This window comes from Arthrobacter sp. AL12, assembly GCF_029960645.1.
GTDB lineage: Bacteria > Actinomycetota > Actinomycetes > Actinomycetales > Micrococcaceae > Arthrobacter.
In genome coordinates, this window is sequence record NZ_JASBQY010000006.1 from 57,008 (window position 1) to 112,184 (window position 55,177).

Sequence of the window (55,177 nt, forward strand, 5' to 3'; positions counted from 1 at the left end):
CTCCCGGCTCGCGGTCACCATGGAAGCCCGGGGCTTCGGCGGCGCACACCGGACCTGGGCCCGGACATCGACGTTCAGCGGCGTGGACGCCTGGGTGCTGCTCGGCGGGGTGCTGATTGCCGGCGCCGCCGTCGCGGCCTCGCTGGCGGCGGGAACCTGGAACATGGTCTTCCTCGCCCGCCAGTAGCCGCGGTTATCGCACGGTGCGGGTATTCCTGTGAGATTAGCGGCATTCCGGCCCGAATGCCCGGGGTTAATAGATCATCCGTGATATTTTCTGGGGATGATCCAAGAGACTGCTGAAGAAGTCGGCGCCCTGCTCCGCGACGCCCGCGGCCAGAAAGGCTGGACCCAGGGGCAGCTCGCCGCCGAACTGGGAACCAGCCAGAGCGCGATTGCCCGCATGGAACAGGGCAAGCAGAACCTGAGCCTGAAAATGATCCAGCGGCTCGAGTCCATCTTCGGCCGGAGCATCGTCAAAGTAGGCCGGCCGGCCATGACGCACCTCCGGGTCGAGGGCGGCCGCACCCTCTCCGGCTCCGTCGATGTCAACAGCAGCAAGAACGCCGGCGTCGCCCTGCTCTGCGCCAGCCTCATCAACCGCGGCACCACGATCCTGCGGCGGCTTGCCCGGATCGAAGAGGTCAACCGGATCGTCGAGGTGCTGACCAGCATCGGCGTCGAATGCACCTGGCTCAACGCCAACGACCTGCAGATCCGCCGTCCCGCCGTGCTGGACCTGGAGTCCATGGACGTCGAGGCGGCCCGCCGGACCCGCAGCGTCATCATGCTGCTGGGCCCGCTCCTGGATGAATCCAGTGAGTACCGGCTGCCCTACGCCGGCGGCTGCGACCTCGGCACCCGCACTGTGCAGCCGCACATGCAGGCGCTGCGCCAGTTCGGCCTCAGCGTCGACGCCAAGGCCGGCTTCTACGCCGTGCAGGCGCCGCCGTCGGACGGGCACGACCGCTCCTTCGTGCTCAGCGAACGCGGCGACACCGTCACCGAAAACGCCATCATGGCCGCGGCGCACCGCAGCGGCACCACTGTCATCCGCAACGCCAGCCCCAATTACATGGTGCAGGATCTCTGCTTCTACCTGCAGATGCTCGGCGTCGGGATCGAGGGCGTGGGGACCACCACGCTGAAGATCACCGGGCGCCCCAACGTCGACGCCGACATCGAATACTTCCCCTCCGAGGACCCGATCGAGGCGATGAGCCTGATCACCGCCGGTATCGTCACGAACTCGGAGGTGACCATCCGGCGCGTCCCGATCGAGTTCATGGAGATCGAACTCGCCACGCTGGAACAGATGGGCCAGCGGCTGGAGGTCTCCGGCGAGTACCTGGCCCGGAACGGGCGCACCCGGCTGGTGGACGTCACCACCCGGACCTCGGAACTGCGCGCCCCCGAGGACAAGATCCACCCCATGCCGTTCCCCGGGCTAAACATCGACAACCTGCCCTTCTTCGCGGTCATCGCCGCGAATGCCCAGGGCCAGACGATGATCCACGACTGGGTCTATGACAACCGGGCGATCTACCTGACCGAGCTGAACAAACTCGGCGCCCAGGTGCAGCTGCTGGACCCGCACCGGATCTATGTCAACGGACCCACCAAATGGCGTGCGGCCGAGGTGGGCTGCCCGCCCGCCCTCCGCCCCGCGGCATGCCTGCTGCTGGCAATGCTCGCCGCCCGAGGCGTCTCGGAGCTGCGCAACATCTACGTGATCGAGCGCGGCTACGAGGACCTGGCCGAACGACTCAACACCATCGGCGCAAAGATTGAGTACTTCCAAGACTGAATCCTCTGGACAAATCCAAGCAACGCGGGGTCACTCCGCGCCCAGCCGGAGGCCCTGCGTGGGCGCGGAGTGACCCCGCGTTGAGGTAGAGCGTTTCGTTGGATCCTGACGCACAATAGAACCATGCGCACCTTCGGCGTGGAGGAAGAACTGCTGATAGTGGACCCCGAAACGGGGATGCTGCTTGCCCTCGCCGACGTCATGCTTCCCAGCCTGGTCCCGCCCAAGCTGGACGCGGGCCCGGTGGACCCGGCACGGCTGCATGACGTGGGCGTTGGCACCGATTTCAGCTACGAACTCAAACTGGAGCAGATCGAAACCCAGACGCGGCCGTGCCTGGATTACACCGAACTGCTCCGGCAGCTTAATCAGGGCCGGGCCCTCGCGGACCGCGCCGCCCGGGTGCACGGCGGCCGCGTCGCCGCCCTCGCCACCTCGCCGCACGGCTCCGCCACCCACCTCACGCCTAATCAGCGCTACCTGACCATGCAGCATCGCTTCGGCCTCACGGTCCGGAACCAGCTGACCTGCGGCCTGCACGTCCATACCTTCGTGGAGTCTCCGGAGGAAGGCGTGGCCGTGATGGACCGGATCCGCGACAAGCTCGCCGTCCTGATCGCGCTCAGTGCGAACTCCCCCTACTGGAACGGCGCGGAGACCGGGTTCGAAAGCTACCGCACGCAGGCCTGGAACCGCTGGCCGGGGTCCGGTCCCACAATGATCTTCGGCAGCCTGCCGGTCTACCGGCGGGTGGTGACCCGGCTGATCGAAACCGGCGTCCTGATGGACGAAGGGATGATCTACTTCGACGCGAGGCTGTGCCGGCAGCATCCCACCGTGGAGATCCGGGTCGCCGATGTCTGCCTGCGTGCCGAGGACGCGGCGCTGATCGCCGTGCTGGTGCGCGCGCTCGTCGAGTCGGCGTCCCGGGAATGGAACGACGGCGTCGATCCCGCCCCGGTGCCGACGCTGCTGCTGCGGATGGCCGCCTGGCAGGCCAGCAACTGCGGACTCGGCGGGCAGCTCCTGGACTTCGGAACCTTCACCCCGGCCCCCGCCGCGGCGGTGGTCCACGCGCTGGTGGACTTTGTCGCCCCTGTGCTGGAGGAACAGGGCGAGCTGGACCTGGTGCGGGCGGGCGTCGGCCGGATCCTGGCGGAGGGCACCGGGTCGCAGTTGCAGCGGGAGCCGTTCCACGCAGGCGGGCTGGCCGCCGTCGTCGAACGGGCCTCCGACGTGACCAGTCAGGGAACCGTTACCGGGGACCCGGCGGACCAGCGCTCCTCCCTGGGCAGGGTCCGCCGCCGGCCCTGACGGCGGACCCTGAACAGCCTTAGACCTGCTTGAGCGCCTGGCCGAGGTCGCGGGTCAGGTCCCCGAGGTCCTCGAGGCCCACGGAGAGGCGCACCACGCCGTCGCTGAGCCCGATCGCCGCCCGGCCCCCGGGCCCCATTGCGCGGTGCGTGGTGGTGGCGGGGTGGGTGATGAGCGACTTCGAATCGCCCAGGTTGTTCGAGATGTCGATGATCCGCAGCGCGTCCAGCAGCGCAAACGCCGCCTCTTTCGCCGAACGCCCGGCGGACGGGGAAAGCTCGAAGGTCAGCACGGTGCCGCCGGCCTTCATCTGCCGGGCGGCCAGTTCGTACTGCGGGTGGGACGGCAGCAGCGGGTACCTGACCCAGCTGACCTCGGGCTGCTCCTCAAGCCATTCGGCCAGCCGCAGCGCGGAGGCGGAGGAATGGTTCACCCGCAGGGCCATGGTCTCCAGCCCCTTGGTCAGCACCCATGCGTTGAAGGCCGAGAGCGCCGGGCCGGTGTGGCGCATCAGCTGCTTGACCGGGCCCCCGATGAACTCCTTGGTGCCCAGGATCGCGCCGCCGAGCACCCGGCCCTGGCCGTCGATGTGCTTGGTGCCGGAATAGACGACCACGTCCGCGCCGAGCTCCCCGCAGCGCTGCAGCAGGGGAGTGGCGAAGACGTTGTCGACGACGACCGTCGCCCCGGCGGCATGCGCCAGCTCGCTCACGGCGGCGATGTCCACGATTTCCTGCATCGGGTTCGACGGCGACTCAAAGAAGACCGCCGTCGTCGGTTCGGACAGCGCGGACCGCCACTGCTCCAGGTCCGGGCCGGCCACAAAGACCGTCTCGACGCCCCAGCGGGGGAGGATTTCGTTGAGGATCACGAAGCAGGAACCGAACAGCGAACGGGCCGCGACGACCCGGTCGCCCGCGGCCAGCAGGGCGCCGAGGGCAGTGAAGACCGCGGACATGCCCGACGCGGTGGCGAAGCAGGCCTCGGTGCCTTCGAGCAGCCGGAGCCGTTCCTGGAACGTTGCCACCGAGGGGTTGCCGTAGCGGGAGTAGACGAAACGCTCGTCCTCGCCGGTGAAGGCGCGCTCGGCGGCGGCCGCGGATTCGTAGACGAAGCCGGAGTTCAGGAAAACCGGTTCGGTGGTTTCCTGGAAGCCGGTGCGGTCGAGTCCGCCGCGGACGGCCTGGGTCTCGGCGCTCCAGCCGGCGGCCTCGGGGGTGAAGGTCACTTAGTGCTTTCCGGGGTTGGTCGGCAGGCCGCGGTTCTTCCAGCCGTTGACGGTGCGTTCGCCGTGGCGGTCCGGCTCGCCCTCGAAGCCCTCAAGGACGTTGTAGGAGATGAACCCGGCCTCCGTTGCGGCGATCGCCGCGGCGACGGACCGGGCGCCCGAACGGCACAGGAAGACCAGTTCGGTGCCGCCGGCGTCGGGGGTTTGTTGTTTCAGCTGCAGTTTCAGCTGTTCTATGAAGCGCGAATTGGGGAGGCCGCCGGCCAGGTTCCACTGGATGAAGAGCGGGCCGGTGCCCTTGTCACCCGCGGCAGCGGTGTCCGGGATGCCGATGTGGGCCCATTCGACCTCGGTGCGGACGTCCACCAGGATGGCGCCGTCCTCCAGCTTGGCCCAGGCCGCCTGTGGGCTGAGGTCCCCGGCGTAGCTCACGCGTGCCCCCCGCCGTCGAACTCGAGGTCATCCACCGCATTGGCGACGGCGGCATCAGCGCTGGCGATCGCTGCCGGCAGCACCACGGCCTGGGCCACGATGACGGTGCCGCCGTCGGACGTGGCGGCCGGGCTGCCGTGCAGGACGTAGCCCTCGGCGAGGGCGGCCGAGACGCGCTCGCAGAAGGCGCGGTCATCGGGGCCGGTGAACAGGCGGTATGCGAGTCGCTCCTCGGCGGCACCGGGGACTGCGGGGGTGGGGGCGGGTGCTGTTACGGGGACAGCGGGGGCGGGCGCGTCAGGCACGACGGATCTCCTTCTTTCACGCTTGCAGCTCGAATGGTCGATATGCCGAGTATTCACCTGAGGCACCCCGCCGCGAAAGGGAGGGTTGCCGACCGGCCAGTCAGGGCTTGGCGCCGGGTCTCATTACTCACCAAAAAACGTAACACCTGCACCGCCGGCCCGCACCGCCGCCGCCGTCATGTTAAGTAACGGTCCCGCAAGCAACGCGGGGTCAGCTCCGGCCCATTCCGGCGCCCCGGACGGGCGCTAGGTGACCCCGCGTTGCTTTGGAGGCGGGGCTACTCGATCGTGGCGTACAGCGCGTTGAGCTCCGCGGTGAGCTGCCGGCGCAGCTCCGGGGTGCCGATTTCCTTGCCGTCGATGTGGTTGACGGGCGCCAGCAGCCGGATGCTGGAGATGAGCCACACGGCGTCGGCGTCGTACAGGTCGCGGGGCACCAGCGGGCCGTAGCCCAGCTCCCAGCCGGCGGCCTTCGCCGCGGTGAACAAGGCGCCCTGCGAGGTGCCGGGCAGGATTCCGCTGTCGAGCTGGGGCGTGATGAGCCGCCGGACGGTGCGGACCCCGCCGGCGCCGTCATCGGTGGTTTCCAGGTGCGCGAGCAGCACGGTCGACGTCGGACCCTCCAGGACCCGGCCGTCCGCGGAGGTGAAGATGACGTCGTCCGCGCCCTGGGCGCGGGCGTGGCGCAGCGCGGCCATGTTGACGGCGTAGGACAGGGTTTTGGCGCCCAGGAGCAGCCACGGGGCCCGTTCCCCGATGTCGCTGTCGTAGCCGCGGTCCAGCAGTATCACGTCGATCCCGGTGTCGCGCTGGCGCCTCCCGGCGGGTCCCGGGGCGGAGGCCTGGACCCAGCAGGTGGGCCCGGCCGCGCCTTCGACGCCGCGGGTCACGAGGAGCTTGACCACGAGTTCGTCGTCCTCGACGGTCCCGGCGGCCGGAACGTGCCGGCGCCGGTACTCGCTGATAGCCGTCGTGATGGCCCGGCGCCAGGTTTCCTCGGCCGGGATGTCCAGCTCCAGCAGCCGGGCGGACCCGGCCAGCCGGTTCAGGTGCGCCTGGAGCTTGCGGGGCTGCCCGCCCACGGCCAGCAGCGACTCGAAAACCCCGTCCCCGCGGGTGGCGCCCTGGTCCGTCGCCATCAGCTGCGGCCTCGTGGCGTCGGCCAGCCGGCCGCCGTCGAACGCGGGATCGAGGAAGACCAGCACCGGGACGGGGGCGGCAGCGGGAGAAGTCATGGCTTCAGCTTAGTGCGGCGGGCTCCGGGATAGGATTTGACGGTTGCCCGTTCCGGAACTGTTCCGCGGGTTTGGAACTTGAGGGGTTCGTCTGTGCTGTGGCCTTTTTCCCTGGCGGAATCCCTGCCGTCCTGGGTGATCCTGATCCTCACCGTCGTTGACCTCGTCATCCGGGTGCTGGCGCTCGGCATCATCCCCGGAAACCGGCGCCCCACCACGGCCATGGCCTGGCTCCTGATCATCTTCTTCGTCCCGGCCGTGGGCCTGGTTCTCTTCCTGCTCTTCGGCAACTTCCGGCTCTCCCGCAAGCGCCGGGCGCAGCAGGACGCCGTGAACACCCGGGTACGCGCCGGCACCTCCGATCTGGCGATGCTGGAAAGCGGCTACGAGGGCCCGGAATGGGTGTCCTCCGCGGCGGAACTGAACAAGACGCTGGGCTCGCTGCCGATGGTCGACGGCAACCGGGTGGAACTTCTGCCCGGCTACCCGGACTCGATCAAGGCGATGGCCGCCGCCGTCCGGGACGCCAAGGAGTTCGTCAACGCCGAGTTCTACATCCTGAGCTCGGACCACGTCACGGACGAGCTGTTGACCGCGATGGAGGAGGCCGCCGAACGCGGCGTCGAAGTCCGCCTCCTGTTCGACCACCTGGGGACCCTGCGCATCAAGGGCTACAGCAGGCTGATCGCCCGGCTCAAGGCCAGCAAGATCCGCTGGCGGCCCATGCTGCCGCTGAACCCGCTGCAGGGGCAATGGCGCCGGCCGGACCTGCGCAACCACCGCAAGATCATGGTGGTCGACGGCGAAATCGCCTTCACCGGGTCGCAAAACCTGATCGAGCCCTCCTACAACAACCCGCGGCACCGCAAGATGGGCCGCGAGTGGGTGGAGCTGATGGCGTCCCTGCGCGGGCCGATCGTCACGACGCTCAACGTCGTCTTCGCCACCGACTGGCTGAGCGAAACCGACGAATCCCTCGAGGACCAGCTCGCGCACCGGCCCGAACTGCACGCCGGGCACGTCACAGCCCAGGTGGTGCCCAGCGGGCCCGGCTTCATCACCGAGAACAACCTGCGGCTCTTCAACACGCTGATCTACTCGGCGCAGCGCAAGATCTCGATCTGCAGTCCGTACTTCGTCCCCGATGATTCGCTGCTGTATGCGGTGACGACGGCGGCCCAGCGCGGCGTCGACGTCGAGCTCTTCGTCTCGGAAAAAGGCGACCAGTTCCTGGTCCACCACGCCCAGCAGTCCTACTACGAGGCGCTGCTGGAGGCCGGGGTGCGGATCTACCTGTACAAGGCCCCGTTCGTGCTCCATGCCAAGCACTTCACGATCGACAACGAGGTGGCCGTGCTGGGTTCCAGCAACATGGACATGCGCTCCTTCTCGCTGAACCTTGAGGTCTCGGTGATGCTCCTGGGGGAGGACATCGTGCAGCGGATCAGCGCCGTGGAGGACGCGTACCGGGACATTTCGCGCGAGCTGAAGCTCGAGGACTGGATGAAGCGGCCGATGGGGGTCAAATACGTGGACAACGTCGCCCGGCTGACGGCGACGCTGCAGTAAAAGGACGCTGCCGCAGCCCGACGGCGACCCTGGGCCGACGCCGCCGCGCAGTTGCGCCGGCGCGGGGAGTCAGCCGGGCGGGAACTCCGCGCCGAGCGCCGAGAGGACCCCGAAGGCCTTGGTCCGGATCTCCTCGTACTCCTCCTCCGGCGAGGAATCCGCCGTAATCGCGCCGCCGACGCCCAGGCTAAGTGCGGTGCCGCCTCCGGGCAGCTCCGTGAGCACGAGGGTGCGGATCGCGACCGCCAGGTCGGTCGCGCCGTTGAGCGAGAAGTAGCCGATCGCGCCGGAGTACACACCCCGCGGTGCGCCCTCGAGCCGGTCCAGGATGCCCATGGTGCTGACCTTGGGGGCGCCGGTCATGGAGCCGGCCGGGAAGCAGGCCGCGACGGCCTCGGCCCGCGGCATCCCGGGCCGCAGCCGCGCATCGATCGTGCTGACCATCTGGTGAACCGTGGCGTAGCTTTCGATCGCGCAGAGCCGGCTGACCGACACCGAGCCGGGCACGGCGAAGTGGCTGAGATCGTTGCGCAGCAGGTCCACAATCATGATGTTCTCGGCGCGGTCCTTCGGCGAGGACTCCAGCTCATGGCGCAGCAGCGCGTCCCGGGCGTCGTCCGCGTCCCGGGGCCGGGTGCCCTTGATCGGCTCGGCGCGCATCCCGCCCTCGGCCGTGATGCGAAGGAAACGCTCCGGCGAGGTGCTCGCCACGGTGAGGTCCCCGAACCGCAGGTAGCTCGCGAACGGCGCGGGATTCCTCCGGCGCAGCGCCAGGTAAGCCTGCCGCGGGTCCAGGGCGGCGGGCAGTTCCGCTGCCAGCGCGGTGGTCAGGCAGACCTCGTAGGTGTTGCCCTCGGTGATCTCGTGCTGGGCCTCGGTGATTTTGGATTTGTAGGAGACTTCCGAGTCCCGTGCGGCGAAGTCCGGGGCGGGGGCGGACAGTTCGACGGCGGCGCTGCCTCCGGCCCCGGTGCTGACGGGGACCGCCGCCGGCCCCGAGCACGTCTCGGTGGCGGTTCGGGCCGCCTGCAGCCAGCCGCCGGCGTCCGCAGTGTCCAGGGCCAGAAGCCAGACCGTGCCGTCCACATGGTCCAGCACCACCGCGCGGCCGGCGAACAGCAGACAGGCGTCGGGGGACTCGGCCGTTACGTCGCTGCCGCCGGTCTCGCGTTTGAGCTCGTAGCCGAGGTAGCCCAGCCAGCCGAGGGTGAACTCGCAGGGGTAGCCCGCCGGGGCGCGGAGGTCAGCGCGGCCCCAGACCCCGTCGAGCCAGCGGAAGAACGGCCCTTCGGTCCGGACGCTGGCGTTGCCGACGCTGACGCGGGTGGTGCCGGAACTGTGCCGGACCGACTGGCCGAACGGGCCGCCGTCGTCCGCCAGGATGCTGAAGCGGCTCCGTTCCGCCGCGGCGCTGGACTCCGGCGCGAGGGAGGAGTCGAGCCAGACGGCGTTGGCCGAGCGGCCGAACAGGGCTTCGAAGAGCCGGGCCGGATCCGGGGCGGCATCCAGTCGTTCGGCGCGGAGCTGGAGCCCGCGGCGGGTGCCCAGTTCGGGGAGAAGTGCCGGGGCAACCGCCGGCAGATATTGCAGCGCCTGCAGCACTTCCGCCGGAGCGGCGCCGTCGGCGAGGTTGAGCACCCGGACATCCGCGCGGGCGGGAACGTCGTCCCCGGCCAGCCACGCCAGCTCCTGGGCGGCCCACTCGTCCCAGAAGGGTTCGTAGCTTTCGCCGTCGCGGGCCAGCGCCCTGCTGCGCCGGTCGTGTTCGGGCGAATCGGCCCAGACCGCCGCGGCCAGGAAGGGGCGGGCGGCCTCCGCGGCGGCCCCCACCCCTTCCACCAGGACGATTTCGGCCGGCTGGGTCGTGCGTGTGGCGCCGTCATCGTGCGCGTTCCAGTCCCAGCTGACCCATTCGGCGGGATCGCCCCGATGCAGCGGGGCCAGGACGGTCGAGACGTAGCGTTCAATGCCGGCCGCGAGACCGTTCCAGCCAGGGTAGATGTCCTCAAGATGGAAGAGGGAAACCTTGTGGTGTTCGCGGAGCCGTGCCGCCAGTTCGATCGCCAGGGTGGTCTTGCCTGCGCCGGAGCGTCCGTCGATGGCGATGATGACGGGTGCGGGACTCATGAAATAGAGCGTACCGGCTGCCCTGTGGTGCCGGGGTGCTGCCCGTCCGGCCGTGGCCGCCGGGCGAGCTCGGCCCGGACGTGCGCCACGATCCCGGGAAGCGCCGCGTGGATCAGGGTCCAGGTCAGCTCGAAGTCCGCGTGGCCGCCGTACCAGGGGTCTTCGATGCCCTGGTCCGGGGGCTCCTTGCCCGCGACGGCCGGGTCAAAGCTGCGCAGCATCCGGATCTTGGACAGCGATGCGCGGTCCGGTGCCGCCTGCTGCAGCCAGCCGAAATGGTCCACATCCAGGGCCAGGATGAGGTCGCGAGTCCGGAACCATTCCGCCTGCCATTCGCGCGCCATATGGCGGTCCGAGGGGATGCTCTGGGCGGTGAGCCTGCGGGCGGCCCGCGGGTCAATCGGGCGGCCCACCTCGTAGGCCGTGGTTCCTGCCGAATCCACGACGGCGCCGGCCAGGCCCTCGGCGGCGATGGCCTCCGCCAGCATCAGCTCGGCCATCGGCGACCGGCAGATGTTACCGGTGCAGACCGCTATGATCCGGTACTGGCTCGGCATTGAGGTCATAGTGCAAGCATGAATCATACGGGTCCTCGTGGCTAGTTTCCGGGCCACGGATTTTACAAGGCTTGTCACACTCGTATTCTGCTGCGGTCACGATGCGTGCGGGCGGTGCCGATGCGGGAGCTCCGGTGCCCGGAAATCGGGGCGCAGGCCGCAGCCCTCAGTGGATGAGGGCAAGCAGGACACCGACGGCCATGAACAGCACGCCGAACGTACGGTTGAGGATCCGCTGCCCGCGGGCATCGTGCGTGAAGCGCTGGAAGGACTTGGCCGCGGCGGCGAAGAAGAACCACATGACGAGAATGTCGATCACGATCACCGTGGCGGACAGGGCCAGGTACTGCTGCAGCAGCGGCTCCTCCGGGCGGATGAACTGTGGCATGAAGGCCAGGAAGAACACGATTGCCTTGGGGTTCAGCAGGTTGACCCACAGGCCACGGCGGAACATGGAGAAGGCAGGCTCGTTGCGCAGCGCTGCAGCCTTCTCCTGGTCCAGATCGGGTTTGTGCCGGAACTGCTGGATGCCCAGGTAGACAAGGTAGGCGGCACCGGCGTAGCGGATCACGTTGAACGCGACCGGCGAGCTGGCCACCAGCACCCCGACGCCGAGGGCCACGATCACGATGTGCACCACCAGGGCAGCCTGCTGGCCAAGGATGCCCCAGATGGAACGCCGGAAGCCGGAGTTCAGGGAATTGCTCATGGTGTTGATGGCGCCCGCGCCGGGCGTGAAGCTGATCAGGACGCCGGCGCCCGCCAGGGCCAGCCACAGGGAGGGTTGCACTGATTCAGTGTACGGCCGCTGCAGTGTCCGGCCGTGTCCGGGGCGGCCCGGCCGTCGTGTCACAACTCCTCGCTTCACAACGCCGTCACGCCCCGGCCGCTCCGCACGCCGGGTGCACCTCGGCGTCTGCGAGGCGGGCGCAGACGCACCGGTCCAGCTTCGAATGGGACCAGTGGAGCATGGTCCGGGGAAGGTCATTGTGACGCGGATACTGGTCAAAGTACATGCTCGCGCGGGCGGACATATAGCCTGTTTCGTCAATGGCGATGTGACCGATCAGCTGCAACCCCCGTTCGGCCGCCTTCGTTTCCAAGGCGCGGGCCTCGTCCAGAACTGGATCCGGGCAACCGCAGTCGACGCTGAATCTGCCAGGGTGGGCGATGGCAAAGTACCGGGCGTATTCCCGGTCCAGCGCACTCAGGACAGCATCGTGGAACGGGTCCAGGCAGCCCGCGAAATCCTCGGCGATGACCTCCACGCTGTCCAGCTGCATTTCCGCGTCCAGGGCAATCAGGACGAGCCGGGGCGTGAGTTTTCCATCCTGGACGATGAGCGGGCGGGCGAGTAACACGAAGTCAAAACCTGCTTGGATGATCATGTCTTGATGCTAGGAATCCCGCCCCGGGCCCGCTAGAGCGCACCGCGGCTATGTGGATTACTGCCCGCTCTGATCACGCCCGGGCGATCACCTCGCCGTTGGGGATCAGGAACCAGCCGTCATCCGTGGAACCCCAGCGGTGCCAGCCGGCCGAAATCCGGGCCAGATCGGCGGCGTTGGCAAAGCCGTACTCAAGCGCCTGGTCCGCGAAGGCCGAGTGCAGCACGCGTTCGCCCCACACCCGGGCCTGCCAGCGGCGCTGCTGGCCGGTGGCGTAAAGCCAGTTGCTGCTGGAGGGGGCGACGTCGGTGAACCCGGCGGACTGGGCCCACGAGACCAGCCGCCGGCCGGCGTCGGGCTCGGCCCCGTTGCGGCGGGCGATCCGCTGGTAGAGCTCCATCCACTCATCCAGCTCCGGGACGGCGGGGAACCAGCTCATGCCGTGGAAATCGGCGTCGCGTACCGCCACGATGCCGCCGGGCTTGGCGACGCGCCGCATTTCCCGCAGCGCGGCGACCGGGTCCGTGAGGTGCTGCAGCACCTGATGGGCGTGCACGACGTCGAACGTTTCGTCTTCGAAGTCGAGATCGTAGATGTTGCCGGCGACAAACTCGACGTTCCGCACGCCGCGCTCGGCCGCGAGGGCAGCCGCCTGGCCGATCACCTCGGGCGAGCGGTCCAGCCCGGTAACCCTCCCCGGGGAAACGAGCCCGGCGAAATCGCACGTGATGCTGCCCGGCCCGCAGCCGACGTCGAGCACCGACACCCCGGGGGTGAGGTACGGGATCACAAACGCCGCGGAGTTCTCCGCTGTCCGGGAGGCGTGGGCGCGGACCACCGACTCGTGGTGGCCGTGGCTGTACACATCGTCCGGCTGCTGCGCACTCATAAGGAAACGCTACCCCTTCGCGCCGGAGAATCCGCGAAAAGCGGGGGAACGGGCGGCGGGAAAGTACGGCAGGATTTCGCGTGTGGCCGTCAGTTTTACCGTTTCTGGCCGGCGCGGTGCTGCGGATGATTAGAGGAGTGAAGACCAACGGCAGCAAGCAAGCAGGGGTCGGCCTGTTCCGGGCCACCGGCATCTATGTCGGGGCGATCCTCGGCTCGGGAATTCTGGTGCTCCCGGCCATCGCCGCCAAGGAAGCGGGCCGGCGTCGCTCCTGGCCTGGGCCCTGCTGCTGGTGTTCTGCACCCCCGTGGCCTTCAGTTTCGCGGAGATGAGCCGCCAGCAGCCCGACGCGGGCGGGATTGCGCACTTCGTCGCGCGCGCCTGCGGGCGGCGCGCCTCGGCCGTGGCCGGTTACCTCTTCTACTTCGCCATCCCTTTCGGAGCTCCGGCGACAGCTGTGATCGGCGGGAACTACATCGCCCACGCCCTCGGCGGCGGGCGCGGGACGGCGCTGGCCGCGGCCGGGCTGCTGCTCACCGCCGCCTTTGCGGGCAATGCCGTAGGGATCCGGATGTCCAGCGGTATCCAGCTGGTGCTGATGGTGCTGCTGGTCGGGCTGCTGGCGTTGGCCCTGGCTGCCCCGTATGCCAGGGCGGAGAACTTCGAGCCGTTCGCGCCGCACGGCTACTGGGCCGTGGGCGGGGTGGCCAGCCTGCTCTTCTTCTGCTTCGCCGGCTGGGAGGCGGTTACCCGTCTCGCGGGCGAATTCCGCCACCCCGAACGGGACCTCAAACGGGCCACCTGGCTCACCCTGGTCGTGGTCGGCTGGGTGCGAGCCTGGCGTCCGACGGCGTGCTGCCGCGGGCGCTCGCGCGGGGCTCCGGTGCGGGCCAGGTTCCCACCGCCAGCCTGGAACTGATGGCGGCGATGACGTTCGTGTCCTTCGGGGCAGCCGCGGCCGGGCTGAGCGGCCTGCGGTCCGCCGGAGGCCCGGGAACGTCACCTACTGCGGTGCAGTTGGCGACGGAGCCGCTGGCAACGGTGCCTGCTGCCCAGCCTCCTGCCCGGCCCGGACTGTGGCATCGATCATCGAGGTCATGAACCGGGTGGCGATCTCCAGTTCCGCCGGGGTGAATTCGGCCATCGCGGCGGCCATGTGGCGGGCCAGCGGCTGGAACATGGCGCCGCCGTCGCGGTAGGCCTTGGGGGTCATCCGGAGCTGGACCTGGCGCCGGTCCGCGCCCTGCCGTTCGCGGACCACGTGGCCGGAGTTGTGCAGCCGGTCGACCAGCGCCGTGGTGGCGGGTGAGCTCAGGTGGAGTTCCTTGCGGAGCACGCCGGGCGTGACGATCTGGTTCCTCGCGGTGTGCTGCATGATCACGGCCAGGGCGTTGAGGTCCGTCCGGTGCATGTCGTTGCGGCCGCCGGCGGAATCCACGTAGCGGTTGGCCTCCAGGCTGAACTCCTGCAACAGCCGGACCAGCGGCGGCGGTCCCGGAGTGTCGGGGGATCCGGGGCGTCCCGGGGGATCGATTGTCACGGTGCACCGTCCTCTCTCCCGTGGCCTGTGGCGCCTGCTCCGCAGATGGCGCCCTCCGGAGTTTACTTCAGCGCTGCCGGGCATCGGCCCCGGAGGCCTCACGAGTATTCCGAAGTTTTGCCCACCCCGAGGTTATCTCCATCGTGGAGATAGTCTATTATGGACTCAATTCTACTCGTCCGAGGCAAGCACCAGAAGGAACCATGAACAAGACTCCACACGCCAGCGCCCGCGTCCCCTTCTGGCTGCGCTGGCTCGTTCCGGTCCTGCTCGTCATCACCTGGCTGGCCATCGCCGGGATCGGCGGACCGACATTCGGCCGGCTGGAGGAGGTTTCCTCGAACGACCAGGCCTCCTTCCTGCCGGCCGGGGCCGAGGCCACGGAAGTCCAGGACTGGCAGGCCAAGTTCCGGGACACCAACGAGATCCCCGCCATCATCGTCATTGAGAGCGAGTCCGCGTTCACCCCGGCCCAGCTCGGCGAGGTGGCTGCCCTGAAGGGCGGGCTTGAAGCCGTGGGTGGCGGCAGCACCGTCATCGGCCCGATTCCGTCCGAAGACGCCAAGGCCGTGCAGTTTGTGGTCCCGATCGATTCGGCCGGCGAAGTGAAGGAAATCGTCAAGGAACTCCGCGACGAGGTGCAGGCGTCCGCCCCGGAGGGCATGCAGACCTTCGTGACCGGTCCGGCCGGGCTGACGGCGGACCTCGTCAGCGCCTTCGCCGGCATTGATGGCATCCTGCTGCTCGCGGCTCTCGGCGCGGTGTTCGTGATCCTGCTGATTGTCTACCGCTCGCTGCTGCTGCCAGTCGCCGTCCTCTTCACCTCGGTCTTTGCCCTCTGCGCGGCCATCCTGCTCGTTTTCGGCATGGCCAAGCTCGGCTGGATCCAGCTCAACGGCCAGAGCCAGGGCATCCTGTCCATCCTGGTGATCGGTGCCGCCACGGATTACGCCCTGCTCTATGTATCCCGGTTCCGCGAGGCGCTGACACACACCACCAACCGGACGGCCGCCGCGCTGACGGCGTGGAAGAATTCGTGGGAACCCATCATCGCCTCCGGCGCCACGGTCATCATCGCGCTCCTCTGCCTGCTGTTCTCGGATCTGAACTCCAACAAGGCCCTCGGCCCGGTGGCGGCCGCGGGCATTCTCTGTGCACTCTTCGCCGCTCTCACCCTCCTGCCGGCGATGATGGCACTGCTGGGCCGGGCCGCGTTCTGGCCGTTCCTCCCCAAGCTGCTCCCGGAGACCGAGCGCGAGCCTGAAATCGTCACCGGCCTGGAGGGGCAGAAAGGCGTCTGGCGAGCCACCGGCTCCCTCGTGTCCGGCAGGCCCCGGACCGTCTGGGTCGCCTCCGTGCTGCTGCTCCTAGTGGCCTCCGCCGGAGTCCTGCAGCTCAAGGCCAACGGCGTCCCGCAGACCGACGTCATCCTCACCGCCTCCAACGCCGTCGACGGCCAGGACGCCCTGGCCCGGCACTTCGACGCCGGCTCCGGCAGCCCTGCAGTGATCGTCGCCAACGAGGCGGCGGCGCAGGAAGTGCTGAAGGCGACCCGGGCGGCCGACGGCGTCGGGGACGCCTACCTGCTGGCCGACGGTGGCATGCCGATCATTCCCGGAGCACCTGCTGCGCCCGGCGCACCCCCGGCTCCCACGGCTCCCGCGGTCCGGGACGGCAAGGTCCTGATCAACGCGACGCTGAACTTCGCTGCAGACTCCAACGACGCCGAAAACGTCGTGGTGGCCCTCCGCCAGGACCTGAAGAAGGTCGACGACGGCACTCTTGTCGGCGGAGTGACCGCCACGGCCCTGGACACGAACACCACCGCCCAGCGTGACCTCGTCACCATCATCCCGGTGGTCCTCGCGGTCATCCTCGTGATCCTGATGCTCCTGCTGCGCTCCGTGCTGGCCCCGGTCCTGCTGGTCGCTTCGGTGGTCCTGTCCTACGGCGCGGCGCTGGGCGTCTCCGCCTTCGTGTTCAACAACATCCTCGGTTTCCCGGGCGCTGATGCCACCGTGCCCCTCTTCGGCTTCGTCTTCCTGGTCGCCCTGGGGGTGGACTACAACATCTTCCTGATGAGCCGGGTCCGGGAGGAATCCCTGAAGCACGGCACCCGGCCCGGCATCCTGCGCGGCCTGGGCGTCACCGGCGGGGTTATCACCTCCGCCGGTGTGGTCCTCGCCGCCACCTTCGCGGCCCTGGGCGTCATCCCCATCATGTTCCTGGTGCAGCTGGCGTTCATTGTGGCCTTCGGTGTCCTGCTGGACACCGTTCTGGTCCGGTCACTGCTCGTCCCGGCCCTGGCGCATGACATCGGCCCGCGGATCTGGTGGCCCAGCAAGCTGGGGCGCCCCGAGACGGATGCCGCCGCGCGCGGCCTGCGGGCCGCCCCGGAACCGGAGGCTGCCGAGGCGGGAATCCGCTAGCCGGACCCGCAACCGCAGCCGCCGTCACTGTTCCTGGACCCCCCACCAGGCAACCGTGGCGGCGGCTGCGTCCTGAATCGGGGCGGGCCGCAGCCCCAGCGCAGCCTCGCTGGCGCTCGAGTCCAGCACGAAGGGGTGCTCGAACTGGTACACGGTCTCGGCCAGTTCCCGGGCCCCGGGGGAAACGACGGCCATCGTCCGCAGCACCCAGCCCGGGATACCCCCCACCCGCGGGGTCCGGGCGCCGGCGGCGGCGGCGAACGCCTCGGCGATCTTGCGCTGGCTCAGCGCATGGCCGGTGGGGGCATGCCACACCCGGTTCCAGAGCCCGGGATCCTGCGCGGCCCTGATCATGGCCGCGGCCAGATCCGGCACATACGTGAACGAATGCGGCAGCCCCGGGTTGCCGATCACCACCAGGGGTTTGCCCGCCAGCACCGGCTTCACCATACGCGCGCCGGCATGCGAGGTGCGGACCCTAGGACCGAAGAAATCGCTCGCCACCACACTCACGGTGTCCGTCGCGGACGCCGCCCGGGCCTTCAGCAGGTCGGTGCGGATACCCCGCTTGCCGCCGCGGGCCTCCCGCGGGCCCTCCTCGGTCATCGGCCGGCCCGGCTCGCTGTATGAGTACAGGCTTTCCGGGAAGACCACGACGGCGCCGGCCTCGCCCGCCGCGGACAGGACCGTCGCCTCGGCGCGGGGGAGCTCCTCCGCCCAGGTTCTGGCGCTGTACTGCGAGCCGTGGATGCAGTGGAACACGGCCTTGGCCCCGCGGAACAGTCCGCCGAGCTGCGCCGGGTCCGACACGTCCACAGCCTCCCTCTCGACGCGCGGGTGGTCGGGACCGCTGCCGGACCGGGTGAGCACCCGCACCCGGTGGCCCGCCGCGGCGAGCTGTTCGGCGACCGTCCAGCCGACCGGTCCGGCTCCGGTGACGACGAAAAGGGCCGGGGCCGGGGCCGGGGCCGCGGGGGATTCAGACGGGGACATGGGGTGCTCACTTTCGCTGTGGTCATTCGCCTGCGGCGGGGCCGGGTCTGCCCTCGCCGGCCCTGCCCTCTGGGCTGAGAAGTGCTCTGACATCAGAATGCAGCCTGTCCCGCTGTGCGGTCTACCACTGCCCGCCCCCTGTTGCCGCCCGGCGCTGGTCGATAGACTGCCCGTGCGCCTGCCCGGGCGCGCCGAGGCTTCCAGGAAGGATCCAACCATGTCCGAAAACAACGAGTTTGATCGAACGGCACCGGAATCCGGCGACGAGGCCGCCGAGGGCCAGTACGTCGAGGGTGACTACGGCACGGCCGGCACTGCCGGGGAGAACCCGCCCGAAGCCGCAGAAGGTGAATACCCCACCGGCGACTACGGGGCTGCGGGCGTCAGCGGCACCACCGCCGTCGGCGCGGAGGAGGGCGACTACCCCGAGGGCGACTACGGCGCGGCAGGCGCCGGCACGACGACGCCCGCCGCCGTCGAGGGCGACTACCCCGAAGGCGACTACGGAACCGCCGGCGATGCGGGCGAAAAGGGGCGCACACGGGACGACTCCGCCGGGGCAGCGGACCGCAGGGACCGCTGAGCGGCGGACTTCGCGCACAGCGAAATGAGCGGCGGCCAACCTGGCCGCCGCTCTGAAGAATGCCGGAATTCCGGGGAACTTGCCCGTCCGGTGAGTCTGCCTGCCACCCCTCAAAGTCAGAGTTGAGCGTATTGCGCTCAACTCTGAATTGACTTTGAAACGCGTCTGAGTAGAGTTGAGCGCAGATCACTCAATAACGTCCGGACCCATGCGGTTGATACCAGTGCGGTCCGCAGCCAGTCAGCAAGTTTCCCCGGAAAGAAGGAAGCAACACATGTCACGTGCAGTAGGTATTGACCTCGGAACAACCAACTCCGTCGTCTCCGTTCTCGAAGGTGGCGAGCCCACCGTCATTGCCAACGCCGAGGGTGGTCGGACCACGCCGTCGGTTGTTGCATTCTCCAAGTCCGGCGAAGTGCTGGTTGGCGAAATCGCCAAGCGCCAGGCCGTCAACAACATTGACCGCACCATCGCTTCCGTCAAGCGCCACATGGGCACCGACTGGAGCGTCGCCATTGACGACAAGAAGTACACGGCGCAGGAAATCTCCGCCCGTATCCTGATGAAGCTCAAGAACGACGCCGAGTCCTACCTCGGTGAAAAGGTCACGGACGCCGTGATCACCGTTCCGGCGTACTTCAACGACGCCGAACGCCAGGCCACCAAGGAAGCCGGCGAAATCGCGGGCCTCAAGGTCCTGCGCATCGTCAACGAGCCCACCGCTGCCGCCCTGGCCTACGGCCTGGACAAGGGCAAGGAAGACGAGCTCATCCTCGTCTTCGACCTCGGCGGCGGAACCTTCGACGTCTCCCTCCTCGAGGTGGGCAAGGACGAAGACAACTTCTCCACCATCCAGGTCCGCTCCACCGCCGGTGACAACCGCCTCGGCGGCGACGACTGGGACCAGCGCGTCGTCAACTACCTGCTGAACCAGCTCAAGGTCAAGGGCATCGACCTGTCCAAGGACAAGATCGCCCTGCAGCGTCTGCGTGAGGCAGCGGAGCAGGCCAAGAAGGAACTCTCCTCCTCAACCAGCACCAACGTCTCCCTCCAGTACCTCTCCGTCACCCCCGACGGCCCGGTGCACCTGGACGAGCAGCTGACCCGCGCGAAGTTCCAGGACCTCACCAAGGACCTGCTCGAGCGCACCAAGAAGCCCTTCCACGACGTCATCAAGGAAGCCGGCATCCAGCTGTCCCAGATCGACCACATCGTGCTGGTCGGCGGCTCCACCCGTATGCCCGCCGTCTACGACCTGGTCAAGGAACTCGCCGGCGGCAAGGAGCCGAACAAGGGCGTAAACCCGGATGAGGTCGTCGCCGTCGGCGCCGCCCTGCAGGCCGGTGTCCTGAAGGGCGAGCGCAAGGACGTCCTCCTGATCGACGTCACCCCGCTCTCCCTCGGCATCGAAACCAAGGGCGGCATTATGACGCACCTGATCGAGCGCAACACGGCCATCCCGACCAAGCGCTCCGAGACCTTCACCACGGCGGATGACAACCAGCCGTCCGTGGCCATCCAGGTCTTCCAGGGCGAGCGCGAGTTCACCCGCGACAACAAGCCGCTGGGCACCTTCGAGCTGACCGGGATCGCACCGGCCCCGCGCGGCGTCCCGCAGGTCGAGGTCACCTTCGACATCGACGCCAACGGCATCGTGCACGTCTCCGCAAAGGACAAGGGCACCGGCAAGGAACAGTCCATGACCATCACGGGCGGTTCCAGCCTCTCCAAGGAAGACATCGACCGCATGGTCAAAGACGCCGAGGAGCACGCAGCAGAGGACAAGGCCCGCCGCGAGGCAGCCGACACCCGCAACACCGCCGAGCAGCTCGCCTACTCCGTGGACAAGCTGATTGCCGACAACGCCGACAAGCTGCCGGAAGAGGTCAAGACCGAGGTCAAGGCCGACGTCGACGCCCTCAAGGCCGCCCTCGAAGGCACCGATGACGCCGCCGTGAAGACCGCATTCGAGAAGCTGCAGGCTTCCCAGAGCAAGCTCGGCGAGGCCATCTACGCCCAGGCCGGATCCCCGGACGGCGCCACCGGCGCCCAGGATGCCCCTGCCGGTGAGAAGGCCGCAGGCTCCGACGAGGACATCGTCGACGCCGAGATCGTTGACGAAGACGAGAAGAAGTAACCATGCCGCACCACGGTAACGAAGAAGAGCACGGTTCTTCCGAGAGCCGTCGCGACCCTGAACAGCGGGAGAACGAGCCGCAGAAGCCGATCATCCACGACAACCGCAAGGTTGATCCGAAGACCGGCCAGGCCCGCCACCCCGACCAGGAGCGCGCCGCCGCAGGGGAACCGGATTCCGGGGACGCGCTGTCCCAGGCCGAAGACATCCTCAACAGTGTCGAGGTGCCGGCCGCGGAGTCCGTGGCCCAGGGTGCCGACGGCGCGGAGGCGGAGGAGCTCAGGAATGACCTGCGCCGCCTGCAGGCCGAGTACGTCAACTACCGCAGGCGCGTCGAACGCGACCGTGCCGTGGCCGGGGAGATGGCCGTCATCGGCGTCCTGAACTCCCTGCTCCCGGTACTGGATGACGTCGACGCCGCCCGCCAGCACGGTGACCTCACGGACGGACCGTTCGCCGCGATCGCCGCCAAGCTGGAGAACGCGCTGAAGACGTACGGCCTGGTGCGCATCGATGAGACCGGCGTGGAGTTCGACCCCACGATCCACGAGGCCCTCATCCAGCAGCCCGGTCCGGACGTCGAAATCGACACCGTCAGCCAGGTCCTGCGGTCCGGCTACAAGTCCGGCGACCGGGTCCTGCGGGCAGCCCAGGTCATCGTGGCTGTTCCGGCGTAGCAGTACCCCATCGAAGTGACAGTTCGCGCCCGTGTTTGGACCAAACATTGGCGCGAACTGTCACCTCGGCACACAGATTTGAAAGGAAACGCCATTGGCTAGCCAGGACTGGGTGGACAAGGACTTCTACAAGATCCTTGGAGTCGCCAAGGACGCTTCCGACGCCGACATCAAGAAGGCCTACCGGAAGCTCGCGCGGCAGCACCATCCGGACACCAATGCGGGGAATGTCGCTTCGGAGAAGAAGTTCAAGGACATCTCCGAGGCCTACTCCGTGCTCTCCGACGCCGACGAGCGCCAGCAGTACGACGCCATCCGGGCAATGGGCGGCGGGGCCCGGTTCGCCCCGGGCGGTGGCGGCGGCGCCGGCGGCGGGGCCGGCTTCGAGGACCTCTTTGGCGGGCTGTTCACCGGCGGAAGCGGGCGCCACTCCGGCGGCTACAGCACGGCCGGCGGCATTCCGCCGGAGTTCGCCGATCTCTTCGGCGGAGCGGGCGGCGGCTTCGGCGCCGGCGGACAGTCGTTCCAGCGGGCTCCGCAGAAAGGCGCGGACCGGACGGCGTCGACCTCCATTTCCTTCGCCGGATCCATCCGCGGCACCACCATCGGCCTGCGGGAGCCGGACGGCGAAGTTATTGACGTCCGCGTCCCGGCCGGCATCAAGGACGGCCAGAAGGTCCGTGTCCGCGGCAAGGGCCAGTACGGTCCGGCCGGATACGGGGACCTCATGGTCACAGTCTCGGTCAAGCCGCACGATTTCTACGTCCGCGACGGCGACAACCTGCGCATCCACGTGCCGGTCAGCTTCCCCGAGGCTGCCCTGGGCGCCGACATCGAGGTTCCCACCATCGACGGCGACAAGGTCAAGGTCCGCGTCCCGGCCGGCACGCCGTCAGGGCGCACGCTCCGCGTCAAGGGCCGTGGCGTCAAGCACGCCAAGGCCACCGGGGACCTGTTGGTGACCATCGACGTCGCCGTCCCTCGGAAGCTGAACAAGGAAGCCGAGGAAGCTGTCAAGGCCTTCGCCGCGGCGACCGCCGGCGAGGACGTCCGCGCCGAACTGGCAGCCAAGGCCAGGCTCTAGGAGCGGACGCCTGTCATGGCCATCGAGTACGAGCAGCCGATCTTTGTGATCTCCGTCGCCGCGGAACTGGCGGACATGCACCCCCAGACGCTGCGGCAGTATGACCGGCTGGGCATCGTCTCGCCCAGCCGTGCCCCCGGCAAGTCCCGGCGCTATTCGCAGCGCGACATCACCATGCTCCGTGAGGTGCAGCGGCTCTCGCAGGAGGGCGTTTCCCTTGAAGGCATCAAACGGATCCTCCAGCTGGAGAACCAGGTGGCGGCCCTGCAGCACCGGGTCGCCGAGCTGAGCGATGAACTCGAACGCCGCCCCCGCAGCCTGGAGTCCCGCATTTTCGCCGCCGGAGCCGCGGGCGACGTCGTCAGCCTGGCCCGCGGCAAGCGCCCCCGGGCGCGGTCCCAGGCCATCGTTGTGTGGAGGCCGCGGAACGGCGAGTGACGTCGCCTCACGTCTGCCTCCGGTCTCCGCCGTCCAAGTAGCCGGCGGTCACCGGGCAAGTATCCGCCTACGCCCCCGGGTAGTTCGCGGCCGGAAAGACGGGTACAGCGTTTGCGTGACTTCGGGGCCGTCCGGCCGTTTGAATTGTCGTGGCACGAACGACTGGCATCACTGCCAGCGGAACAGCGAGGACCGCCGGGGGGCGCCGCATGTTTGATCCATCTTCGCCGGGCAAACCGGCACCTGGACCCGCACTGATCGCGGGCAGGTCATGAACTCCGGGCTCCACGCCCTGGCCATGTTCGCAGGATCCCTCACGGGCTCCATCCTGCTGACCCTGGGGCAGACCGTCGTCGTCATCTGTGTCTGCTTCGATATGGTCCGCGCCCTCTCGGTGCCGCGGTCCCACCGCCGTTACGTGGCCAACACCGTCTTCACCACACTGGCCTGGCCCTCGATCCTGATCAGCGCCGTCAGCGTGCTCATCGATGCCGCCAGCGGGACGTGGCAGGACGTCGCCCCCGGGGTCTTCGTGATGGTGATGGTGATCTACCGGTGGCGACACGGCGGTGACGAGGACAGCTGGTGGAAGGGCAAAGGCAAGAAACTGGCCACCTGGTTCCGGACGCAGACGGCCTCCCGGTCCGTGACGGCGCCTGCCGCGGCCTGAACCCCTCAACGCGGGGTCACTCCGCTCCCATCGACCAGCAACGCGGGGTCACTCCGCTCCCATCGACCAGCAAAGCGGGGTCACTCCGCGCCCATCCTGAGGGGTTTTACCGGCGCCAAGTGACCCCGCGTTGCTGTCCGGGGCGGGGGTGCGTCAGTCGGTGAACAGCGCGGCCAGGTCCTCGGCGGTCAGTGCTCCGCCGGAGAGGGCGTCGCCTTCCATGACGTCCGCGAACAGCTGGGACTTCCTGGCCTTGAGCGCCATGACCTTCTCCTCGATGGTGTCCTTGGCGACCAGCCGGTAGACCATGACGTTCCGGGCCTGGCCGATGCGGTGCGTGCGGTCCACGGCCTGCGCCTCGGAGGCCGGGTTCCACCACGGGTCCAGCAGGAACACGTAGTCCGCCTCCGTCAGGTTCAGGCCGAAGCCGCCGGCCTTGAGGCTGATCAGGAACACCGGGGCGGCGCCGTTCTTGAACTCGTTCACGACGTCGGTGCGGTTCCGGGTGCTGCCGTCGAGGTAGCAGAACTCGATGTTCTCCTCGACGAGCCGCTCGCGGACCTTGCCCAGGAATCCCGTGAACTGGCTGAAGATCAGCGCCCGGTGCCCTTCCGCCACAAGGTCCTCCAGCTGCTCAAAGAGCACATCGAGCTTGCTGGACCGCACCCCGGCGAGCGAGGGGTCGATCAGCGAGGGGTCCAGGCTGAGCTGCCGCAGCAGGGTGAGGGACTGGAAGATGGTGAAGCGGTTCTTGTTGACGTCGTCGATCAGGCCCAGGATCTTCTGCCGTTCCCGCTGCAGGTGCGTCTGGTACACCTTTTGGTGCCGCGGGTTCAGCACGACCTCCAGGATCTGCTCCTGCTTCGGCGGCAGGTCGTGGATGACCTGCTCCTTGGTGCGGCGCATCATGAGCGGACGGACCCGGCGCCGCAGCTTGTCCAGCTGGGCCCTGTCACCGTTCTTTTCGACCGGCTTCTGGTAGTACTCGGCGAACCGCTTCGGGCTGGAGAAGAGCCCCGGCGCGACGATCGAGGTGAGCGCCCAAAACTCCATCAGGTTGTTCTCCAGAGGGGTGCCCGTGATGGCGAGTTTGAACACTGCCGGGAGTTTCCGGGCGCACTGGTAGGCCTTGGACTGGTGGTTCTTGACGAACTGGGCCTCGTCCAGGACCAGGCCGGCCCATTCCTTGGAGGCGTAGGCCTCATAGTCGATCCGGAACAGGGCGTAGGAGGTGATGACGATGTCCGCCCCCGCCATGGCCTCGGCGGGGCTCGAGCCGCTCTTGGCGAAGGTCTCGCCGACGGCGCGCACGGTGAGGCCGGGGGCGAACCGCGCGGTCTCGGCCTCCCAGTTGCCCACCACGCTCGTGGGGGCCACCACCAGGAACGGTGCAGCGCCCGGTGCAGCACCGGGTGCAGCGCCGGCGGGAGACTGCGCTGGAGATGCGGAGCCGCCGGCAAGGGTGGCGGCAGCGCCGCCGTCGGACGCTGCGGCGGACCCGGAGGCCAGGTCCTTTGCGGCGCAGATCAGCGCCAGCGCCTGCACCGTCTTGCCCAGGCCCATGTCATCGGCCAGCACCCCGCCGAGTCCGTGCCGGTAAAGGAAACTGAGCCAGTTGAAGCCCTCGAGCTGGTACGGGCGCAGCTCGGCGTTGAGGGTTGCGGGCAACGGCAGGCCCTTGACGCCGCCTTCCAGCAGCCCGCCGACAGCCTCACGCCAGGCGGCGGCCTGTTCGTCCACGATGCCCAGTTGCGCGAGTTCGTCCCAGAGCCCGGCCTGGAAACGGCTGATCTGCAGCGGCGCGTCCTTGTTGTCCTGCAGTTCCCGCGCCTCTTCGATCAGCGCCCGCAGCTGGTGCAGTTCGGGCAGGTCCAGGGAGAAGTACGCGCCGCTGGGTAGCAGCATCTTGGTCTGGCCTGCGGCGAGGGCGGAGAAAACGGCCGCGAAGGACACCGGCTGGCCCTCCAGGGAAATCTGGATGCCCAGGTCGAACCAGTCCCGCTGCTCGGTGGCCTTGGTGGAGATGGACACCACCGGGGCCTCCTCGGCCTCGCGGTAGTCGGCGATCTCGCCGGCCGTGTCCACGCTGACGCCGGGGATCTCGCGGAGCGCAGGGAGCAGCTCTTCGGTGAACGCCAGGGTGTCGAGGCCGCTGAGTTCGGCCGAGGCTGCCAGCCGCGGTGTTCCCCAGCCGCCCGTGGCCGACTCGCCCAGCGCCGGCACCACGTCCCAGGGCTGTCCGAGGGCTTCGAGGATGCGGGCCTCGGCAGGGTCGTCCCGGTAGCCGTGATCGCCGGGGTGACGCCACAGCGGCTGCGACGTGACGAGCGTGCCGGACTTGTAGTGCCACTCCCAGTGCAGCCGGACCCGGTGGTCGGCGCCGTAATTCGCCAGCAGCGACAGGGTGGGAACGGCCAGCTGGGGCAGCACCACGGACTCGTCGGAGGCCGTGACCCGGGCGCTCTGCTTGAGTTTGGGGTAGAAGCCGGTCAGGAAGCGGCTCTCGTCCCGGGCCGGGATGTGCAGCGTGGTTCCCGCGGTGACGAAGGTCAGGAGCTCCTCGCTGAGCCCGCTCTCCAGCGGGGCGAGCGTGATGACGGAGTCCGTCTGCGCGACTCCCGGCAGCGCATCCGGCACGGACGTCAGGAAGATCCCGTGCGCCGGTCGCCCGATGGTCCCGACGGATGCGGGATCAACCACCTCCCCCTCGACGGTGATGACGGGGGCCAGCGACAGGCCGCCGCCGTCCCCGCCGGTGGCGGCGGGCACGACGGCGCCGTCCTCCTCGGCGGGGGCCGGCGCGGTGCCGAACCGGGTCAGGTTGAGCCCGACGGCCGCCGGCTGCTCAACGAGCCGCACCGGCTCGGGCCCGCGGCTGTGGACCAATGCGAGGCCGATCTTCCCGGCCTGGGCCAGCAGGCTCCACAGGTTCTTCCCGGCGTAGGTGTTCAGGCCCAGCCACAGCCCGGTTCCGGCGTGCTGGCGGTTCGCCTGGGCGGTGTGCGACGCGAGGAACTCCTGCATCCACTCGACGTGGGATTCGTTGCATTCGCGCCGGTAGCTCAGGTAGCTCAGGGTGTTCCAGGAGACGTCGCCGCGGATCCATTTGCCCTTGGCACCCATGATCACGGGACGGGCCTTCAGCTGGCGCACGCTACGCAGCGGATCGCGGCGTCCGGTGTAGGAGAAGTGCGGGGCGGGTTCTTCAATCTCGAACTGGAGCGCCAGCGGGACCCCGCTGGTGGACTGAGTGATCCCCGGCTGCGCGATCAGCGGGCTGAGGGCCTGTTCCCAGTCCGGGACCTCGAGCACCGGGGCCTGCCGGGAGAGCCGGCTGACGCCGGCGGGGGCCAGCAGCTGGACACGGATCGCGGGGTTGTCCTCGGCCGAGAACAACAGCGCGGCCACATGTTTGCAGTCTTTCCGGACCGGGCAGCTGCAGACGCCCACGGTGCAGCTCCAGCCGCCCGCCTTCCGGACCAGTTTCGCCGTGGTCGAATACGGCACGTCGGCGCCGCCCCGCACCTTTCCGAGCATGAGTCCGGTAGCGGCGTCGAAGGAAATACCGGAAACGCGGCTCCCCATGGCGTAGGCAAGCCCGGCCGCAAGGGAGCGGTCGTTGATCGCGGGAGTCTGTATTGCCAGTGCCGCACTATCGTCCGGATGGGATGGCATGTGCGCGCTACTTTCAGCAGTTGGTCATCGGATCCATCTTAGCGAGCCTGGCCGGGCTCCCCGTACCCGGCTACCTGCCCATGTGGACAACCGGGCAAGGACGTGCCCGGCCCCGGGACACCCAAACTTCGCCGGACGTTCAGCTGCGGCTCAACCCCGGTACCGGCGGCGGCACGTAGCGTGGAAAGGGTTCGGAGCGCCACCGCCTTTCAGCAGTGAGGACTTTTCCATGAGCACCAGCCCTTCCACCACCCTTTCCGCCACCGGCCACGCGACGGTCCTGCCGCGGCAGATCATCAACGGCAGCGACGCGGACGTCGTCGATGCGAACGTGGACGTGGTCAACACCATGTACGCGGAGCTGCTCGACGTCGGGGAAATCACACCGAACGCGCTGCGCAGCTACTACGTCGACTTCTACCTGACGCAGGCACTGGGCGGCGGGTTCGCCCAGTACGTGTTCACCGCACCCGAACGCGAGGACATCGACGCCTACGTCCGGGCCGGGCTGGAAAACATGGGGGCAGCCGCGCACCTGGACCTCTTCAACCGCACCGTGGCCGCTTTCGAGGCCCTCTCCGAGGAGGAGGCCGACGCGTATCTTGACGGGGACGCGGATCTGGACGGCGGCACGGCCGCCGTCGAGGGCGTCCCGGCCGCGGCGCGGCTCCTGGAGGAGCTCGACGGCGAGTTCGAGGCGCTGCTGGAATCCGAGGACATCACCGCGCTCAACGCCGCCTGGCTGCGGGGCCAGTCCGACCTCCTCGTCCTGGACGAGGAGGAACTCGAACGCCATATCGCCGAACGGGTCTCCCGGATCCCGAACCTGGCGGAGCGCCAGGCCGAGGCGGCCGAGGATGACCTGCTGGACACCCCGGAATTCGAGGTGATCATCCGCGAGCTCTGCGACGTGGCCGGCCACACGCTCGTGAAGATCACCATGGGCGACCCCAACTATGACCACGAGGGCCAGAGAACCCTGGCGTGGCATTTCACCACGGACCAGGGTGAGTTCCTCATGCTGGACGACGACCAGGAAGCGGTCATGATCCACCCGGACACGAAGGAGATTCTGGCCGCCGTCGAGTTCGAGGTTGAGGACGACTGAGCCGGAGCGTCCGGCGCCGGGGCTTGTCTGTTGCTAGTACCCGGCGGGCCCGGTGATCATTTCACCGGACGGGGCGACGAGGTACCAGACGCTGCCGACGCCCTGTCCCAGGATGTCCCCGGCAGCCAGATCCTTGGCGTAGTAGTACACCGGCATCCCGTTGACGGTGAGCTGCTTCTTGCCGTCCGGGGTGGCAATGGTGCCAACGGTGCCGGTGACGCCGTCGACGGCTGGGGCGTCGGTTCCGGCGAGGACCGGGGGCCACGCGGCGAGGCAGCCGCCGGTGCAGGTGCTCGTCCCGGAGTCCTTGACGTCCTTCGTGTAGTAGTAGATGCTCATGCCCTTGCCGTCGACCACAATCCTGCCAGCGGCCGAATCCGCGACCTTGAGGTCCGGGGCGGCCGCGGCAGGTGTTGAGGTCGACGCCGGAGCCGAAGTCGCCGCGGTGCTGCCGGGCGGAGTTGTGGCGGCCGCCGACGTCGGCGACGTGGCAGTGCCGCTGCTGCCGGCACAGCCGGAGAGCAATGCGGCGAGGGCGAACGCGGACAGGCCGATGCTGAGCTTTTTCATCTGCTGCTCCTTGACTCGGACCGGCCAACTGGCCAGGCCGGCGCTACCCGTTACGACGGCCCCGGGGGAACAATGGTTCACAGCAGGTACTGGGCGAGCAGGCCTCGGGCTGCGCCCGGAATCCGCACGCGTGAACCGTTCCGGCGGTCCGCGCGTCATAAGGGGCAGCAGCGCAAAACCCTCAAGGGCCAGGGAGGACGGACATGTCGCTGGACGAAGACGTGGTGGCGGCGATTTACCGCGACCACGGACCGGCCCTCCGGCGTTTCGTGCTCAGCGCCTGCCGGGACCCGCAACTGGCCGATGACGTGGTGCAGGAGACCATCCTGCGGGTCTGGCAGCAGGCCCCCCAGATCACCGGGAGCCTGCGCAGCTACCTGTTCCGGACGGCCCGCAACATCATGATCGACAACTACCGCAAGGCTCAGTGCCGGCCCCGCGAGACGTCGGACCGGGAGCTGGCCGACCCGGCCGACGGCGCGGAACGCGTCAACGAACTCCTCAACCGGGTGCTGATGGAAGAGGCGCTGCTGCGGCTCAGCGCCGAGCACCGGGACGTTCTCGTGGCCCTCCATTACCGCCGCTACACCGTCCAGGAGGCCTCGGTCAGCCTGAAGATCCCGAGCGGAACCGTGAAGTCCCGGGCGTTCTACGCCGTCCGGGCCCTCCGCGCGATCCTCGATGAGATGGGGGTGGAACGGTGAGCGGCACGGAGCTGCACCAGCTGCTCGGCGCCTACCTGCTGGGCGGTCTGGAGCCCGGGGAGGCTGCCGCCTTTGAGCAGCATCTGGGCAGCTGTGCGGACTGCCGGCAGGAGCTGGACGAACTGGCCAGCCTCCCCGCGCTGCTGGACGCGCTCCCGGTCCCCGACGCCGTCGCCCTCGCCGCCGCTGCTCCTGCCGGGCGGGGACCGTCGAGGCCGGACCACGCGCCGGCCGCCGTGCCCCGGCGGATGCTTGAGGAACTGTCCACGCGCCGCCGGAGGGCACGGCGCCGCTGGACCGCGGCCCTCGCCGGGGCGGCCGCGGCGTGCCTCGCCCTCGGAATCCTGGCCGCGCCGCTGTTCAATCCGCCGCCCAAACCGGACGCCAGCTACTCCGTCCAAGCCAGCGACGGGCTGCAGATCACGGTGGGCATGGTGAAGAAGCCCTGGGGCACCGAGCTCGCGGTCGACGGCCGGAGCCTGCCGGCGGACGGCACCTTCTCGCTCTGGGTGAAGGACAGCGACGGCGTCGAAGACCGCGCCTGCGCCTGGAAGGCTACGCCCAGTGGCAGGGTCAGGATCACCGGGGCCACGCCGCTGCAGCTTTCGAACATCGTCAGCGTCGAGATGCGGGACGGGCAGCAACAGACGATGGCGGTCATCTCCGTGCCGCGGGGATAACGGGGGGCCACGTCACCGCCCCGCGTTAACTGTCGGACCTCCCTGCTCTACTCGTGGTGGGGGAGCCGACGGCTTCCCCACCACCTGCGGCACGCACGTCCGCACCGGCGATTGGGGATTCGTTATGGAACAGGCTTTTGTGGTTGTCACCTCCGGGAAAGATCTGGCGCTGCAGCTGACGGCGGCCGGGCGGACCAGGCCGGCGGCGGTGATCTCCTGGCATCCGGGGCAGCGGGAAAACCGAATCGACGTCGAACATATTGCCCGGGAAATCGGTGATCTGGCCGACGTTTTCTGGCTGGAGAACGGTCCGGAGAGTTATGCCTTCGGCGACAGTCTCCCCTCCGGCGCCCACGTGTTCGGCAACGCGGCACGGGTCTACGCGGAGGATCTTCGCTGGCTGACCGCCGTGCACCGCAGCCCGCTGCGGATGGCCCGGGACCGCGAAGCGGCTGTCCGCGCGGCCGAGGACATCATCGAGGACGTGCTTGGCCTGATCACCGTGGTCCCGCCGAAGGCCCCGCCGGGCCGCACCCTGCCGCGGCGCGTCCGGGGCACCGTCAAGGCCTTCGCCAGTGCGGGTTCCCGGGCCATCGTCGAACTGGGCGACGGCAGCTGCTGCACCATCCAGCGCGAGCACGTGGTCCCGCCGGTGCGCCTCGACTGGATGCTGGATCCGGGCCAGTCCGTCGAGGGCGATCTCAACGCCGAGGACAGGACGCTCGACATCAACGGGCTGAAGACCGCGCCCCGCCTCGCCGAGCTCTACCGGCCCGGCGACCTGGTCCTCGCCCTGGCCGAACAGGTCAGCGCGAGGAACGCGACGCTCACGCTCTACCCTGGCTCCAGCTGGACGGTTGACCAGGCCCGGATCTCCTCCAACCCCCTCGACACCGCCGACAGCCTCGTGACGGAAGGGGAGGTGGTGGTGACGCGGTTCCTCCGGGTAAACGGGGCGGTGGTGTTGTCCCTGCTCGACGTCGACGACGACGCCGACGTCGTGGCCGCGCCCGCGCTCCTGGCCGGCGGTGCGCCCTGGCTGCGGTCCGGGCGGCACCTCACCGAGCAGCCCACCTCGGGCCGGACGTTCCCTGCCGAGGCTCCCTCCCGCCCCGGCCCCGGGACAGGAGGTCCCGGCCGCGAAGGAGCCGGGACCGGGGAGCTCGGCAGCGCTTCCGAAGCGGCGGGACCTGCTGCGAAGCCGTCGGTTGCGCTGATGACCGCCCAGCTCCAGCTCGAAGCCGAACGGAGGAAGGTCTCGGCCCTGCAGGAACTGGTCGCCGCAGCCAGCCACGCCGGGGCCGGACTGGTCAGCCTCCAGCAGGAGCAGGATGTCCTTCGCCGGGAACTTGGGACGGAGCAACAGATCGCGCAGGATGCCCGGGCGGCGCTGGAGCACGCCGAGGTCCGGCTCGCCCGGCGGAATGAGGAACTCCTGGACCTCAGGGCCTACAAGCGCCGGACGCAGCCCGCGCTCAAACGCGCCCTGACTGCGGGTTCGGACGCGCTGTTCGCGACGGCCGGAGAGCGCGTCCGGCACGATGTGTGCCTCGCGTGGGCCAAAAATGTTCCGGCGTCAGAAAAGGCCCGGCAGCCGCTGCCCCCGGACTGGACGGCCGGACCGGAGTTTGCGGCGTCACTCTACGGTTTCACCGAGCCAGGCGTCCAGGCAAAGGCGCTCAAGGCCGTGGTGGAGGTCCTGACCGGGGCGGCGGAGCGGAACGCGGCGCGGGAAGTCCACGCGCTGCGGGCCACTACGGGCGCAGACACGGCCCAGCGGGTGCGCGAGGACGGGTCAAAGTGCTTCCGCGCGGCGATCGAGCAGAGTGTGGCCTCGGCCCGGCGGCTGCACTTCTGGCGTCTGCCGGACGGATCGATTGAGCTGTCGCGCGTCGTGGTCCACGACGACTTCAAGCCCTGAACCCGGCAGGGCGGGGCAGGGGTTGGCCGCCGCGCAAAACCGCTGCCAGCCCGAAGTCACCATCGACCGCGACGATGTCGGCGCGCATGCCTGGCCTCAGGCTGCCGATCTGGTCCTCGCGGCCCAGGATCCTCGCCGGAACCAGCGTCGCTGCCTTCACCGCGTCTTCGGGCGCCACCCCGGCCCCGATGGTCCTCCGGACCACCTCGAGCAACGTGGCCGTGCCGCCGGCGAGGGCTCCGTTGCTCTTGAGCGCCGCCACGCCGCCGCTAACCGCCACGGCAGCGGGGCCCAGTTCGTAGTCGCCGTCGGGCAGGCCGGTCGCCGCCATCGAGTCGGTGACCAGGACGACGTTGTCGGCGCCGACCAGCTCGAACACCATCAGCACCGTCTCGGGGTCCAGATGGATGCCGTCACCAATGAGTTCCACAGCGACGGTGCCGGTGGCCGCCAGCCGCAGGCACGCCGCCGCGGGGCCGGGGCTCCGGTGGTGGAGCGGCGGCATCCCATTGAACAGGTGTGTGACCGTGGGCCTCCGGCCGGCTCCGGGCCCGCCGGCCCGCAGGGATTCGGCCGCGACGGTCAGCGAGTCAGCGGCGGTGCGGGCGTCGGCGTCGGTATGGCCCAGGGACGGCGTGACACCGTTGCTGGTGAGCATGCTCACCAGCCGGCCGGCTCCGGGCAGTTCGGGGGCATACGTCATGGTCCTGAGCGTGCCGCCGGCCGCGTGCAGCAGCCGGCCGAGCAGGTCGAGGTCCGGAATCCGGAGCCACTCCGGATTCTGCGCCCCGCAGCGGGACGGGGAGAGGAACGGCCCCTCGGCGTGGATGCCCGCAATGAGCCCCTCGTCCGCCAGCGGTCGCAACACCCCGATTCCCCGGAGGAGTTCCTCCGCTGGCGCCGTCACAAGGCTGGCCAGCAGCGTTGTGGTTCCGCTGCGGTGCAGGAAGCCGACGGCGGCGCGGCACGCACGGCTGTCGCCGGTCGGGAAGCCGCCGCCGGCCGCGCCGTGGCAGTGCAGGTCGATGAGCCCGGGGAGGATCGAGCTGCCCGGGGGAAGAGTGATTTCCTGTGCGCCGCGGAAGGCTGCGGCGCCGAACCTCCGCCGGGGCCCGGCGTAGGCGATCCGGCCGCCGGCCACCGCGACGACGGCGTCAGCAGTGGTGTGCCCGTCCGAGATCAGTGTTCCGGCCAGGACATAGGCGGACGCCGGGGTGGGTGCTCGGAGGTCCGGGCTGGTCATGGCCGGGCGGCTACATCTTGGCGAGTTTTGCCCGCACCATCATAAAGACGCCGTAACAGATCAGGCCGATGCCCACGGCGGCCAGCATATACATGCCGAAGGGCTGGTCACGCAGGCCCTTCAGCCCGCCGTCGAGCCCGGTTGACTCCTCGGGGTGCGCTCTGACGGTGGCGACGATGATCAGCAGGCCGGCCAGCAGCAGGGCGATGCCCTTGGCCGCGTAGCCGACGACGCCCAGGACGGTCACCGCCGTCCGGGATTTTGCCGAGGCGGGGAGCCGAAGGTGTTCAGCGAAGGACTGCCGGAAGCCGCGGATGGCATAAACGACGCCGGCAATGGCGATGCCCGCCCCGACCGCGAGCAGGAGCAGATTGCCGCCGGGGGCTTTCATCACGGATGCGGTGAGGTCGCTGGTCGAGCTGGTGTGGTCCTTGCCGGCGCCGCTGGCGAAGGAGAACAGCGTGAGGGCGAGTCCGGCGTAGACCACGGCCTGGAGAGCGGCCTTGGCCTTCTTCGCAAGTTTTTTCTTGGCCGGAAGGTGCTCGAAATCGAAGATGGCGTCACTGGTCTGCCAGATCGCAAGGGCCACACACGCAGCGAAGGAACTCCAGAGCAGCACCGGCCCGGCCGGCTGCGCGGCGAGCTGTTCCACCGCCCCGCTGACGTCGGCCTCGCCTTCGCCGCCCATGGCAAGGCGGATCGCGACGAGTCCGATCAGCAGGTGCAGGATCCCGCTGACCGCAAATCCGGCACGGGCTACCAGCTCCAGCGCCCGGGAGTTGGTGACGTCTTCAGCCGCGTCCGCGGCGTCCTTCAGTTCTCTTTTGATGATGGGTCCTTCGACTGACTCGGTGGTTCTGGCTGGCCGCAGCTACGCCCGGTTCGTGCCTCTGAGGTAATCGTGCCACGCCGAACCCGCCGGGAACAGCACTACCGCCGGTCCGGAACCGGCGAGGGCAATTCACCTCGGCCGGGCGCTCAGCGGCGGCGGTAGCTGAGGTCGAAGATGAGACGGCCGGCCTCGTGCGCCTTGTTCTCGAAACTCGTCAGGATCCGGCCTTCAAACCGCGGCGCCCAGCCGCCCGTCTCGTCTGTGCCCTCGTTGGGGCCGGTGTGTTCGGTGCTCACGGGAGCGCGGCCCTCCTTGACGGGGGCCCCGCCCACGAGGGACTCGACGCCGGATTCCCACACCTGGGTAAGGGGGCTCTCGGCGCCGCTGCGCTCGCCGTCGTGCAGGTTCTCGAAGTCGGCGGAGTCGGCCAGGACCTCGCGCACGTGGACGGCATAGTTGGACCAGTCCGTCGCGATGCGCCAGAGTCCGCCGGGTTTGAGGGCCCGGGCGGCGAGGTCGGCGAAGGCGGGCTGGATGAGGCGGCGTTTGTGATGGCGGGACTTGTGCCACGGGTCCGGGAAGAAGACCCACAGTTCCGTGACGGAACCGGCCGGCAGCATGGTGGCGAGCACCTCCGGGGCATTCGCTTCCACCACCCGAACGTTGTTCAGGCCGCGGCTGTTGATCTTGATCAGGGTGTTGGCCAGCCCTGGGGTATAGACCTCGACCGCGAGGAAGTCCGTGTCAGGGTTCTCCTCGGCGGCGTGGCAAACGGCGTCGCCGAGCCCGGAACCGATCTCCACGATCAGCGGGGCCTTCCGGCCGAATTCGGCTTCGGCGTCGAAGACGTAGTCCGGGTGCACGGAGGTGTTGGCGATGTGGCGGGGCACCTCGACGGCCCAGCGGTCGGAGTGCTCGTCCCAGGCCACCTGCCGGCGGCCGTGCAGGCGGGTGCCGCGGCGCACAAAGCTGACCGGACGGCCTCCATAGGTGCCGAAGGAGGCCTGGGTGCCGGGGGTCACCGGGCGTGAAGGCTGCGGCGTTTCGGGGGATTCTGGGGATTCACTCATCCCTTCCAGAATAGTGGAGTCCCGGCGTCCGCCCGGGCGGGCAGGCGCCGGCTTCCCCGCCGGGAGTCGGTGGCAGACTGTCTGCATGGATGACGCAACACGCGAATACTGGGACGGGCAGGCAGCCGATTTTGACCGGGAAGCAGACCATGGCCTGCTCGACCCCGGCGTCCGCCACGCCTGGATGGAGCTGATTCTGCCGCTTATTCCCCAGCCCGGCAGCGAGGTCGCTGATCTGGGCTGCGGGACCGGCAGCCTCTCGTTACTTCTGGCGGAGGCGGGCCATCGCGTCCGGGGTCTGGACCTGTCCGGCCGAATGGTGGAAGCGGCCCGGGCCAAGGCTGCCAAGGCCGCCGTCGCCGGGCTGCCCGCGGGCGCGGAGTTCCTGCAGGGTGATGCCTCGGAACCGCCGTACGCTCCGGCGAGCTGCGATGTCGTACTCGCCCGCCACGTCCTCTGGGCCCTCCCGGACACGGGTGCCGCCCTCGGCCGGTGGATCAGGCTATTGCGGGAGCCGGGGACCTTGCTGCTCGTGGAAGGGCTGTGGGGCACGGGCGCCGGCATACCCTCGGCGGAATGCCGCGAACTGGTGCTCCGTCACCGACACCACGCCGAGGTCGTGCCGCTGGCAGACACGGCGCTGTGGGGCAAGGAAATCGACGACGAACGCTACCTGATCCTGAGCCGGAGCTGACGGAACCGCCGGGGGCGACGATGATGACACCACAGGGGCCTGCCAGAATAGGTCCGTGACCACAACGAAAAGCTCCCTGGGCTCCACCGCCGGCGGGATCGAGATCGTGGACCGCCTGGGCCTGCTGGTGGACGCCGAATTCGACGACGTCCCCGCGGCTGAGCCCACCCGGGTCGGCAGCCGCCGCACCCTGGCCTACCTGGGTGTATGCCTGGTCCTGATCGGGCTGAACCTCCGCACCGTCTTCTCCAGCTTCTCCGCGGTCCTCCCCGAAGTGACGGCCGACGCCGCGCTGCCGGGCTGGGCGGTCCTCTTCCTGACCACGGTCCCAGTCACCCTGCTCGGGGTGTTCGCCCCACTCGCGCCCGTCCTGGCCCGCCGCTTCGGGGCCGAACGCGTGCTGCTGGGCGCGATGGCGGTGCTCACCGCCGGACTGCTGTTGCGGCCGCTCGATGCCGGGGACGCCGGGCGCTTTCCTGCCCTGCTTGCCGGGACGGCGGCCTGCGGTGCCGCGATCTCACTCTGCAACGTGCTGCTGCCCGGACTGGTGAAGCGTGACTTCCCGCACCGGCTCGGTCTGATGGGCGGCCTCTACACGACCGCGATCTGCGCCTCGGCAGCTCTCGGCGCAGGTTTCACCTACCCGGTCTTTCGCGCGACGGGGGACTGGACTGCGGCGCTGCGGTTCTGGGCGCTGCCCGCCGGCGTCGTTCTTCTGCTCTTCCTGCCGCTGGCCATCCGGCAGCGCCACGGCCGGCACCAGACCGCGCACGGCGGAGTCAATGTGTGGCGCTCGGCGGTCGCGTGGCAGGTGACCATCTTCATGGTGCTGCAGGCGATGATGTCCTTCAGTGTTTTCGCCTGGCTGGCGCCGATCCTGCGCGAACGCGGGTGGACGGCGGCACGGCCGGGGTGATCGTCTCCGTCTCGATCCTGCTGCAGATGCTGGGGTCCCTGTTCGCCCCGGCGCTCGCCACCAGGTTCCGGGACCAGCGCGCGATCAACACCGTGGTGGCACTGATGACCGGCGGCGGCTTCGCGCTCAGCATCTTCGGCCCGCTCGAGCTGATCTGGCTGTGGACCGGGCTGCTGGGCCTGGGTCAGGGCAGCCTGACCGCCGTCGCGCTGACCATGATCATGGTCCGTGCCCGGGACGGCCACACCGCCGCGCACCTGTCCGGCATGATGCAGGGGGTGGGCTATGGGGTGGGGTCCACCGGCACCCTGATGGTCGGCCAGCTGCACCAGGCCACGGGGTCCTTCGCGGCCGCGGGCCTGCTGTTCCTCGCCGTGGGTTCGCTGGCCGCCGTGTTCGGCTTCCGCGCCGGGAGGAACCGCTTCATCGGCGGCTGACGGCCGCGTCACGGGGCCGTTAGCGCAAAGGACTGTCGCGGGCCCGCTCCGCGGCTGCCGCTTCGACGCCGGCGAGCAGTTGGTCCAGCACACGCTCGTAGTGAGCTGCGCTGCCGTAACTGGCCAGCGATGCGGCGGCCGCGAGACTCAAAGGATACTCCGGGGGAGCCGGCGGCAGCGGGTCCGGGGCGTGTCCGTCCCCGCCGCGGGCCATCACAAAGGATGACCAGCCATAGTTCAAGGCGATGATCCCGCTAAAGGTTGCGACGGCGGCGTCCCCGGCAATGCCCCCGCGGCCAAGGATCCGTAGGGCCGTTTCGCCGATCGGCAGTGCGTTCGGGCCCGGGAAGGGGTGGCCGATGAGGGCGCCGATGGCCCAGGGGTGGCGGTTCAGGAGCTCGCGATGGCGGCGGGCGAAGGCCCGCAGCTCGCTGATCCAGTCGCCGGACTCCGGCGGCGGGAGGAAGCGTCCGAGTACCCGGTTCAGCAGTGCATCGACCAGTTCTCCCTTTGTGCCGAAATAGCGGTAGAGCGCCATGGGCGAGGCCCCCAGCTCGGTGGCGACAGCCCGGATGGTCAGGCTCTCGAATCCCCGGGCCGCGACCGTTTCTGCCGCGTCGAGGATTGCCTCCACGGTGAGGGTGTTGCGGGGACGGCGGGACCGGGGGGCCGCTGGGACATCGTGGGGCATCGCTCCGCTTTCTTCACAAAGACTCTTGCGTACAGTGTACTTTATGACATAACGTACAACGTATACAAACTCGTCCGTAGGAGGCTGAAGATGTCGCTGTACCGTTGGTTGCTAACTTTCCTGGGATTTCCGCTGGGGGGCTGGCTGGCGGCCGTGCTGGTGGGCCCGGTTCATGATCCGGCCGCGGCGGCCGCGGCCGGGGCCATCGCCGGCGCCGTGATCGGCCTGACCCAGTGGTGGGCGTTGCGGTCCCGCGTCGGCTGGCGCTGGCCGGTCGCCACGGCCTTCGGGATGGCATCCGGAAGTGCCCTCGCCGTGGTGGCCACCGGGGCCGCCACGACTCCGGGTGCCCTGGCGCTGGGCGGTCTGGTTTCCGGGTTCGTCGTGGGCGCCGGCCAGGGCCTCACGTTGCGCGGGGGCCCTCGTACCGCCGCGGTGTGGACCCTCGCAGTGGGCCTGGCCTGGGCGGCCGGATGGTTTGTCACGGCCAACGTCATCGTTGACGCGGAGCGTGGCTACGCTGTCTTCGGAGCAAGCGGTGCCGTGGTGGCCACCATGCTGACCGGACTGGTCCTCCGCCGCATCCTCGGTCCGGACGGCAGGGGCGCCGTGCCGCCTGCTTCGGCGGCCGATCCCGGGTTCGCCCGATGAGCGCCACCGTCACAGCCGCCGTGCTGCTGATCGCCTTGCCGGTCGCGTTCAACTCGGCCTTCGCAGTGCTGGCCGCCACGTTCGACTACCCCGACATCCTGCGCCGGCCGACGGCCGAAGTCCTTGATCGCTTCCGGAAAGGCGCCTCCTGGCTGGTGCTCCTGTGGTGGGCATTCGCCCTGACGGCCGCCCTCCTGGCGCCGCTGGCCGTGCTGCTGGCCGCCTCCCTTGACGGCGCCGACCCGGTCCTGCTCGACGCAGGAGTCACCGTGGGAGTGCTGGCCGCCGGCGTGCAGTTCCTCGGATTGATCCGCTGGCCCTTCCTCGTCCCTTACCTCGCTCGGGCCGACGCCGAACCCGGTGCGACGCCCGCCCGCCGGGAAGCGATAGACGTCGTCTTCCAGTCCTTCAACAGGTATCTGGGTGTCGCGGTCGGCGAACACCTCGGGTTCCTTTTCACCGGCGCCTGGAGCATTCTGGCCGGCGCCGCCATGACCCAGGGCATGGCGGTACCGGGCTGGCTGGGAATGGCGGGCATCGCCGTCGGCGCCGTCCTGGTGCTCTGTTCCCTCGAATTCGTCGGGCCATTCGAGCCGCATGGGTGGAAACTCGCCGGGGCACTGACGCCGGTTGCCTATGTGATCTGGTCCCTGTGGCTCGTCGCCACAGGCGTCGCGCTGCTGGTTTGAGTCGGGACCGCCGCCTCCGGCGCGGCTGCGACCGGACGCCCCGCTGACGCCCAAGGGGTGCGCCCCGGCCGCCGGCTGTGGCATGCTTCCCCTTGAGCCAACTTCCCGGTTCGGCCGGGAAGCGCCGCCCGGCAACGGGCCTGGACCTCCACGTCGCTTAGGCGTCGCAGTTCCGTCCATCACTACCGATCAGGCCGCCATCTTGCCCCGAACCGCCCCCGCTCCGAGTCTGGAATCAGCCGGCATCTTCCACCGCGATTACCTGCTGGTGACCCTGGGCGCCTGCGCCCTCGTGTTCCTGGCCGCCTTCGAATCGCTGGCAGTGACCACGGTCATGCCGCTGGTCAGCCGCGAACTGGACGGCGCAAGCCTCTACGCCCTGGCGTTCGCTGGTCCGTTCGCCACCGGCGTCATCGGCATGGTGGCTGCCGGCAACTGGTCCGACCGGCGCGGCCCCGTTGGCCCCCTATACGCTTCGGTGGCCCTGTTCGCGCTGGGCCTGCTGATCGCGGGGACAGCCGCGAGCATGACTGCCCTCGTCGCCGGCCGGCTGGTCCAGGGACTGGGCGGCGGCGCCATGACGGTGGCGCTGTACGTGGTGATCGCCCGGGTCTATCCGCCGGCGCTGCACCCGAAGATTTTCGCCGCGTTTTCCGCGGCATGGGTGATTCCCTCCCTGGTGGGTCCCTTCGCCGCTGGCCTCGTGGCGCAGCTCGCGAGTTGGCACTGGGTGTTCCTCGGCGTGGTGGGGCTGGTGGTCCCGGCCCTGCTGATGATCGTGCCGGCCCTGCGCGGGCTGCGCGGCACACCCGACGCCGGGACCCGGGACGACGCCGGGACCCGGCCCGACGCCGGGACCCGGGACGGCGCCGGCCCGGCGGTCGGCTCCACCCCCGCCCCGCGCCGGTCCTCGGGCTACGGCAGGCTGGCCTGTGCCGCCCTGGCGGCGCTCGCCGTGCTCGGCCTGAACCTCTCCTCGCAACTGCCGACGGCCGGCGGGATCGTGGCCGTCGCCGCCGTCGTCGTGGCGCTCATCGCCGTCCGCCCGCTGGTGCCGCGGGGAACCCTGACAGCCCGCCGCGGCCTCCCCAGCGTCATTCTCACGCGGGGACTGGCTGCCGCCGCATTCTTCGGGGCCGAGGTCTATCTGCCGTACCTGCTGGTGGAGCGGTACGGTTTCTCGCCAACGTTCGCCGGACTGACCCTCACCGGCGGTGCCGTGGCCTGGGCCACAGCCTCCGCAGTCCAGGGCCGGCTCGGGGTACGCCTGGACCACCGCCGGGCGATCCGGATCGGCGCGGCCCTGGTGCTCGCCGCCGTCGTGCTGGTGCTGGCGACCACGGTACTCAACTGGCCGGGGGCCGTCGCGATCGCTGCCTGGGTTTTGGCCGGAGGCGGCATGGGGCTGATGTACGCGCGCCTCAGCGTGATGACCCTTGCCCTGTCCAGCAAGGAGGCCCAGGGCTTCAACAGTTCGGCAATGTCCATTTCCGACTCGCTGGGCGCGGCGCTGTCCCTCGCCACGACGGGGATCATCTTTACTGCCTACACTGCGACGGCCGCGGGCGGCACGACGGCGGCGTCCTTCGCCGGGGTCTTCGCGCTCACCGCGGTGATCGGCGCCGCGGCCGTCGTGGTGGCCCCACGCGTCACCGCGGGGCGACCGTCCGCGCGGTCCAGCTGACGCCGAAGAAGGCGAGCACGACGGAGGGCAGGTCACGATGGTGAAGGCGGCAATGAGGGAGTCGCCGGCGGGCGCCTTAGGCCAGCAGCGCGGGCACGAGCGTTGCCACGGTCACCGCGTGCACGGCGGCGATGCCGAGGTTCGAGAGTGCGACGGGGTTGCGCAGGGAGTGCCGCACGGTGATGACCGTCAGGACTTTGTAGATGATCTGCACGATCAGCAACGAGGCCGCGGCGGTCTCGAGCAGGGGAGTGGCGCCGGAGACCGCGACGCCAGCCAGCAGCGCGCAGGAGACGAGCAGGATCGACAGGTAGATGGCGAGAAGGATGTCGCGCCCCGCTGTGCGCACACCCCACGCGTACGTCGCGGGGTGCCCCTGACGGATGAGCACAAGGCTGACCGGAATCAGCACTGCGATGTTGAGCAGGAGCGAGACGATCAGCATGCGCTCACTCCTGGCGGGAGGGTCACCGACGTCATGAATGTCATAGCTTCAAAAATACTGGATGTCACGGATAACGGCGTCGGTTACTGGCCTTCGCTGCCGCGGATCCTAGCGGCGTCCCTGCTGCCGGCCGGGGCTCAGCGGGCGGCGAGCCGGGTGGCGCGCAGCACCGCGTCCGTCAGGGCAGCGGCCTCGCCGTCGGGCCCGAAGGCGCTGCGGTGCCGCGTGTCGACGACGTCGAGCCGCCACTCGGGTGCCTCGATGCCCAGCTCGCGGGCCAGCTGCTCCGCAGTGTAAAACCGCTCCGCCGCGTGATCATGGTGCTGCCCCCACGGCGGGAGCCCGTCGGGGTGGTGCCCCACAATCAGGAGCGTGCCGCCGGTCCGCACGGCTGCGGCGGCCAGTTGCAGGGCCTGCTGCCAGGGCATCACGGTGGAGTGCAGGAACTGGGCCGTGACCAGATCGAAGAGCTCCCCGGGCACCCAGCTGGCCAGATCCTGCCGCACCCAGGTGATGTGCCCACTCTGGCCGCGTTCCCGCGCATGCGCTTCGGCCCGCTCCAGTGCGACGGCGGAGACATCGACGGCGGTGACTTTCCACCCGCGGCTGGCGAGCCAGATGGCGTCCGCGCCCTCGCCGCAGCCCAGGTCAAGGGCCGTCCCGGGCGGAAGCTGCGCGGCCTCGGCTATCAGCTGCGGATTCGGCTCGCCGCTCCAAATTCTGGCCCGGCTGCGGTACTTCTCGTCCCACACCTGGGCAGCACTGCCAGTGCTGTCGTCCCCGGACTGCTCGGGGTGCTTGTGTTCCGTCATCGTTGTCCTCGCCGGTTCTGGTGTATCGGGCTGTGGGGTCGTTTCCCACATCATGGCAGGGTAACGCTCCGGGCAACACCGGAAAATCGGCTGCGCCCGAAATCGACACACGAAGATCACCGCCCGGAAACGCCCGCGAAACCTCCGTGGTGGAGGCTGGAGCCGGAGAACGGAACGACGCTGGGGTGCATCCGGATCTGAGGAAGGAACAGGCCATGACTGTAGACGTTGCGCAGCAGGTGACATCGTGTGGGGAGCTGTCGGTGGGGGACGGGATTGAAGCGTGGCACAACGGCAAACTCTTCCACCGGGGCGAGGTAATCCGGACGGTGGCGGCCACGGACCTTTTTTGGATTCTGGACGAGCGCACCGGAACCCGGCGGCTGATCGACGCCGAAGTGCTGGTGATCCGGCGGGTGGCGGTCCCGGCGCCCGCCGTGCCGGCGTCGCACGTGCCGCTGTTCCAGGCCCCCAGCCTGTCGGGCTGAGCGCACAAAACGGCGCTGGCCCTGCCGGATGATAGACTGAGGGAACTTGATGTGCAGTGATGCCCACTTTGGTCTTGAATGATCGGTCCGGTTCATCAACCGGTTCCCCTGCGGATTTCCGTTCGGATTCCTTCAGGGAGTGGGAATTTTTCATGTGAGAGGCACATCCTGCGTCGATGAACGCGTTCTATTTGGTCCCGGCCGCCGCCCCAACTGGCAGCTGGCCGGTTGATCACCTGACTTTTCTTCGGCGAACCCCTGGGCCAACCGGCACCGGGGGCCGATATCCGCACGGATACCGCCTGAAAGACCTTTGAAACATATGACTACTTTCGCTGCCCTCGGCACGCCCAAGGCCCTCGCCGACACCCTTACCGCCCAGGGAATCGTTGAACCGTTCCCCATCCAGGTCAAGACCCTGCCGGACACCCTGGCTGGACGCGACGTCCTGGGCCGCGGCCGCACCGGCTCCGGCAAGACAATTGCCTTCGCCATCCCGCTTGTAGCACGACTCGCTGAGCGGGAAGCCAAGCACTTCCGCAAGCCCGGCCGCCCGATGGGCCTGGTCCTCGCGCCGACCCGTGAGCTGGCCACCCAGCTGAACGCGACCATCGAGCCGATGGCCACGGCCATGGGCCTGAACACCACCGTGATCTACGGGGGCATTTCCCAGGCCCGCCAGGAAAAGGCGCTGCGCGCCGGCGTCGACATCGTCATTGCCTGCCCGGGCCGCCTGGAGGACCTGATCCGCCAGCGCGTCCTGACCCTCGAAGGTGTCGAGATCACCGTCCTGGATGAGGCCGACCACATGGCCGACCTCGGCTTCCTCCCGGTCGTCAAGAAGCTCATGGACATGACCCCCAGCCAGGGCCAGCGCATGCTGTTCTCCGCCACGCTGGACAACGGCGTGGACAAGATCGTCCAGCGTTACCTGTCCAACCCGCTGACCCACGCGGTGGATGAATCTCAGGCCGCGGTCACCACGATGGAACACCACGTGCTCGTCGTCAACGACCAGACCGTCAAGAAGCAGCTGATTGTCGAGCTCGCCTCGGGTGCCGGCCGCCGGGTGCTCTTCCTGCGCACAAAGCACCACGCCCGCAAGCTGGCCAAGACCCTGACCGACGCCGGCATCCCCGCCGTCGACCTGCACGGCAACCTCTCGCAGAACGCCCGTGACCGCAACCTCGCCGAGTTCTCCTCCGGTGAAGTCCGCGTCCTGGTCGCCACCGACGTCGCCGCCCGCGGTGTCCACGTCGACGACGTCGAGCTGGTCATCCACGTGGATCCGCCCACAGAGCACAAGGCCTACCTGCACCGCTCGGGCCGAACCGCCCGCGCCGGCTCCGACGGCACCGTGGTCACGCTGACCCTGCCGGAGCAGCAGTCCGACGTCAAGAAGCTGATGAAGGCTGCCGGCGTCGAGGTTAACTTCGAGCGCGTCACCGCCAACTCGCCGCTGGTTGCACAGCTGGTCGGCGAAATGGCCGACAAGATCGACCCGCGCACCCGCGCCGCACTGCTGGCCGCCAAGTCCAACCAGGGCGGCGGCAGTTCCACCGGTGCCAACGCCGAGCGCAAGCGCGCCCGCCGCACCACCCAGGCCGCACCCACCGCGGGTGGCCGTGGCGGCCGTGGCGGACGCGGACGCGTCGGCACCGAGGCTCCCCGCACCGATCTGCCCCGCGCCGAGCGCCGTGCCGTGGCCTACGAGGGCCAGGCCGCCGCGCGCAACGCAGCAGACCGTGTGATTGAGCGCAACGAGGACCGGCAGGATGCCGAGCGCGCCGAGCGCCGCAGCGTCCGCGCCCGCTCCACCTCCTACGGCACCCACCGGAACGATGTTCCGGCTGCCGGCGGCCGCGCCTCGGCCGGCCGTGGTTCGGACGGCCGCGCCGCAGAAGGGCGCAGCGACGCCCGGGGCGCTTCGGCTCCCCGCACCGGTGCACCCCGGAGCGGCGCACCGCGCGGTGGGGCCCCCCGCACCGGCGGCGCCACCGGCGGCCAGCGCGGCGGACGTCCGGCAACGGGCCAGCGTGCAGCTGCCGGCGCCAAGACCGGCGGCAACGCGGCTGTCTGGTCCTCCAACACCGGCGGCACCTCCGGCGGATCCTACGGGGGCGGCGGCAACGGCCGCTCCAGCGAAGGCCGTCCGGCACGCAGCGGCGGCCCCCGCCGCGCGTCCGCCCCGGCGTCGAACGAACGCCGCAGCCGCTAAGGTTTCGGCTTTCCGCTAGACAAACGGACGGCCGCTACGGGGATCCCCGTAGCGGCCGTCCGAAAGCGCAGCGCCAGTCTGAAAAAACAGCGGCGCCAGCTACCAGCCGCGGGCGCGCCACTCCTCCAGATGCGGGCGTTCCGCTCCCAGGGTGGTGGGCTTCCCGTGGCCCGGGTGCACCACGGTGTCATCCGGATAGGCACCGAACAGCCGCTCGCTGACATCGCTGATCAGCTGGGCGAACCGTTCGGGATCGTTCTGCGTGTTACCCACGCCTCCCGGGAACAGCGAGTCGCCGGAGAAAATGTGCGCCGGGCCCTCCGGGTCCTGGTACACGAGCGCGATCGACCCAGGGGTATGGCCGCGCAGGTGCACTGCCGTCACATCGAAGCCGTCGAAGTTGCCGACGTCCCCGTGGTCCAGCAGCACATCCACCGGCACCGGCAGCTCGGGGGCGTCATCCGTCCCGGCCGCCGTCTTCACCCCGGTGGCCGCCACCAGTTCCGGCAGCGCACGGACATGATCCCAGTGCTGGTGGGTGGTGGCAACCAGCGCCAGCTTCGGCGCCGCGGAGGTATCCGCGGCGGCGTCGGCCAGCAGCGCCTGGATGGCGGCCAGATCATCGGCCGCATCGATCAGGAGCTGCGCGCCGGAGGCTTTGCTGGTGAGCAGATACACGTTGTTGTCCATCTCGCTGACCGAAATGCGGCGGATGGTGATGTCACGTAACGAGTGAATGAGCGAGTCCATGGGCTTCAGTCTACGGAGGCGCTATTCACGGCCCTGGGACACCCAGTTGGGGTCCGCGGAGCGGGAGCCGACGACGGCGTCCGCGGCGGCGTCGAGTTTCGTCAGTTGCGCTGCGGTGAAGTCGAGCGTCAACGCGCCGAGGTTCTCGTCGATCCGGTCCGCCCTGCGGGTGCCGGGGATGGGGACCACGGGCAGCCCCAGCTTCCGGCCCTGCGCGAGCAGCCAGGCCAGCGCCACCTGGGCAGGAGTTGCAGCCTGCCCGGCGGCGGCAAGCTCAGCCGCGACGGACTGCACGGCCGCGACCACACCCTTGTTGGCGTCCAGCGCCGCCTCGGCGAAGCGCGGGATGTTGCGGCGGAAGTCGTTGCTGCCCAGCGTTGACGCGTCCACGGTGCCGGTGAGGAATCCCCGGCCCAGCGGCGAGTAGGGCACAAACCCCACCCCCAGCTCGGCCGCGGCAGGAACAACGTTCTGTTCCACATCGCGGCTCCAGATGGACCACTCGCTTTGGACCGCGGCGATCGGGTGGACGCTGCTGGCTTCACGCAGCTCCTCGGCCGTCACCTCGGACAGGCCAAGATGGCGCACCTTGCCGGCCCGCACCAGCCCCGCCATGGCCTCCACGGTTTCCACTATCGGAACGCGGAGGTCGCGGCGGTGCATGTAGTACAGGTCGATGGTGTCGGTGCCCAGCCGCTGCAGGCTGCGGTCCACCGCCTGCCGCACATAGGCGGCGTCCCCCCGGATATCGGAGTAGCCCGTGGACGGCGTGCCGACCAGCCCAAACTTGGTGGCCAGCTGCACCTCGCCCCGGCGTTCCGCCAGGAGCCGGGCGATCAGCTCCTCGTTGCCGCCGCCGCCGTAGATGTCCGCGGTGTCGATGAAGCTGACCCCGGCATCCACCGCATGGTGCAGGGTCCGCAGGGCCTCGGCCGGATCCACCTCCCCGTACACCGGGGTCAGGGCCATGCCGCCGAACCCCAGCGGACTGACCGTTAAACCGTCGCCGAGCATGACTGTTGCTGCCTTCATCGGGTCTCCCTTTCGCTGTTTCTACCCCCAACCCGGGCCCGCTCCGGAGTATTCCTCCGCTCCTGCCCAGTTACTGCCGCCGATCGGGCCGCAGCCGCGGCGTGTCGACCCGGATCATCCGCCCGGACGGACACTAACTGGGCGGGAGCGCGGGGGTAGCCGCGGATTTCGCCGCCGGCAGCAGCTTCAGCCCGGCCGCGCAGCCCACAATCCCCGCGATGAACAGCAATTTCAGCGGACTGGCCGGTTCGACGCCGGTCGCCATCGCCCAGCCGACCGTCAGGGCCGCGCCGATCCCCACCCAGACGGCGTAGGCCGTGCCGAGCGGAATGCTTCTCACGGCCAGACCCAGCCCGGCCATGCTCAGCGTCGCGGTCAGCGCGAACACGAGGGTCGGCAGCGGGCGGGTGAAACCGTCCGACAGGCCCAGGGCCGTGGCCCAGACCGCCTCCAGCACGGCGGAGGCGAGCAGGATGAGCCAGGCTGCGGTGGCGGCGGGCGCCGTGGTTTCCGGTTTCGGTGTGCGGTTCCCGGCGGTCATCACGCCACCAGCTTCAGGCCGGCTACGCACGCGACGATCCCGCCGAGCAGCAGGATCCTCGCCGCGGTCGCGGGCTCAACTTTGCTGATCATGGCGTAGGCAGAGGTCAGCACCACGCCGACACCCACCCAGACGGCGTAGGCGGTGCCCGTCGGGATGGTCTGCATGGCGACTGCCAGCCCGCCGGTGCTGGCCAGCACCGAGACGAGGAAGACGGCGGCCGGTGCAATCCGGCGGCGGCCCGTGGCCTGCGCGGTCCGGTGCAGGGCCGCGGCCCAGACGGCCTCCAGCGACCCGGAAAGTATGAGAATTAACCACGACATGACAGCTCCAGTGGCCAGTCTTGTCGCGTGCCGGGTACTGAACCGTCGTCCGGAGGCCCCTGAGGCGGGGTCTTGATTCCAGCCTAGCAACACCCCCAACGAAGAGGCGAACCCGCCCGGGATCCCCGCGTCCCCGCCCGGAACCCTCAGCTTCCCCCGCCCAGGGACCCCCGCGGCACGACCCTTGCCGAACCCCACCATCGAGTGCTCCAGAACCGCCGTTTTGAGGGTCCATAACGGCAGTTCTGGAGCACTCGATGGGACCGCGCCGGGTCAGAGCGCCGTGGCTCCGCTCCAGATCCGGAACTTCCTGCCCACGGGATGGACGCTGCAGCCCTCCGCGGCGGCGGTGAGGTCTCCGGCGGCGATGTCCGGGGCGGCCGAGACGATGGCGCGGCCGTCCGGATTGACCAGGGTGGCGCGTTCCCCGATCCGGCGCAGGGCGGGCATGGCGCCGCGCTCCAGCCGCTGCACGGTGACGTCCATCCCGACAATGCCCACCACCGGACCGCCTGGGCGGCAGAAGACCGGGTGCGTGAAGGTCAGGACGTATTCGTCCGTGCACAGGAAGTCGACGTAAGGCCCGGTCACATGGGCCTGGCCGGTCTCCACCGGGACGCGGAACCACTCGGACCTGACGTAGCGGCTGATGGAGTTGGGGCTGAAATTGGCGAGGGCGTCCACGTGTTCCAGCTCCTCGCCCTGCCACCAGGCGATGTAGCTGCGTTCGGGTCCCAGCAGCCCGGCGTTGGCGAGAAATCCTGCGCCGGCAACGTATCCGTCGGGGGTCCGGACCAGGTCCTCGACCACCGGCCGGATGAGTTTGTCCACGGCGGTGCCGGTGACCCTGCCGGAGAGCGCGGCGAGGGCGGTTCCGGTGTCCGCCGCCCATGCCGCGAGCCGGTCCTCGATCCCGGTGATGGTGGCGTCCAGTTCCCCGGTGTGCACGGTGATGGTGTCAGTGGAGGCGGTGGTTTCCGACATCGTGTCTCTGCCTTAGCTAGTTCGAAAGGAACCGGGGTGGTCAGTGGCGTTTGGACTGCTCGGTCAGCAGCCAGTCCGTGGTGGCGGCGACCAGATCTTTTACGGCGGCTTCAGCGGCGGCCGGCGCGCGGGCCTCGACGGCGGCCGCGACCTCCCCGAGGAGTGCGGCGGTCGTCACGCGGTAGCCGGCGTCGGCGCACGGCAGCAGAGTGAGCGTGCCCAGATCGGCCTGCAGCCGGATCAGTTCCCGGGCCAGCCTGGCCGAGCGGGCAATGGCGGCCACCTCGAGCAGGAACTCGGAGAGCGCCAGCCGCCAGTGCAGCGGATCGGCCTCCGCCGTCGGGATGAAGGAACGAAGGGTGGCCACATCCGCGGCGTCGGAGCGCCGGGCCGCGACGCTGGCGCAGGCTGCGGCGATGGCCTGGTAGTGCAGCCCCAGGTCGCTGATCTGAAGCCGGGTCAGTTCCCGCAGCTGGTCCAGCGCCCGTTCCCGGGAGGGCAGGACGTCGTCGGCGATGAAGCTTCCCCCGTTGCGGCCCCGGGCGGTGCGGATGATGCCAGCGGTCCGCAGCTGGGACAGGGCCTCGCGCGCGGTCACCGCGGAGACGCCCAGGGCGGCGGCGAGTTCGGTCTCATTGGGCAGCCGCTGGCCGCTGGTGAGCAGCCCGGTTTCCACCGCCTGTTCAATCCGGCCGCACACCTCGTCCACCAGGCCCCGGGATTTGATCGGGGTGAACACGGCCGCCAGGCTGCGGGATGCGCCCTGCGGTGTCAGCAGCATCCGGGCCTCCCTGGCAGTTTCTGGCGTCGCGTTCCTGGCACCGCACCTGGCGCCAAGAGCCGGCGCTGGGGGCTGCCGGTGCCCGGTTGATCCATCCTAAGCCGGGCTTTCGCGGGGGTCTATACACAAAACCTATGGAGTAATAGTATTTGGCCCAACAGCCAGCTGTGGCCCGGGTCACACCCTGCTGTGTCGCATCGAAGACGATCCGGCAACGGAGTTAGGCGCACCCCATGACCGAAACGCTCGCCGCCGGACGACAGGCGGAAACGGACGCGGTTCCGGCGATCCGCATGCGGAAACTCACCAAGGTCTTCGGGGACACTATCGCCGTCAACAACCTGGACCTGGACATCCGCCAAGGCGAATTCTTCTCCATGCTCGGGCCCTCGGGCTCCGGCAAAACCACCGTCCTGCGCCTGATCGCCGGCTTCGAGCTGCCCACCTCGGGGAGCATCGAACTCGAGGGCAAGGACGTCACGGGGATGGCGCCCTTCGAACGGGACCTCAACACCGTGTTCCAGGACTATGCACTGTTTCCGCACATGTCCCTCGTCGAGAACGTCGCCTACGGACTGCGCGTGCGGGGCATGCCCCGGAAGGAGCGCCAGGAGCGGGCCCGCGAAGCCCTGGAACGGGTGCAGCTGGGGAAGTTCGTCGGACGCAAGCCCGCCCAGCTCTCCGGCGGCCAGCGCCAGCGGGTGGCCCTGGCCCGCGCGCTGGTGGTGCAGCCGAAGGTCCTGCTGCTGGATGAGCCGCTCGGCGCCCTGGACCTCAAGCTCCGGCAGCAGATGCAGCTGGAACTGAAGGAACTGCAGCGCTCGCTCGGCATCACCTTCATCTTCGTCACCCATGATCAGGAGGAGGCCCTGACCATGAGCGACCGGATCGGCGTCTTCAACAACGGGAGCCTGGAACAGATCGGCACGGCGCACGAGATCTATGAGCGCCCGGGCGGTGCGTTCGTGGCCAACTTCGTCGGCACCTCCAACATCTTCGACGCCGCCCAGGCCCAGAAGCTCTACGGCCGCGCGGAGCAGGTCTGCATCCGGCCGGAACGGCTCCGCCTGTCGTGGACGGCGGCGCCGGAACCGCGCACCGGCGTCACTTCCCGGCCCGGAACCGTCACCGCCCTCGTCTACGTGGGGCACGCCACCCAGGTGCGGGTGCAGCTCGACGACGGTCCCGCCGTCGTCGTTCTCGCCCCGGAGACGCTGCCCGGCGGCGACGCGGAACTGCTGGACCGGCGTGTCACGGTGAGCTGGGACGACGACGCCGCCGTCTGGCTGCCGCCCGCCGGCTCCTGACGCTCCAGCCGGGCACCCACCCGCGGACCAGTTTCACCCCCACAACGAAAGGTAAGGATCATGGCATCAAGGAATCGGGCCTCCCTCGTGGTGGGGGCGGCCGCGGCGGCAGCCCTCGCATTGGCGGGCTGCGGCACCACCGGCGGGGGATCTGCCTCCCCGTCCGCGCAGCCGGTAAAGTCAGAAATCGGCCAGGGCGAAGGGCAGCTCTCCATCCTGGGGTGGCCGGGCTACGTCGAGGACGGCAGCAACGACCCCGCCGTCGACTGGGTGACCCCTTTCGAGACCCAGACCGGGTGCAAGGTGAACTTCAAGCCCTTCGGCACCTCGGACGAAGCCGTGACCCTGATGCGCACCGGCCAGTACGACGTCGTTTCGGCCTCCGGGGACGCCTCGCTGCGGCTGGTGGCCGGCAACGACGTCGAGCCCGTCAACATGGACCTGCTGAAGAACTACGCCGACGTCTACCCGTTCCTGAAGGACAAGGCCTGGAACACGGTGGACGGGAAAAACTACGGAATGCCCCATGGCTGGGGAGCCAACCTGCTGATGTATTCCGTGGACACCGTCACCCCGGCACCCACCTCCTGGCGCGCCGTGTTCGACGACGCGGCCCAGCACAGCGGCAAGGTCACCGCCTACGACTCGCCGATCTACATCGCCGACGCCGCCGTGTACCTGATGGCCCACAAGCCGGAACTCGGGATCAAGAACCCCTACGCGCTGGACAAGGACCAGCTCGCGGCATCCGTGGACCTGCTGAAGCAGCAGCGCCAGCACATCGGCGAGTACTGGAGCGACGTCGTCAAGGAGGTCCAGGCCTTCGCCAGCGGCAGCACGGTGGTCGGCACCACCTGGCAGGTCGGCGCCAACATCGCAACCGCGAACGGGACCAACGTGAAGACCCTGCTCCCCGAGGAGGGCGCCACCGGCTGGTCGGACACCTGGATGATCGGCTCGAAGTCCAAGAACAAGAACTGCGCCTACCTGTGGCTCGACTACATCGCCAGCCCCGCGGCCAATGCGGCGGTGGCGGAGTACTTCGGCGAGTCGCCGGCCAACCCCAAGGCCTGCGAGCTGACCAAGGACAAGGCGCACTGCGAGACCTACCACTCCGGTGACGAGGCCTACGCGAAGCAGATCTGGTACTGGACCACCCCGGTGGCCAAATGCCTGGACGGCCGCACGGACGTGAAGTGCACGGATTACTCGGAGTGGACGAAGGCCTGGACGGAGATCAAGGGCTGAGATGACGCTCAAGACGCAGCACCCGGTCCCCGGGGCGCCGCCGGCAGCAGCCGCCGTGCCCCGGCCCAAGGCCCACAGGTTCTCGGCCCTTCTCCACCGCTCGCCGAACCTTCGGCTGGCGGGGCTGGTGACGGCCCCCGCCGGCTGGCTGGTGCTCGTCTACATCGCCGCCCTGGCGGCGCTGCTGATCACCGCGTTCTGGACCGTGGACACCTTCACCGGCAAGGTGTCCACTGAATGGACCACCGAGAACGTGGTGACGGTCCTGACCGATCCGGTCTACCAGCGGATCACCCTGCGGACCCTGTGGATCGCCATCGCCGTGACCCTGATCGACCTGGTCCTGGCGCTGCCGATGGCGTTCTTCATCGCCAAGGTGGCCAGCCCGCGCTGGCAGAAACTGCTGGTGGTGGCGGTGCTGATGCCGCTGTGGGCCAGCTACCTCGTCAAGGCCTACGCCTGGCGGAACGTGCTCGCCGACGGCGGCCTGCTGGAGTGGCTGGGGGCGCCGATCGGGCTGGAATCCCCGGGCTACAGCGAAACCGCCGTGATCCTGACCCTGGCGTACATCTGGCTGCCGTTTATGATCCTGCCGATCTACGCGGGCTTCGACCGGGTCCCCGATTCGCTGCTGGAAGCCTCCGGGGACCTGGGCGCGAAACCGCTGACCACCATGCGATTGGTTATGTTTCCCCTGCTGGTCCCCTCCATCATTGCCGGGACGATTTTTACGTTCTCGCTCTCGCTGGGGGACTACATCACGGCCCAGATCGTCGGTGGCACCACCCAGATGCTGGGCACCGTGGTCTACGCGAACGTCGGGGCCGCGAACAACCTGCCCTTCGCCGCCGCCGTCTCGCTGGTACCGATCGCGATCATCACCCTGTACCTCTTCATCGTCCGGCGCTCCGGCGCCCTCAACAGCCTGTGACCAGTGGCAGCGATTAGCCCGGAACAGCCGGCAGGAGCACCATGAGACTCTCCCGAAGCGCCAAAGTCATCCTCGGCGTCGTCACCGCGCTGGTGTTCCTCTTCATCTATCTGCCGCTGCTCCTGGTGGTGGTGAACTCCTTCAACGCGGACCGGACGTTCGGCTGGCCGCCGCGGGGGTTCACCCTGGAGTGGTGGGGGCGGGCCTTCGATTCCCCCGGCGTCCGCGAGGCCGTGGTGTCCTCGCTCTGGGTGGCGGCGGTCTCGACCCTCATTTCGCTGGTGCTGGGGACCCTCCTGGCGCTGGCCCTGCTGCGCTACCAGTTCTTCGGCCGGGACGTCATCAGCCTGCTCGTGATCCTGCCGATCGCGCTGCCGGGTATCGTGACCGGCATCGCCTTGAACAACATGTTCACCACCATCCTGGGTGTCTCACTGAGCATGTGGACGGTCGTGATCGCGCACGCCACCTTCTGCATGGTGACCGTGTTCAACAACGTCATCGCTCGGCTGCGCCGGATGAGCGGCGGGCTGGAGGAGGCGTCCGCGGATCTGGGCGCCGGCGTGTTCACCACGTTCCGGCTGGTCACGTTCCCGCAGCTCCGCTCCGCGCTGCTGGCCGGCGGCCTGCTGGCCTTCGCGCTGAGCTTCGATGAGATCATCGTGACTACGTTCACCATCGGCGCCGGGGACACAACCTTGCCGATCTGGATCCTGCAGAACCTTTTCCGGCCCAACCAGGCACCGGTGGTCAACGTCGTCGCCGTCGTCCTGATCGTCGTCTCGATCGTGCCGATCTGGCTCGCGCAGCGGCTGTCCCAGGACTCGGTGGGGATCGGCGCCACCCGGGTGAAGGTGACCGAGGGTTAGTCCGCGACGCGGTCGATCGACACAACAGCCAGGAATCCGCGGCCCAGGATCTCGGGGGTGTCGGTGTCGGAACCGACGACGGCGTCATAGCGGGCGAGCGTCGTCGGCTCGGCCGCGTGCGCTCCGGGGGAGCCCGTGGCTGCGCCCGCGGCTGGCTCGCCGGCTTCGGCGGATGGCGTGCCTGGATCAGCGGATGGCTCGCCAGCCGTCTCGCCGGATGGCGTGCCTGGCTCGCCGGCGGACGGCGCACCCGGCCCGGCGCCGGCGGTGCCGGGAGTGACCGCAGCCTGGCCCTGCAGTAGGATCCCGAGCTGGCCCTCGAACACCGGGTGCGCCCGCTTCTTGGAGAGCTCGATGATGGACGTGTAGCCCTTGAACACGCCCTGGCGGGTGATGACGTTCAGGTCGCGGATGTCGCCTGTCGGCAGCGCCCCGGACGCGGCGGCGTCGCCGGAGAAACGGAACGGACGGTACTTCTCGAGCGGGTGCTCGGCGCCGTCGACGCTCAGCAGCAGCAGTTCGCCCTCCACCACGGTGAGGACGCGGTCCATGCCGGGGTACGCCGAGAAGTCGCCGGCCCTGGACACCTCGGCGATGCTCACCCGCCAGTCCCAGCCGGCGGCCGCGGTGCCGTCCTTCGCGGTGCCGTCCTGTGCGGGGGCCGCCGCGGGGCTGGCCTGGGGGACGGTTGCCGCGGGGTGGCTGGCCAGTTCGCGGGTCACCCCGCCGCCGTTGCGCCAGGGGTGGGCTTTTAGCTCGGCATAGCGGATGATCTCCATCCCTCCACCCTATCGGCCGGCCGGGTGCGCAGTCGCGGGCCCCCGGCAGCTGCCACCAGCGCCGAGGTCCGACTTCGCGCCCATGTTCCGGACAAACATGGGCGCCAAATCTCACCTCGGGGGCGGGTGGGGCGCCGGCCGGCCACGGTCCTTGCTACCGTCGGAGGCAGAAACAAGATAAACGTAAACACAGCAGAAGGAGCGGAATGTTCGTCAAGGTATGCGGGCTCAGCACCCCCGAGTCGGTCCGGGCCGCGGTGGAGGCCGGGGCGGACGCCGTCGGCTTCGTCCTGACCAGCAGCCCCCGCGAGGTGACGCCGGCGCAGGCGCGGGAACTCCTGGCCCACATCCCGGCCGGCCTCCCCGCCGTCGGCGTCTTCCGGCATGAGGCCGCGGCGGACGCCGCCGTACGGGCCCGGGAGGGGGGGCTGGACTGGGTCCAGCTGCACGGCGACCGCACCCCGGCGGACGTGCACACCGTGCACGACGCCGGGCTCAAGCTCATCCGGGCCGTCACCATGGCCGCCGCGTCCGAGGCGTTCGCGGACTGGGGCGAGGAGCTGCTCCTGATCGACGCCGCCGTCCCAGGCTCCGGCGAGGCCTGGGACTACGCCTCGGTCCGCGCCAAGGGGCTGGCGGGGCGCAGCTGGCTGCTGGCCGGCGGGCTCGATCCCGCCAACGTCGCCGGTGCCGCCTCGCAGG

General features: G+C 69.3%; 53 protein-coding genes, 1 pseudogene and 2 riboswitches (2 of these 56 cut by a window edge). Of the genes and pseudogenes, 28 read left to right on the forward strand and 26 right to left on the reverse strand.

Going from position 1 to position 55,177, the window contains the following annotated elements:
• The 3 genes from QK291_RS08790 to QK291_RS08800 all read left to right on the forward strand — a co-directional run.
• Positions 1 to 187, forward strand: partial view of an energy-coupling factor transporter transmembrane component T gene (locus tag QK291_RS08790; RefSeq protein WP_282380918.1) — the 3' end only. The gene continues 617 nt to the left of window position 1, outside the view; 187 of the gene's 804 nt are visible here — the last part of the coding sequence; its start codon lies beyond the left edge, outside the window; the stop codon is at positions 185 to 187.
• 96 nt (positions 188 to 283) lie between these two features.
• Positions 284 to 1,807: a UDP-N-acetylglucosamine 1-carboxyvinyltransferase gene (locus QK291_RS08795; protein ID WP_282380919.1), complete on the forward strand. Its 1,524-nt coding sequence runs from the start codon at positions 284 to 286 to the stop codon at positions 1,805 to 1,807.
• 123 nt (positions 1,808 to 1,930) lie between these two features.
• On the forward strand, positions 1,931 to 3,121 hold the full coding sequence (locus tag QK291_RS08800) for a glutamate--cysteine ligase (RefSeq protein WP_282380922.1): 1,191 nt from the start codon (positions 1,931 to 1,933) through the stop codon (positions 3,119 to 3,121).
• Between the two features lie 19 nt (positions 3,122 to 3,140).
• Here the strand turns inward: QK291_RS08800 and QK291_RS08805 are convergent, their stop codons facing one another.
• From QK291_RS08805 to QK291_RS08820, 4 genes are all read right to left on the reverse strand, one after another.
• The gene (locus tag QK291_RS08805; RefSeq protein ID WP_282380924.1) at positions 3,141 to 4,349 is read right to left on the reverse strand and encodes an O-succinylhomoserine sulfhydrylase; all 1,209 of its coding nucleotides are present in this window, start codon (positions 4,347 to 4,349) and stop codon (positions 3,141 to 3,143) included.
• Entirely contained in the window at positions 4,350 to 4,781 is a 432-nt protein-coding gene (locus QK291_RS08810) for a rhodanese-like domain-containing protein (protein WP_282380926.1), read from the reverse strand.
• Entirely contained in the window at positions 4,778 to 4,993 is a 216-nt protein-coding gene (locus QK291_RS08815; protein ID WP_282381214.1) for a DUF1737 domain-containing protein, read from the reverse strand. The genes QK291_RS08810 and QK291_RS08815 overlap by 4 nt, the downstream gene beginning before the upstream one ends.
• A 106-nt stretch (positions 4,994 to 5,099) precedes the next feature.
• Positions 5,100 to 5,214, reverse strand: a riboswitch (SAM riboswitch).
• 150 nt (positions 5,215 to 5,364) lie between these two features.
• Positions 5,365 to 6,321: an aminodeoxychorismate lyase gene (locus QK291_RS08820; protein ID WP_282380928.1), complete on the reverse strand. Its 957-nt coding sequence runs from the start codon at positions 6,319 to 6,321 to the stop codon at positions 5,365 to 5,367.
• Positions 6,322 to 6,414: 93 nt separating this feature from the next.
• Between QK291_RS08820 and cls the strand changes: the two genes are divergently transcribed.
• Positions 6,415 to 7,890, forward strand: a complete 1,476-nt coding sequence (gene cls / locus QK291_RS08825) for a cardiolipin synthase (RefSeq protein ID WP_282380930.1) — start codon at positions 6,415 to 6,417, stop codon at positions 7,888 to 7,890.
• Between the two features lie 69 nt (positions 7,891 to 7,959).
• Here cls and pabB read toward each other — a convergent pair whose 3' ends face one another.
• From pabB to QK291_RS08850, 5 genes are all read right to left on the reverse strand, one after another.
• Positions 7,960 to 10,017 carry an aminodeoxychorismate synthase component I gene (gene pabB, locus QK291_RS08830; RefSeq protein ID WP_282380932.1) on the reverse strand — a complete coding sequence of 686 codons (2,058 nt, stop codon included), beginning with the start codon at positions 10,015 to 10,017 and terminating at the stop codon, positions 7,960 to 7,962.
• Complete coding sequence (locus QK291_RS08835) at positions 10,014 to 10,583, reverse strand: low molecular weight protein-tyrosine-phosphatase (RefSeq protein WP_282380934.1); 570 nt, start codon at positions 10,581 to 10,583, stop codon at positions 10,014 to 10,016. The genes pabB and QK291_RS08835 overlap by 4 nt, the downstream gene beginning before the upstream one ends.
• Positions 10,584 to 10,740: 157 nt before the next feature.
• Positions 10,741 to 11,364, reverse strand: a complete 624-nt coding sequence (locus tag QK291_RS08840; protein WP_282380936.1) for a LysE family transporter — start codon at positions 11,362 to 11,364, stop codon at positions 10,741 to 10,743.
• Positions 11,365 to 11,449: 85 nt separating this feature from the next.
• Positions 11,450 to 11,962: a hypothetical protein gene (locus QK291_RS08845; RefSeq protein WP_282380938.1), complete on the reverse strand. Its 513-nt coding sequence runs from the start codon at positions 11,960 to 11,962 to the stop codon at positions 11,450 to 11,452.
• Positions 11,963 to 12,035: 73 nt separating this feature from the next.
• Positions 12,036 to 12,851, reverse strand: coding sequence for a methyltransferase domain-containing protein (locus QK291_RS08850; RefSeq protein WP_282380941.1), 816 nt, complete (start codon positions 12,849 to 12,851; stop codon positions 12,036 to 12,038).
• A gap of 307 nt (positions 12,852 to 13,158) precedes the next feature.
• Here QK291_RS08850 and QK291_RS08855 point away from each other — a divergent pair, with 307 nt between their 5' ends.
• Positions 13,159 to 13,770: an amino acid permease gene (locus QK291_RS08855; protein WP_282380943.1), complete on the forward strand. Its 612-nt coding sequence runs from the start codon at positions 13,159 to 13,161 to the stop codon at positions 13,768 to 13,770.
• Between the two features lie 84 nt (positions 13,771 to 13,854).
• Here the strand turns inward: QK291_RS08855 and QK291_RS08860 are convergent, their stop codons facing one another.
• A complete protein-coding gene (locus QK291_RS08860) occupies positions 13,855 to 14,391 on the reverse strand; it encodes a MarR family winged helix-turn-helix transcriptional regulator (RefSeq protein WP_282380945.1) in 537 nt (178 codons plus the stop codon).
• Positions 14,392 to 14,594: 203 nt separating this feature from the next.
• Between QK291_RS08860 and QK291_RS08865 the strand changes: the two genes are divergently transcribed.
• Complete coding sequence (locus QK291_RS08865; RefSeq protein WP_282380947.1) at positions 14,595 to 16,820, forward strand: MMPL family transporter; 2,226 nt, start codon at positions 14,595 to 14,597, stop codon at positions 16,818 to 16,820.
• A gap of 24 nt (positions 16,821 to 16,844) precedes the next feature.
• Here the strand turns inward: QK291_RS08865 and QK291_RS08870 are convergent, their stop codons facing one another.
• Complete coding sequence (locus QK291_RS08870) at positions 16,845 to 17,813, reverse strand: NAD-dependent epimerase/dehydratase family protein (RefSeq protein ID WP_282380949.1); 969 nt, start codon at positions 17,811 to 17,813, stop codon at positions 16,845 to 16,847.
• 217 nt (positions 17,814 to 18,030) lie between these two features.
• Between QK291_RS08870 and QK291_RS08875 the strand changes: the two genes are divergently transcribed.
• From QK291_RS08875 to QK291_RS08900, 6 genes are all read left to right on the forward strand, one after another.
• The gene (locus tag QK291_RS08875) at positions 18,031 to 18,396 is read left to right on the forward strand and encodes a hypothetical protein (protein ID WP_282380951.1); all 366 of its coding nucleotides are present in this window, start codon (positions 18,031 to 18,033) and stop codon (positions 18,394 to 18,396) included.
• 274 nt (positions 18,397 to 18,670) lie between these two features.
• On the forward strand, positions 18,671 to 20,533 hold the full coding sequence (dnaK, locus tag QK291_RS08880) for a molecular chaperone DnaK (protein ID WP_282380952.1): 1,863 nt from the start codon (positions 18,671 to 18,673) through the stop codon (positions 20,531 to 20,533).
• Between the two features lie 2 nt (positions 20,534 to 20,535).
• Positions 20,536 to 21,210: a nucleotide exchange factor GrpE gene (locus QK291_RS08885; protein ID WP_282380954.1), complete on the forward strand. Its 675-nt coding sequence runs from the start codon at positions 20,536 to 20,538 to the stop codon at positions 21,208 to 21,210.
• A gap of 94 nt (positions 21,211 to 21,304) precedes the next feature.
• Positions 21,305 to 22,294: a DnaJ C-terminal domain-containing protein gene (locus tag QK291_RS08890; RefSeq protein ID WP_282380956.1), complete on the forward strand. Its 990-nt coding sequence runs from the start codon at positions 21,305 to 21,307 to the stop codon at positions 22,292 to 22,294.
• Between the two features lie 15 nt (positions 22,295 to 22,309).
• Positions 22,310 to 22,732, forward strand: a complete 423-nt coding sequence (locus tag QK291_RS08895; protein WP_282380958.1) for a helix-turn-helix transcriptional regulator — start codon at positions 22,310 to 22,312, stop codon at positions 22,730 to 22,732.
• Between the two features lie 271 nt (positions 22,733 to 23,003).
• Positions 23,004 to 23,402: a hypothetical protein gene (locus QK291_RS08900; protein WP_282380960.1), complete on the forward strand. Its 399-nt coding sequence runs from the start codon at positions 23,004 to 23,006 to the stop codon at positions 23,400 to 23,402.
• 153 nt (positions 23,403 to 23,555) lie between these two features.
• Here QK291_RS08900 and QK291_RS08905 read toward each other — a convergent pair whose 3' ends face one another.
• On the reverse strand, positions 23,556 to 27,077 hold the full coding sequence (locus QK291_RS08905; RefSeq protein ID WP_282380961.1) for a DEAD/DEAH box helicase: 3,522 nt from the start codon (positions 27,075 to 27,077) through the stop codon (positions 23,556 to 23,558).
• Positions 27,078 to 27,306: 229 nt separating this feature from the next.
• On the opposite strand from QK291_RS08905, the gene QK291_RS08910 reads away from it, so the two are divergent.
• Complete coding sequence (locus tag QK291_RS08910) at positions 27,307 to 28,185, forward strand: hypothetical protein (RefSeq protein WP_282380963.1); 879 nt, start codon at positions 27,307 to 27,309, stop codon at positions 28,183 to 28,185.
• A gap of 33 nt (positions 28,186 to 28,218) precedes the next feature.
• Here the strand turns inward: QK291_RS08910 and QK291_RS08915 are convergent, their stop codons facing one another.
• Positions 28,219 to 28,755, reverse strand: coding sequence for a hypothetical protein (locus QK291_RS08915; protein WP_282380964.1), 537 nt, complete (start codon positions 28,753 to 28,755; stop codon positions 28,219 to 28,221).
• A gap of 203 nt (positions 28,756 to 28,958) precedes the next feature.
• On the opposite strand from QK291_RS08915, the gene QK291_RS08920 reads away from it, so the two are divergent.
• From QK291_RS08920 to QK291_RS08930, 3 genes are all read left to right on the forward strand, one after another.
• Positions 28,959 to 29,459, forward strand: coding sequence for a sigma-70 family RNA polymerase sigma factor (locus QK291_RS08920; RefSeq protein WP_282380966.1), 501 nt, complete (start codon positions 28,959 to 28,961; stop codon positions 29,457 to 29,459).
• Positions 29,456 to 30,139, forward strand: coding sequence for a zf-HC2 domain-containing protein (locus QK291_RS08925; protein WP_282380968.1), 684 nt, complete (start codon positions 29,456 to 29,458; stop codon positions 30,137 to 30,139). The genes QK291_RS08920 and QK291_RS08925 overlap by 4 nt, the downstream gene beginning before the upstream one ends.
• Before the next feature lie 124 nt (positions 30,140 to 30,263).
• A complete protein-coding gene (locus QK291_RS08930; protein ID WP_282380970.1) occupies positions 30,264 to 32,060 on the forward strand; it encodes a hypothetical protein in 1,797 nt (598 codons plus the stop codon).
• Here the strand turns inward: QK291_RS08930 and nagA are convergent.
• The 3 genes from nagA to trmB all read right to left on the reverse strand — a co-directional run bounded on the left by nagA (position 32,050) and on the right by trmB (position 35,205).
• Entirely contained in the window at positions 32,050 to 33,303 is a 1,254-nt protein-coding gene (gene nagA, locus QK291_RS08935) for an N-acetylglucosamine-6-phosphate deacetylase (protein ID WP_282380972.1), read from the reverse strand. The two genes, QK291_RS08930 and nagA, sit on opposite strands and share 11 nt — an antisense overlap.
• A 10-nt stretch (positions 33,304 to 33,313) precedes the next feature.
• Positions 33,314 to 34,120: a DUF1206 domain-containing protein gene (locus tag QK291_RS08940; RefSeq protein WP_282381216.1), complete on the reverse strand. Its 807-nt coding sequence runs from the start codon at positions 34,118 to 34,120 to the stop codon at positions 33,314 to 33,316.
• Positions 34,121 to 34,281: 161 nt separating this feature from the next.
• Positions 34,282 to 35,205, reverse strand: a complete 924-nt coding sequence (gene trmB / locus QK291_RS08945) for a tRNA (guanosine(46)-N7)-methyltransferase TrmB (RefSeq protein ID WP_282380973.1) — start codon at positions 35,203 to 35,205, stop codon at positions 34,282 to 34,284.
• A gap of 85 nt (positions 35,206 to 35,290) precedes the next feature.
• On the opposite strand from trmB, the gene QK291_RS08950 reads away from it, so the two are divergent.
• Positions 35,291 to 35,899, forward strand: a complete 609-nt coding sequence (locus QK291_RS08950) for a class I SAM-dependent methyltransferase (RefSeq protein ID WP_282380974.1) — start codon at positions 35,291 to 35,293, stop codon at positions 35,897 to 35,899.
• A gap of 106 nt (positions 35,900 to 36,005) precedes the next feature.
• Positions 36,006 to 37,252, forward strand: a pseudogene (locus QK291_RS08955) (MFS transporter).
• A 19-nt stretch (positions 37,253 to 37,271) separates the two neighbouring features.
• Here QK291_RS08955 and QK291_RS08960 read toward each other — a convergent pair.
• On the reverse strand, positions 37,272 to 37,943 hold the full coding sequence (locus QK291_RS08960; protein ID WP_282380975.1) for a TetR/AcrR family transcriptional regulator: 672 nt from the start codon (positions 37,941 to 37,943) through the stop codon (positions 37,272 to 37,274).
• 90 nt (positions 37,944 to 38,033) lie between these two features.
• Between QK291_RS08960 and QK291_RS08965 the strand changes: the two genes are divergently transcribed.
• The 3 genes from QK291_RS08965 (at position 38,034) to QK291_RS08975 (ending at position 40,967) form a co-directional block, all read left to right on the forward strand.
• On the forward strand, positions 38,034 to 38,594 hold the full coding sequence (locus QK291_RS08965) for a hypothetical protein (RefSeq protein ID WP_282380976.1): 561 nt from the start codon (positions 38,034 to 38,036) through the stop codon (positions 38,592 to 38,594).
• Positions 38,591 to 39,283 (forward strand): DUF4386 family protein, encoded by a 693-nt coding sequence (locus QK291_RS08970; protein WP_282380977.1) that lies wholly within the window; start codon positions 38,591 to 38,593, stop codon positions 39,281 to 39,283. The genes QK291_RS08965 and QK291_RS08970 overlap by 4 nt, the downstream gene beginning before the upstream one ends.
• A gap of 202 nt (positions 39,284 to 39,485) precedes the next feature.
• Positions 39,486 to 40,967, forward strand: coding sequence for an MFS transporter (locus tag QK291_RS08975; protein WP_282380979.1), 1,482 nt, complete (start codon positions 39,486 to 39,488; stop codon positions 40,965 to 40,967).
• Between the two features lie 76 nt (positions 40,968 to 41,043).
• On the opposite strand, the gene QK291_RS08980 is transcribed toward QK291_RS08975, so the two are convergent.
• The gene (locus QK291_RS08980; protein WP_282380981.1) at positions 41,044 to 41,412 is read right to left on the reverse strand and encodes a hypothetical protein; all 369 of its coding nucleotides are present in this window, start codon (positions 41,410 to 41,412) and stop codon (positions 41,044 to 41,046) included.
• A 137-nt stretch (positions 41,413 to 41,549) separates the two neighbouring features.
• Positions 41,550 to 42,224, reverse strand: coding sequence for a class I SAM-dependent methyltransferase (locus QK291_RS08985; RefSeq protein ID WP_282380983.1), 675 nt, complete (start codon positions 42,222 to 42,224; stop codon positions 41,550 to 41,552).
• 215 nt (positions 42,225 to 42,439) lie between these two features.
• Here QK291_RS08985 and QK291_RS08990 point away from each other — a divergent pair, with 215 nt between their 5' ends.
• Positions 42,440 to 42,712, forward strand: a complete 273-nt coding sequence (locus QK291_RS08990; protein ID WP_282380984.1) for a hypothetical protein — start codon at positions 42,440 to 42,442, stop codon at positions 42,710 to 42,712.
• A 322-nt stretch (positions 42,713 to 43,034) separates the two neighbouring features.
• Positions 43,035 to 44,930, forward strand: coding sequence for a DEAD/DEAH box helicase (locus QK291_RS08995; RefSeq protein ID WP_282380985.1), 1,896 nt, complete (start codon positions 43,035 to 43,037; stop codon positions 44,928 to 44,930).
• A gap of 99 nt (positions 44,931 to 45,029) precedes the next feature.
• Here the strand turns inward: QK291_RS08995 and QK291_RS09000 are convergent, their stop codons facing one another.
• From QK291_RS09000 to QK291_RS09025, 6 genes are all read right to left on the reverse strand, one after another.
• Positions 45,030 to 45,680 (reverse strand): MBL fold metallo-hydrolase, encoded by a 651-nt coding sequence (locus QK291_RS09000; RefSeq protein ID WP_282380987.1) that lies wholly within the window; start codon positions 45,678 to 45,680, stop codon positions 45,030 to 45,032.
• Between the two features lie 21 nt (positions 45,681 to 45,701).
• Positions 45,702 to 46,712 carry an aldo/keto reductase gene (locus QK291_RS09005; RefSeq protein ID WP_282380989.1) on the reverse strand — a complete coding sequence of 337 codons (1,011 nt, stop codon included), beginning with the start codon at positions 46,710 to 46,712 and terminating at the stop codon, positions 45,702 to 45,704.
• Between the two features lie 133 nt (positions 46,713 to 46,845).
• A complete protein-coding gene (locus QK291_RS09010; protein ID WP_282380991.1) occupies positions 46,846 to 47,253 on the reverse strand; it encodes a multidrug efflux SMR transporter in 408 nt (135 codons plus the stop codon).
• Complete coding sequence (locus QK291_RS09015) at positions 47,253 to 47,576, reverse strand: SMR family transporter (RefSeq protein ID WP_282380993.1); 324 nt, start codon at positions 47,574 to 47,576, stop codon at positions 47,253 to 47,255. Before QK291_RS09015 ends, QK291_RS09010 begins: the two co-directional genes overlap by 1 nt.
• Before the next feature lie 9 nt (positions 47,577 to 47,585).
• Positions 47,586 to 47,651: riboswitch (guanidine-III (ykkC-III) riboswitch) on the reverse strand.
• Between the two features lie 198 nt (positions 47,652 to 47,849).
• On the reverse strand, positions 47,850 to 48,560 hold the full coding sequence (locus QK291_RS09020; RefSeq protein ID WP_282380994.1) for a cache domain-containing protein: 711 nt from the start codon (positions 48,558 to 48,560) through the stop codon (positions 47,850 to 47,852).
• A 40-nt stretch (positions 48,561 to 48,600) separates the two neighbouring features.
• On the reverse strand, positions 48,601 to 49,341 hold the full coding sequence (locus tag QK291_RS09025) for a winged helix-turn-helix domain-containing protein (protein ID WP_282380995.1): 741 nt from the start codon (positions 49,339 to 49,341) through the stop codon (positions 48,601 to 48,603).
• Positions 49,342 to 49,574: 233 nt separating this feature from the next.
• On the opposite strand from QK291_RS09025, the gene QK291_RS09030 reads away from it, so the two are divergent.
• The 4 genes from QK291_RS09030 to QK291_RS09045 are packed head-to-tail and all read left to right on the forward strand — an operon-like array spanning position 49,575 to position 53,696.
• Positions 49,575 to 50,648, forward strand: coding sequence for an ABC transporter ATP-binding protein (locus QK291_RS09030; RefSeq protein WP_282380996.1), 1,074 nt, complete (start codon positions 49,575 to 49,577; stop codon positions 50,646 to 50,648).
• A 60-nt stretch (positions 50,649 to 50,708) separates the two neighbouring features.
• Positions 50,709 to 51,896, forward strand: a complete 1,188-nt coding sequence (locus QK291_RS09035; RefSeq protein ID WP_282380998.1) for an extracellular solute-binding protein — start codon at positions 50,709 to 50,711, stop codon at positions 51,894 to 51,896.
• Position 51,897: 1 nt separating this feature from the next.
• Complete coding sequence (locus tag QK291_RS09040; protein ID WP_282381000.1) at positions 51,898 to 52,827, forward strand: ABC transporter permease; 930 nt, start codon at positions 51,898 to 51,900, stop codon at positions 52,825 to 52,827.
• Between the two features lie 41 nt (positions 52,828 to 52,868).
• On the forward strand, positions 52,869 to 53,696 hold the full coding sequence (locus QK291_RS09045) for an ABC transporter permease (protein ID WP_282381002.1): 828 nt from the start codon (positions 52,869 to 52,871) through the stop codon (positions 53,694 to 53,696).
• On the opposite strand, the gene QK291_RS09050 is transcribed toward QK291_RS09045, so the two are convergent.
• Positions 53,693 to 54,475 (reverse strand): HutD family protein, encoded by a 783-nt coding sequence (locus QK291_RS09050; protein WP_282381004.1) that lies wholly within the window; start codon positions 54,473 to 54,475, stop codon positions 53,693 to 53,695. The two genes, QK291_RS09045 and QK291_RS09050, sit on opposite strands and share 4 nt — an antisense overlap.
• Before the next feature lie 206 nt (positions 54,476 to 54,681).
• Between QK291_RS09050 and QK291_RS09055 the strand changes: the two genes are divergently transcribed.
• Positions 54,682 to 55,177, forward strand: the 5' portion of a protein-coding gene (locus QK291_RS09055; RefSeq protein ID WP_282381006.1) for a phosphoribosylanthranilate isomerase. 116 nt of this gene lie beyond the right edge of the window; only the first 496 of its 612 coding nucleotides appear in the window; it begins with the start codon at positions 54,682 to 54,684; its stop codon lies off the right edge, out of view.

What these genes read in the sequence shown, in the direction of transcription:
- QK291_RS08965 (WP_282380976.1), top strand. Translation starts at nt 38,034, where the DNA reads ATGTCGCTGTACCGTTGGTTGCTAACTTTCCTGGGATTTCCGCTGGGG.
- QK291_RS08985 (WP_282380983.1), bottom strand. Translation starts at nt 42,224, where the DNA reads ATGACGGAACACAAGCACCCCGAGCAGTCCGGGGACGACAGCACTGGC.
- QK291_RS08910 (WP_282380963.1), top strand. Translation starts at nt 27,307, where the DNA reads ATGAGCACCAGCCCTTCCACCACCCTTTCCGCCACCGGCCACGCGACG.
- QK291_RS09000 (WP_282380987.1), bottom strand. Translation starts at nt 45,680, where the DNA reads ATGGACTCGCTCATTCACTCGTTACGTGACATCACCATCCGCCGCATT.
- QK291_RS08850 (WP_282380941.1), bottom strand. Translation starts at nt 12,851, where the DNA reads ATGAGTGCGCAGCAGCCGGACGATGTGTACAGCCACGGCCACCACGAG.
- QK291_RS09005 (WP_282380989.1), bottom strand. Translation starts at nt 46,712, where the DNA reads ATGAAGGCAGCAACAGTCATGCTCGGCGACGGTTTAACGGTCAGTCCG.
- QK291_RS09030 (WP_282380996.1), top strand. Translation starts at nt 49,575, where the DNA reads ATGACCGAAACGCTCGCCGCCGGACGACAGGCGGAAACGGACGCGGTT.
- QK291_RS08930 (WP_282380970.1), top strand. Translation starts at nt 30,264, where the DNA reads ATGGAACAGGCTTTTGTGGTTGTCACCTCCGGGAAAGATCTGGCGCTG.
- QK291_RS09040 (WP_282381000.1), top strand. Translation starts at nt 51,898, where the DNA reads ATGACGCTCAAGACGCAGCACCCGGTCCCCGGGGCGCCGCCGGCAGCA.
- QK291_RS08795 (WP_282380919.1), top strand. Translation starts at nt 284, where the DNA reads ATGATCCAAGAGACTGCTGAAGAAGTCGGCGCCCTGCTCCGCGACGCC.
- QK291_RS09035 (WP_282380998.1), top strand. Translation starts at nt 50,709, where the DNA reads ATGGCATCAAGGAATCGGGCCTCCCTCGTGGTGGGGGCGGCCGCGGCG.
- QK291_RS09025 (WP_282380995.1), bottom strand. Translation starts at nt 49,341, where the DNA reads ATGCTGCTGACACCGCAGGGCGCATCCCGCAGCCTGGCGGCCGTGTTC.
- dnaK (WP_282380952.1), top strand. Translation starts at nt 18,671, where the DNA reads ATGTCACGTGCAGTAGGTATTGACCTCGGAACAACCAACTCCGTCGTC.
- QK291_RS08970 (WP_282380977.1), top strand. Translation starts at nt 38,591, where the DNA reads ATGAGCGCCACCGTCACAGCCGCCGTGCTGCTGATCGCCTTGCCGGTC.
- QK291_RS09010 (WP_282380991.1), bottom strand. Translation starts at nt 47,253, where the DNA reads ATGACCGCCGGGAACCGCACACCGAAACCGGAAACCACGGCGCCCGCC.
- QK291_RS08800 (WP_282380922.1), top strand. Translation starts at nt 1,931, where the DNA reads ATGCGCACCTTCGGCGTGGAGGAAGAACTGCTGATAGTGGACCCCGAA.
- QK291_RS08845 (WP_282380938.1), bottom strand. Translation starts at nt 11,962, where the DNA reads ATGATCATCCAAGCAGGTTTTGACTTCGTGTTACTCGCCCGCCCGCTC.
- QK291_RS08990 (WP_282380984.1), top strand. Translation starts at nt 42,440, where the DNA reads ATGACTGTAGACGTTGCGCAGCAGGTGACATCGTGTGGGGAGCTGTCG.
- QK291_RS08920 (WP_282380966.1), top strand. Translation starts at nt 28,959, where the DNA reads ATGTCGCTGGACGAAGACGTGGTGGCGGCGATTTACCGCGACCACGGA.
- trmB (WP_282380973.1), bottom strand. Translation starts at nt 35,205, where the DNA reads ATGAGTGAATCCCCAGAATCCCCCGAAACGCCGCAGCCTTCACGCCCG.
- QK291_RS09050 (WP_282381004.1), bottom strand. Translation starts at nt 54,475, where the DNA reads ATGGAGATCATCCGCTATGCCGAGCTAAAAGCCCACCCCTGGCGCAAC.
- QK291_RS09020 (WP_282380994.1), bottom strand. Translation starts at nt 48,560, where the DNA reads ATGTCGGAAACCACCGCCTCCACTGACACCATCACCGTGCACACCGGG.
- QK291_RS08915 (WP_282380964.1), bottom strand. Translation starts at nt 28,755, where the DNA reads ATGAAAAAGCTCAGCATCGGCCTGTCCGCGTTCGCCCTCGCCGCATTG.
- QK291_RS08865 (WP_282380947.1), top strand. Translation starts at nt 14,595, where the DNA reads ATGAACAAGACTCCACACGCCAGCGCCCGCGTCCCCTTCTGGCTGCGC.
- QK291_RS08820 (WP_282380928.1), bottom strand. Translation starts at nt 6,321, where the DNA reads ATGACTTCTCCCGCTGCCGCCCCCGTCCCGGTGCTGGTCTTCCTCGAT.
- pabB (WP_282380932.1), bottom strand. Translation starts at nt 10,017, where the DNA reads ATGAGTCCCGCACCCGTCATCATCGCCATCGACGGACGCTCCGGCGCA.
- QK291_RS08870 (WP_282380949.1), bottom strand. Translation starts at nt 17,813, where the DNA reads ATGTCCCCGTCTGAATCCCCCGCGGCCCCGGCCCCGGCCCCGGCCCTT.
- QK291_RS08895 (WP_282380958.1), top strand. Translation starts at nt 22,310, where the DNA reads ATGGCCATCGAGTACGAGCAGCCGATCTTTGTGATCTCCGTCGCCGCG.
- QK291_RS08885 (WP_282380954.1), top strand. Translation starts at nt 20,536, where the DNA reads ATGCCGCACCACGGTAACGAAGAAGAGCACGGTTCTTCCGAGAGCCGT.
- nagA (WP_282380972.1), bottom strand. Translation starts at nt 33,303, where the DNA reads ATGACCAGCCCGGACCTCCGAGCACCCACCCCGGCGTCCGCCTATGTC.
- QK291_RS08905 (WP_282380961.1), bottom strand. Translation starts at nt 27,077, where the DNA reads ATGCCATCCCATCCGGACGATAGTGCGGCACTGGCAATACAGACTCCC.
- QK291_RS09045 (WP_282381002.1), top strand. Translation starts at nt 52,869, where the DNA reads ATGAGACTCTCCCGAAGCGCCAAAGTCATCCTCGGCGTCGTCACCGCG.
- QK291_RS08980 (WP_282380981.1), bottom strand. Translation starts at nt 41,412, where the DNA reads ATGCTGATCGTCTCGCTCCTGCTCAACATCGCAGTGCTGATTCCGGTC.
- QK291_RS08950 (WP_282380974.1), top strand. Translation starts at nt 35,291, where the DNA reads ATGGATGACGCAACACGCGAATACTGGGACGGGCAGGCAGCCGATTTT.
- QK291_RS08995 (WP_282380985.1), top strand. Translation starts at nt 43,035, where the DNA reads ATGACTACTTTCGCTGCCCTCGGCACGCCCAAGGCCCTCGCCGACACC.
- QK291_RS08900 (WP_282380960.1), top strand. Translation starts at nt 23,004, where the DNA reads ATGAACTCCGGGCTCCACGCCCTGGCCATGTTCGCAGGATCCCTCACG.
- QK291_RS08835 (WP_282380934.1), bottom strand. Translation starts at nt 10,583, where the DNA reads ATGACCTCAATGCCGAGCCAGTACCGGATCATAGCGGTCTGCACCGGT.
- QK291_RS08960 (WP_282380975.1), bottom strand. Translation starts at nt 37,943, where the DNA reads ATGCCCCACGATGTCCCAGCGGCCCCCCGGTCCCGCCGTCCCCGCAAC.
- QK291_RS09015 (WP_282380993.1), bottom strand. Translation starts at nt 47,576, where the DNA reads ATGTCGTGGTTAATTCTCATACTTTCCGGGTCGCTGGAGGCCGTCTGG.
- QK291_RS08875 (WP_282380951.1), top strand. Translation starts at nt 18,031, where the DNA reads ATGTCCGAAAACAACGAGTTTGATCGAACGGCACCGGAATCCGGCGAC.